The organism is Brevundimonas sp. FV1ye7S (assembly GCF_058680995.1).
On the sequence record NZ_CM178726.1, the window covers coordinates 2395292 to 2452962 of the forward strand.

A 57671-nucleotide genomic window follows, 5' to 3' on the forward strand; every position below is an offset into this window, starting at 1 on the left:
TCCCGTTCACCTCGATCAAGCCGTCCAGTTGAAACCGCTGCAGCCTCGGCCAGACCGCAGCGACTTCCGCAAGATCACGACCGCGCATGCGGGCGATCTCGGCCACGTCGACCGTGAAGTCGCACATCAGGCGTTCGATGATTTCGCCCACAAAGGCGTCACGCGGATTCAGGGCCACGCCGCGCGCGACCGGCAAGGTTCCGGCCGCGACGTCCGCGCGCCAATCCCGCTCCTGCGCATGGTTCTGGACAAAGCCCTGGGGGGTGCGGCTGATCGAAGAGGCGCCCAGGCCGATGAGCACCGGGGCCTCGTCGGTCGTATAGCCCTGGAAATTGCGATGCAGTCGACCGGCGCGGACGGCGGCGGCCATGGAATCATGCGGCAGGGCGAAATGGTCGAGACCGATGGCTTGCCAACCCTTGTGCACCAGATACCGCGCCGCCGCCTGACTCTGGGTGAAGCGCTCCTCGGGTCCGGGCAGATCGGCTTCCTTGATCAGTTTCTGGTGCGGTTTCATCCACGGCACATGGGCGTAGCCGAACAGGGCGATCCGTTCGGGCCGCAAGACAGCGATCTGCGCCACGGTCGTGACGACATGCTCGGCCCCCTGAAGCGGCAGGCCGTACATCAGATCCAGATTCAGCGACGTGACCCCCTGGCCGCGCAGCGCCTCGGCCGCCCATCGGATGGTCTCGAAGGATTCCGGCCGGTTCACCGCCGCCTGCACCTTGGGCGACAGGTCCTGAACCCCCAGGCTGGCGCGGCTCAGACCGATGCGGCCGGCCGCCTCGACCCATGCCTGGGTCAGGACTTCGGGATCCAGTTCAGCGGCGATCTCGAAACAGTCGCCCAGGTCGAACCGGGCGGCCAGACCGGCGAACAGCCGCTCCAGCTCATCGGGGGGCAGCATGTTGGGCGTGCCGCCGCCCAGGTGGATCGAACCGACCCGCACAGGGCGGCCGATCCGTTCGAGCACGAGATCGGCTTCCTTCAGCAGCAGGTCCACATAGCTGGTCATGACCCCGACGCGGTTCATCGCCCGGGTGTTGCAGCCGCAGTACCAGCACAGCCGCTTGCAGAAGGGGATGTGCAGATACAGAGACGCCGCACGATCAAGGGGCGCGGCGCCGAGCCACGCCCCCCAATCGGCGGCCCCGACGGCGGGCGTGAACTGCGCCGCCGTCGGATAGGAGGTGTAGCGCGGCGCGTGGGCGTCGTAGCGGGCGATAAGCTCGCGCGTCGTCAGCGCGCCGGTGGGGCTAGAGAGGGACATCGACCTCTTTCGACGCATCGACCGACAGGCCCTCGTCGCCCTCGTCGAACAGGTGGAACTCGTGCCACAGGCCGTTCAGCACGCCGAAGCCAACCGCCAGTCCGACACCCAGGATCCAGGAAAAATACCACATGGCTTGATGCTCCTTGAGCTCAGTAGAGGTCGGGGTTGGTCTTGAGGGCGGCGGTCGAGGTGCGGCCCCACAGGACGGAATAGACCCAGGTCGTGTAGATCAGGATCAGCGGCAGGAAGATCGCCGTGCAGATCAGCATGATGAACAGGGTCAGGTGGCTGGACGAGGCGTTCCAGACGGTCAGGCTGGACTGGGGATCGACCGAGCTGGGCAGGATGAAGGGGAACATCGACAGGCCGACGGTGGAGATGATGCCCACGGTCGACAGCGAGGAACCGCCGAAGGCCAGGGGGGCCGACCGAAGCCACATGCCCGCCAGACCGACCACCGCGCCGACAAAACCCAGAGTCGGGGCGATCATCATCCACGGATAGCGGCTGTAGTTGTCCAGCCAGGCGCCCGGCGCGGCTTCGACCGTCGTGCGCAGCGGGTTGGAGAAGCCCTGCATGTCAACGGCGCCGGTGATCCGGAAGCCCACGCCGCCGTAGGCCATATAGAGGCCGCCGGCCGCGAACAGGACCAGAGCCAGGACGCCGGCGACGGTGCCGATCAGGCGCGTCCGGTCCAGCACGGGGCCTTTTTCAGCCTTGATCGACAGCCAGGCCGCGCCGTGCAGCAGCAGCATGGCCACCGACAACAGGCCGGCGATCAGGCTGAAGGGGGTGAACAGGCCCAGCAGGTTGCCCTCGTAGAAGGAGCGCAGGTCGCTATCCAGGCGGAAGGGCGCGCCCAGCAGGACGTTGCCGACCGCGACGCCGAACACCAGGGCCGGAACGAAGCTGCCGGTGAACAGCGCCCAGTCCCAGAAGGACCGCCACTTGGGCGACGGACGCTTGGAGCGATACTTGAACGACACGGGCCGCAGGATCAGGGCCGACAAGACCAGGAACATGGCCAGGTAGAAGCCGGAGAAGCTGACGGCGTAGACGAAGGGCCAGGCGGCGAAGATGGCGCCGCCGCCCAGGATGAACCACACCTGGTTGCCCTCCCAGGTCGCGCCGACGGTGTTGATCACCATACGGCGCTCTTCATCCGTCTTGGCGACGAAGGGCAGGAGCGAGCCGACGCCCAGGTCGAAACCGTCGGTCAGGGCGAAGCCGATCAGCAGTACGCCGAGCAGCCCCCACCAGATCAGACGTAGGGTGGCGAAGTCGAGGGGAAGATCCATGGTCGGATGTCCTAAAATCTCTCTGGGTCAGGCCACGGCGGGCGCGGCGGGGCGCTGGCTGGGCGATTGGGCCGGGGCTTCAGGCGTAGGTTCGCCGAACAGTTCCTGCTCGTGGAACGGCCCCTTCTTGATGGCGTAGAGGAGCAACCGGACCTCGACCACAGCCAGAGCACCGTACAGGGCGGTGAAGCCGATGATGGTCGCCCACAGTTGGGGCACGCTCAGGGACGAGGCGCCGAGGAAGGTCGGCAGCACGCCTTCGACCGCCCAGGGCTGACGTCCGAACTCGGCCAGGATCCAGCCGAACTCGATGGCCACCCACGGCAGCGGCAGGCACAGGACGGCCAGACGCAGGAACCAGCGGGTCTGATGCTTGCGCACGGTGCAGAGGTAGAAGGCCGTGGCGAAGAACAGGATCATGAACATGCCGATGCCGGCCATGATGCGGAAGCTCCAGAACAGGGCCGGCACGTTCGGCACCGTTTCCCACGCCGTCTTCTGGATCAGCTCAGGCGAGGCCATGCGCGGATCGGCGACGTGACGCTTCAGCAGCAAACCATAGCCCAGGTCGCGACGATGGGTTTCGAACACGCCGCGAGCGACGGGATCGGCCGGATCGGCCTTGACCTTCTCCAGGGCGTCATAGGCTATGACGCCGGATTCGATACGGTCCTCGGCGGTGGCGACCAGTTCGAAGATGCCTTCGACCGGCTTGTCGATGGTGCGGGTCGCGATCAGACCCATGACCCACGGCACATGGACGCCGTAGTGGGTTTCGCGATCCTTCATGCTGGGAATGCCGATCAGGGTCAGACCGGCCGGCGCAGGCTCGGTGTGCCACATGGCCTCGAGCGCAGCGAGCTTCATCTTCTGGTTATCGGTCAGGTTATAGCCCGACTGGTCGCCCAGGACGACGACGGACAGCGAAGCCGCCAGGCCGAAGGCCGAGGCCACGGTCATCGAGCGCTTGGCGAAGCCGACGTGCTTGCCGCGCAGCAGGTAGAAGGCCGAGACGCCCAGAACGAAGACCGAGGCGCAGACATAGCCGGCGCTGACGGTGTGGACGAACTTGGCCTGGGCCACCGGGTTGAAGACCACGGCCATGAAGTCCGTGACTTCCATTCGCATGGAGTCCGGATTGAAGGCCGAGCCCACCGGGTTCTGCATCCAGCCGTTGGCGACCAGGATCCACACAGCCGACAGGTTGGTGCCGAGCGCCACCATGAAGGTGACGAACAGGTGCGCCGACGGCTTCAGCTTTTCCCAGCCGAAGAACATCAGCCCGACGAATGTGGCTTCAAGGAAGAAGGCCATCAGCCCTTCGATGGCCAACGGGGCCCCGAAGATGTCGCCGACATAGTGGCTGTAATAGCTCCAGTTCATGCCGAACTGGAACTCCATGGTGATGCCGGTCGCGACGCCCAGCACGAAGTTGATGCCGAACAGCACGCCCCAGAAGCGGGTGATCGTGCGCCAGATCGGCCGGCGGGTCATGACATAGATCGACTCCATGATGACCAGCATGAAGGACAGCCCCAGGGTCAGGGGCACGAAGAGGAAGTGATAAAGGGCTGTCAGCGCGAACTGCAGCCTGGATAGGTCGACGACCGCGAGGTCGATCATGGCTCAAGGCTCCTTGTAGCCGGCCCCGACGACCGACGTTTCATACGCCCTTAAACGAAGGCGGGGCGGTCGCCTTGATTTCGATCAAAGCCCTCTGTAGCCCCAGGTCGTAGTGGACTGATCGTCCTTGGACATTTCGCCCAACGACGGTTTGTCCAATGGCTTTTGAGGCCGCCCCACGGCTGGAGTCCGCAAATGACATCGGCGCCGATCACAGCCTCCTCCCCTGCGGCCTGGCTGAAACAGACGGCGGCGCCCTGGCGTCGGCTGACGATCCTGGCGGGCCTTCTGGCCGTCGCTGACGTGGCGCCGGCCGTGGGTTTCGCGGGCGGCCTGGCCATGACGGTCGCGACCTTCGGATCCTCGCCCTTGGCCGCCCTGCCCTGGCTGCTGCTGGCCGTGTTCAGTCTGATGGCGCGAGGCCTGATCGGCCAGGCGGCGGTGGTGGTCGGCGCGCGCCTGGGCCGGTCGATCAAGACAGACGTGCGCGACCGGCTGCTGGCCGACCTGTTCGGACGCGGCGGCCGCGCCGACGACCGGCTGACCGCCGTGGTCGAGGGCGTCGGCGCGCTGGACGGCTATGTGTCGCGGTTCACGCCTCTGAAGATGGCGGCGGGTCTTTCGCCCCTGCTGATCATCGCCGTGGCCGCCGTCGCCAGCCCGTTTTCGGCCGGCATATTTCTGTTCACCCTGCTGCCCTTCATCTTCGGCATGATCCTGGCCGGCACGGCTGCGGCGGGTGAAAGCCGCCGCCAGTTCCAGGCGCTGGAGCGTTTGTCGGGCCTGTTCGTCGATCGGGTGCGCGCCCTGCCCGCGATCCTGGCCTTCGACGCCCGCGCCCGCACCACCGCCGACATCGCCCGCGCCTCCGACGAGTTGGAACGCCGCACCAACCGCGTGATGCGGATCGCCTTCCTGTCGTCCGGCGTGCTGGAGTTCTTCTCGGCCCTGGCCGTGGCCCTGATCGCCGTCTACTGCGGTTTCAACCTACTGAAGCTTCTGCCCTTCCCTGCGCCTGAAACGCTGGACCTGCCGCGCGCCTTCTTCGTTCTGGCCCTGGCGCCCGAAGTCTATCAGCCGCTGCGCCGACTGGCCGCCGCCTATCACGACCGCCAGGCCGCCGAATCCGCCGTGCCCGCCCTGGTCACGCCGGAAAGCCCCACGCGGGATCGCCACATCCTGCCCGAGGAGACGCCGGCGATTCGCTTCACCAAGGTCGCCATCGCCTATGGCGAGGCCGCGCCGGTGATCGCCGATTTCGACCTGGAGGTCCGTCCCGGTCAGATCGTGGCCCTGGTGGGCGCCAGCGGCTCCGGCAAGTCCAGCCTGCTGCATCTGTTCCTGGGTCTGTCGCCCCTGACGGCCGGCGAGGTCGAGGTCGGTGGGGCGCGCCTGAGCGAGGCGGGCGATTTCGCCGGCCAGATCGCCTGGGCCAGCCAGAACCCCATCGTCGTGCCCGGCAGTCTCGGTGACAATATCCGCCTGGCCGACCCGTCCGCCTGTCCCGGCCGTATCCTGGTGGCCGCCGGCGAGGCCGGCCTGTTCGGCGATCTGGACCGGCCCATCGACGAACGCGGCGGCGGCCTGTCTGGCGGCGAACGTCGGCGGCTGGGCCTGGCCCGCGCCATTCTGAAACGCGCCCCCATCCTGTTGCTGGACGAGCCGACGGCCAATCTGGACCCCGCCTCCGAAGAGGCCATGCTGGACCTGATTCGTCAGGCGACGCGCGGCCGCACGACCCTGATCGCCACCCATTCCGCCGCTGTCGCGGCGATGGCCGACCGCGTGGTGCGCCTGTGACCATGACTGTGAACACGACCTCGCCCTCGCGAATCGGCGAACTGATCGCGGCCCAGCGGCGCGCCCAGCGCGGCCGCCTGCGCATCGCCGCAGCCGGCGGCGCGTTCGTCGCGGTGGCCGCCACCTGCCTGCTAGGTCTTTCGGGCTGGTTCATCACGGGCGCCGCCATCGCCGGCGTCGCCGGATCGGCGGCGGTCCAGGCTTTCAACTATATGATGCCCAGCGCGACCATTCGCCTGTTGGCCATATTGCGCACCGGCGCCCGCTATATCGAACGGGTCGCCGGTCACGAGGCTGCGTTGAAAGCCCTGGCGCGGCTGCGCCCGCAACTGTTCGACGCCCTCGCCTCCGCCCCGCCCGCCCAGGCCCTGGCCTTGTCGTCCGGCGAGGCCTCGGCCCGACTGGTGCAGGACGTGGATGCGGTACAGACCCTGTTCGTGCGTCTGTCAGCGCCCTGGGCCTTGGGTGCGGGCGCCGTTTCGGCCGCCCTGCTGGCCGGCATGGCCAGCCCCATGGCGGGCCTGATGCTGCTGCTCGCCATGGCACTGAGCGCTGCGGGTTCGGTGCTGATCGCCCGTCGCCTGGCCGCCCCGGCCGGACGAGAGGTTCAGATCGCCACGGGCGTTCTGAAGGATCGGCTGACCGCCCTGGAAGCCGTTTCTCCGGAGCTGAAGGCCTATGGCCTGGACCGCTGGGCGGCCGGCGAGGCGGCCCAGGCCGCCGCCGGTCTCGACCGTAGCCAGATCGTCCTCAGCCAGGCCGGCGGCTGGATGGCCGCCTGGCAGGCGACCGTCACAGGCCTGGCCGTCGCCGCAGTCGTGCCCGCCACCCTGGGCGCCGCCCTGCCGATGACGGCCCTCGCCGCCCTGGCCGCCGTCATGGGGATTGAGGCCGCCGCCGGACTGGTCGGCGCCCTGCAACAGAACGGCGCCGCCGTCGAAGCCGCCCGGCGGCTGGACGCCCTGGCCTCGGCCCCGTCGCTTGCGTCTTCGCCCGCCCCCTCGGAGGCGAGCCTGGTCCTGTCGGCGGACGGCGTTCAAATGGCCCCGCCGATGCGCCTGGGCCTGATCGGCCCGTCCGGGTCGGGCAAGACCACGCTGGCTGAACGACTGGTCGGCCTGCGCGACGCCCTGGCGGACGAGGCGCGCTTGGGCGGATTGGACATCGCCGGCGTCGCCCCCGACGACCGCCGCCCCCTGTTCGCCTACGCCGCCCAGGACATCCGCCTGATCGACGGCACGATCCGCGACAATCTGCTGCTGGCCGGCCCCGCCGAAGACGGCGCGCTGTGGCGCGCGCTGGAGGATGCGGCCCTGGCCGAACGGGTCCGCTCCGATCCGGCCGGCCTGGACGCCCGCGTCGGCCCCAATGGCGAGAGACTGTCTGGCGGCGAGCGGCGACGGCTGGGCCTGGCTCGCGCCTATCTTCGGTCCGCGCCCTGGCTGGTGCTGGACGAACCGACCGAAGGCTTGGACCCGACGACCGAGGCCCAGGTGCTGACCGCGCTCGACCGGCGTCTGAAACACTCGGGCCAGGGCCTGATCGTCGTCAGCCACCGCCCCGCCCCGACACAGTTGTGCGACCGGGTCATCCGGGTGGAGGGGATCGCCGAAGACGGAAAGGTCCGCCTGACCGTCACGCGTCAGTTGGCGCCGGTCTAGACGGTTCTATCGCTCGACGAGGAAACGCGTTTCAGACTTCGCCTTCGGCGATGTCGCGAAGGCGGTCGGGCTGTTCGATCCGCAGTTCGTTCAGCGACAACAGGCGGATCACGCCGGTCGTCTTCAGCTTGGTCAGAACCCGGCTGACGGTCTCGATGGTCAAGCCCAGATAGTCGGCGATTTCAGACCGGGTCATCGGCAGTCGGACCTGATCCTCGGTCGACGGCCGCAGGGGATCGCGCGTCGGCAGGTCCAGCAGGAAGGAGGCGATCCGTTCCTGGGCCGTCTTGCGGCCCAGCAACAGCATCTGATTCTGCGCCGCTGCCAGTTCGTGGGTCGCCCGATCCAGCAGGGCCTCTTCCAGCAAGGGTCGCTCGCGGATCAGGGCGCGATAGTCGGTCTTGCGGAACCGGCACAGGGTGGCGTCCTCGATGGCCTCGCCGGAAAAGGCGTAGTCTTGGCCCGTGGCCAGACCGACGAAGTCGCCGGCGAACAGGAAGCCCGTGATCTGGCGCCGCCCATCCGGCAGCAGCTTGTAGATCCGCACTGAACCCGAGGTGATGTTGAACAGATGGACCGCCGGATCGCCTTCGCGGATCAGGGCCTCGCCCGCCTTCAGCGTCACCCGTTCGGCGATGGCGTCGAGACTGGCCAGATCGGAGGAATCCAGGCTGCTGCACACGCTGAAGGCCCGCGCGCCACAAGCGGAACACACCGATTCCTGTCGGCGTTTGGCGCAGTCCGTGGGCAGGGATCGGAGTTCGAGCATGACGAGGGAGGTTAGACTTCGTCACCGACGCACGCAAACGGATTGATGGAGATCAAGGCGGCCATTTCGTCCATGGCCTATGGCGGCGAAAATGAGCGCCCTCCAGTATCGCCGCCTGAACAGCGACGAAGCCGACCAAGCCTATGTGTTGGCCCACATGGGGAACCCCAGTCTGACTCTGGAATCCTGGCGCGCTGTCGTGGATTCGGCTCCGGCCGTCGGCGGGGTCATCGCGGCCGTGGCGAATGATTGCGTCCGGGCCATACTGGCCTATTCCATCTCGACGACGTCCTCGGGCGAGCGGCAGTTCATGGTCGACACCCTGGTCGCCTTCGATCTGTTGCGACCGGAAAAGCTGATCGAACCGCTCGTCGCCGCCGCCTGCGATCTGGCGCGCAAGGGGTGCAGCTCCATCGGCCTTTCCAGCCGAATCGACGCGCCGGGCTATGACGCCGTCATGCGCCAGATCTCCGACGCCGCCGTGCTTCACCGCGTCATCTGATCCCGTCCTGCGCATCCTGGCCGTAGCGTCGCGCCAGGACCGCACAGGCGAACAGCTGGATCTGGTGAAACAGCATCAGGGGAATGACGATCAGGCTGACGCTCTGCCCCGCAAACAGGATGGCGGCCATGGGCAGACCGCTGGCCATGCTCTTCTTCGAGCCGCAGAAGACGATGGCGATCTCGTCCTCGCGCGAAAAGCCCAGCCGGCGGCTGACCAGGGTCGTAACCGCCAGAGCGACCGCCAGGATCATCACGTCCAGAACCACCACCAGCCCCAGGTCCAGATGAGACAGGCGGGTCCAGACCCCGGACACCACCCCGGCGCTGAAGGCGACATAGACGACCAGCAGAATTGAACCCCGATCCACCACCGAGGTCAGACGGCCGTGCCGCGTCAGCCAACCGCCGATCAGGGGCCGCGCGGCCTGCCCGACGACAAAGGGCGCCAGGATCTGCAGGGCGATGCCTTCGATGGACGACAGCGACACGCCCGCGCCGCCCACGGGCAGGAGCAGCATCACCAACAGGGGCGTGATGACCACTCCGGCCAGATTGGACACCGAGGCGGCGCACAAGGCGGCCGGCACATTGCCCCGCGCGATGGCGGTGAAGGCGATGGAGGATTGGACCGTCGACGGCAGCAGGCACAGATAGAAGAGGCCGATCCTCAGATCCTGAGCCAACCACGGCCCCGTCGCCCAGAACACGGCCAGGCCCATCAGCGGGAACAGCAGGAAGGTGGAGGACAGCACCATCCCCTGCAACCGCCAATGCGACAGGCCCGCCCAGACGGCGCCGGGCGACAGGCGCGCGCCATAGAGGAAGAACAACAGGCCGATGGCCGCCGTCGCCGCCCCTTCGGCGACGTTCGCGCCCGCGCCGCGAGCCGGAGCCAGGGCGGCCAGAACCACCGTGCCGATCAGCATCAGCAGGTAAGGGTCGATCCATCGGCGCAACGCGTTCATGGCCCGGTCCTAGGCCGCGCCTCAGGCGAACGGCAAGCCCCGCATCAGATCGTCATCGGAGGCGAACCGATTCTGATCGTTCAGCTCGCACGCTCGGATCGGGCGACAAAATAGGGCAACAGCCCCGCCACCACCCGCCGACTGGCGTCATCGTCCTGGTCGAGCATGTTCCTGAGCGGAGTTCCGATCAGGGCCTCGCCGAACGCGCTCAGCGCGATGAAGAGGACCGCCGAAGACAATCGGTCCCGGCTGGCGTCGGACGGGTCGCCCAGTTTCTCCTGAATGACGTGGACCAGCCCGTTGACGGCGTCCCGAACGGGTTCGAGATGAGAGAGATGGCCCTTCAGCACGATCCAGGCCGCCAACTTGCCCGCCCCGCCTTCGGCGAAGGCGTCGAATACGGCAGTGACCAATTCCAACGGCGCCCCTTCATCGGTACGCAGGCGGGCGATCGCCGCCTCGAGGTCGCGAGACAGATCCGCCACCATCGAACCCATCAAGGCCGACTGGAGCCCCTCGGCCGACCCGAAGTGATGGATCAGATTGGCGTGGGTCATTCCGAGGTCATCGGCGACGGCCTTCAGGGTGACGGAGTCCGGCCCTCCGGACAGCAGTCGCGCACGGGCGCAGACCAGGGCCTCCAGACGGGCTTCATCAGGGGTGCGACGACGACGACGAACGCGCTCTATTGACATCAGTGTTAGTTACATCCATGTAGATAGCAACTGGTTAAGCTCAGTCCTGGGAGAGAGCAAGTGACAGCCGAACTAATGGTCGCGGACGCCAAATTCGATCCGCAAACCCGCACGCCCAGCCGGCTGCGTCCCCGACGCGTCGAGCCGCTCCGGGCGCTTCGCGCCTTGCGCCGTCTCATCGCCGACAAGGAAGACACGACTCAGGTGTTCGAGATCATGAACGCTCTGGCCGGGCGTTCCGTCCGCCGGGGCTATGAGAAGATGCTCGAACAGCCTGAAGGCGCTCGGCAGGCCTATATGATGGTGGAATTGGCGGACCGCCTGCATGATCGGGCGTGGCTGGAGTCGCTCCCGCCGGGCACGGTCGGCCGCGCCTATCTGGACTTCATCGACGAGCGGAACCTCTCGGCCTACGGTCTGGCCGGGGAAAGCCGCAAGGTCGCGGACTCCGAGATCGAAGCGGCTCACCCCTACGCCTGGTATGCGCGCCGACTGCGCGACGTGCACGATCTTTGGCACGTTCTCACCGGCTATCGCACCGACGCGCTCGGAGAAGCCTGTGTGGTCGCCTTCTCTCTCCCGCAGACGCGAAGCGCGGGCTTTGGGCTGATCGCGGCCGGGGTTGCGATCGAAGCCGCCCGGGCCCGCACGGGCCACCCGTGTGCGCGCGCCGTTCTTCAGGCCTGGCTTCGGGGCCGCCGGGCGGCCTGGCTGCCGGCGCTGGACTACGAGGCGCTGATGTCGGTGCCGCTGGAGCAGGCCCGCGCCCGTCTCGGCCTGTCCGGTCCGACCCTCTACGACCGGATTCCGGTCGAACTTCGCAACAGCCTCCTGGTCGCGGCTTGATGGCGCCCCTTTCAGCCGTCCTGATCGCCGGACTTCTGTGCACGGCGGTGGCGGGGCCGGCTGCGGCGGCGGACAGTCGGCTTTTGGGACGATGGCGCACCGCCGCCCAGGGGGGCGTGGTCGAGATCCACGCCTGCGGCTCGGCCCTGTGCGGTCGGCTGGTCGATGCCGCGCCGCTCCGGCGCAATCCGGACCAAAGGGATGTTCGCAATCACGATCCCGCGCTGCGCGACCGTCCGCTGCGCGGGCTGAGGGTTTTGGAGGGATTTCGGGGCGGCCCGACGACCTGGACCGGCGGACCGCTTTACGACCCGGACAGCGGGCGGCGCGCCGCCAGCGGGCGTCTGGTCCTCATCGATCCCGATCACCTTGCGGTGCGAGGCTGCATCGCTCCCCTGCTCTGCCGAACCCAGACCTGGGTGCGGCTGCCCTAGGGCCGCCGGTCAGGCCATGGCACGACCGGCGGCGCGACCCGTAAAGAGGCATCCGCCCAGGAAGGTGCCTTCCAGGGCGTTGTACCCATGGGCGCCGCCGCCCCCGAACCCCGCGGCTTCGCCGGCCGCGTACAAGCCTTCGAGCACTGTTCCGTCAGGCTTGAGAACGCGACTGTCCAGATCGGTCTGAATCCCGCCCAGGCTTTTGCGCGTCAGGACATGCAGCTTGACGGCGATCAACGGACCGGACCGGGGATCGAGAAGGCGATGCGGTTTTGCGACCCGGGCGAGACGATCGCCCAGGTATCGGCGGGCGTTGTGAACGCCCTGGACCTGGAGGTCCTTGGCGTAGGGGTTGTCGATCTGCGCGTCCCGGGCCGCGATCACCCGCCGAACCCCCTCGACGTCCAGCAAGGGCGTCGGGGTCAGAGCATTCATCCCGGCGACGAGGTCGCCGAGTGCGTCGGCGACCACGAAGTCGGCGCCGTGCGCCTTGAACGCCTCCACCTCCGGCGACGCGCCCTTGCCCAATCGGGTTCTGAGCACTCTCAGCCAGTCTCCAGAGGTGATGTCGCCATTCTGCTCCGATCCGGAAAGCGCGAACTCCTTTTCGACGATCGCCTGGGTCAGAACAAACCAGGAGTGATCGTGCGCCGCCAGGTCGGGCGTGGTGCGCAGGTGGCGAAGGGTCGAAAGCGTATCGTAGCCTGGCAGGGCCGGGAACGGCAGGCGGCGCCCAAGGGCGTCGAGCCAGAGGGACGACGGGCCGGGCAGGATGCGGATGCCGTGCCCCGGCCAGATCGGGTCCCAATTCCGCAGACCCTCGACATAGTGCCACATCCGGTCACGGTTCACGACGCGGGCCCCGGCCGCCTCGGCGATGTCCAGCCCCCGTCCATCGACATAGGCCGGCACGCCCCTGACCATCTCGCGGGGAGGACTTCCCAGGCGCGCGGGCCACAGACGCCGCACCTTGTCATGATCCCCGCCGATCCCGCCCGTCGCGATCAGCACCGACGGAGCCCGCAGGGTGAAGGACCCCACCGCATCCCGATTGGAGGCCCGGCCGCGCCCGGCTGCGTCCGGCGCCAGTCGAACGCCTGACACCCCTGTGACCCGCCCCGCTTCAACGATCAGGTCGTCGACGCGACAGCGCGGGTGATACGCCAGCCTGCCGCGTGTCTCGGCATCGCGCACGCGGGCCGCGAACGGGCCGCTCACGCCGGTCCCGGTGCCCCATGCGACATGGAACCGGGGGACCGAGTTGCCGTGACCGTCGGCGCGACCGTCCCCCCGCTCGGCCCAGCCGACCATAGGCGTCAGTCGTATCCCGTGACGCCGTAACCAGGCGCGTTTCTCGCCGGCCGCGAATTCGACATAGGCCTTTCCCCACCGCACCGCCCACTCATCCTCGGCAAGCGGGCCATCCAGCCGATCCCAGGCCGCGCTGCCCCGCCAGTCCGACCAGGCGAGATCAAAGCCGTCGCGGACGCCCAGGCGACGCTGCTCGGGGCTGTCGACCAGGAACAGGCCGCCGAATGACCAGTGGGCCTGCCCGCCCAGGTTTGCGGCGTTCTCTTGATCCACCAGCGCCACTCTGCGGCCGGCCTGAACCAGCTCGTTGGCGGCGACCAGGCCCGCCAGTCCGGCGCCGACGATCACGGCATCACAGTCCATCCTGTTTCCCCTTTTTCGCGACGCGCGCGGGCGAAGATCGACATCCGAACTCCCCCGTTCCGGATGACCGTCAACCAACACTGCTGTCAATATGTATTGACATGGCGGTGAGTAGTGCGAAGTTGCCGACAACCGCCGGTGGCCCCGCCCCGTCGAGCGGAAACATCAGGCGGGAGGAAACGCACATCACGCGCCGCCGACAGACCGGCGCGCTTCGGGAGGATTTCATGGCTTCAGCGGTCAGCATTCGCGCGCGCCTCGCGCTCTCGGTATCGGCGACAGCCTTCCTGATGACCGGCGCGCCCGCGCTGGCGCAGACAACCCCACCTCAGCCGGATTCTGCTCCCGTCGTCGTGGACGACATCATCGTCACCGCCCAGAAACGCGAACAGTCCGTGCAGGACGTGCCTATCGCCGTCACCGCCCTGTCGGCCGAGGCCCTGCAGTCGCGTCAGATCGATGGGGGTTCGGAACTGCTGCGCGCCGTGCCGAACGTCACCTTCTCCAAGTCCAACTTCAGCATGTACAACTTCTCGATCCGCGGGATCGGGACCAAGGCCGTTTCGGCCTCCAGCGATCCGGCCGTGGCCGTCAGCTTCAACAACACGCCCCTTATCCGCAACCGCCTGTTCGAGCAGGAGTATCTGGACGTCGCCCGAGTCGAGGTGCTGCGCGGGCCGCAGGGCACCCTGTACGGCCGCAACGCCACCGGCGGCGTCGTCAACATGTTCCCCGAACTGCCCAAGTTCCGGTCCGAAGGCTTCGCGGCCGGGGAACTGGGCAACTATGACAGCCGGCGCGGCCAGGCCATGCTCAATGTCCCCTTCGGCGACACATTCGCCGTGCGCGGCGCCTTCGGCTTCACCCAGCGGGACGGCTTCGACTACAACAGCTTCAACGACACCCATGTGAACGACCGCGACCTGTTCACCACGCGTCTGTCCGCCCGGTGGGAGCCGACGGCGCGGTTCCGCGCCAATGCGATCTGGGAGCATTTCGAGGAAGACGACAATCGCTCGCGCACCGGCAAACAGCTGTGCACCACCGATCCGGGTCCGACCCAGGTCGGATCGACGCCTATCCCCGTCTCTTATAATCAGGACCAGTTGAGCCAGGGATGCCTGCCCGGCTCTCTGTATTCCGACGCGGCCTATGGCGTACCCAACGGCGGTTCCTTCGGACCGATCCGGCTGCTGTCCGGCTTCTTCAATCTGGGCGGCTTCGACGCGAATGGCGCCAACGTCTATCCGATCCCTCAGGGCTTCGACCCCTATGAGGGCGTCGTGCAGTCGCGAGACCTTCGTGAGATCGCCACCAACTACGATCCCGTCTTCCGGGCCGAGAACGACGTCGTCCAGGTCAATCTGGAATTCGACCTGACCGACACCCTGACCCTGTTCTCACAGACCGCCTACGCCAAGGACGACTATTATGCGTCGCAGGACTATGCGCGTTACGTCTCCAATCCCGCCTTCTCGGACAGCAGCCAGGTGTTCGACTTTTTCGGCGACCTGATTCCCTCGCCGGCCGCGCCCGGCGGCGTCTACACCGACCCGCAGCTGGGGCCGTCAAGCCGGATCCTGTCGGCCGACATCAGCCAGTCGGACAATCGCCAATGGTATCAGGAGTTCCGCCTTCAGTCCGACATGGAGGGTGATTTCAACTTCAGCCTCGGCGCCAACTATTTGGATTTCAAGTCCCAAGACGATTACTACGTTTTCAACAACACCTTCTCTTATATCGCCGAGTATTTCTACAACTTCGAGCTGGGGCCGGACGGCAGTTCGCAAACCGTCCCCTGCGATGATGATCGCGTGTTTGAATGCGTCTATGTCGATCCCAATCCGCTGAGCGAGATCAACGGCGAAGGTCACAACTATTTCCGCAGCAAGAACGTCGTCCACACACGGTCTTGGGCGGTGTTCGGCGAGGGCTATTGGGATCTGACGCCGGAACTGCGGCTGACGACCGGCCTGCGTTACACCGAGGACCGCAAGGACACGACGCCCTATCCCAGCCAGCTGCTGCTGGGCGCGCCGCTTGGCGGCGGGTCTGGTCCGGGGTCGGGCGGATTCGTGCGTCAGGGCTACTACGCCCTGCCGGATATTGAACAGAAGTGGGAGGCGGTCACCGGCCGGATCGTGCTGGATTGGACGCCCGATCTGTCCTTCACCAACGACACCCTGATCTACGCCTCGTTGTCCCGCGGCTACAAAGGGGGCGGCACCAACCCGCCTCGCCTGGAGCTGGACCCCAAGGTCGTCCAATATCAGCCCTTGGCCAGCACCTTCGAGCCCGAATACGTCAACGCCTTCGAAATCGGCGCCAAGAACACGCTGATGGACGGGGCGCTGCGGCTGAACGCGACCGGTTTCTACTATGATTACAAGGACTATCAGGTTTCCCAGATCGTCGATCGCATCTCATTGAATGAGAATTTCGACGCCGAAATCTGGGGTCTGGAGTTGGAGGCGGTCTACAGACCGACGCCCAGTTTCCAGATTGACGGCAATCTCGGCTATCTGAAGTCCCGCATCGCCGACGGCGAGCGGTCCATCAACGTCATGGACCGCACCCAGGGCGACCCCGACTGGATCACCATCCGTCCCTGGATCCAGGTGCCGTCGAACTGCATCGCTCCTCGCGCCTTCGCCGAAACCATCCTCAACAGTCCGTTCGGACCCGAGGCGGCCAATCTGGCGCTGAGCGCCCTGTGCGCCGGCTCGTCGCGGTTCGGCACCTTCAACCCCAACTTCGAGTCCAGCCTTCCCTTCTGGGCCTTCTACGGCTTCACCTATGATCCGCTGACCGAGGCGCCGAACGGCGGGCGGGGTTTCGAGGCCGACCTGAGCGGCAACGAACTGCCCAACTCGCCCAACTGGACCGCCAACATTGGGGCCCAGTACAGCTGGTTCCTGGGCGATTGGGACCTGACCCTGCGTGGCGACTACTATCGCCAGGGCGAGAGCTTCTTCCGCGTCTACAACACCGAATACGACCGGCTGGAGGGCTGGGACAATCTGAACCTGTCGGTGTCCCTGACCAACGAGGCGCGGGGCCTGAAGCTTCAGGCCTATGTCAAGAACGTCTTCGACGATGCGCCCATCGTCGACGCCTTCACCAACTCGGACGACACCGGCCTGACGACCAATGTCTTCACCCTGGACCCGCGGCTGTTCGCCGTGCGGCTGACCAAGTCGTTCTGAGATCGCCGACAGGCCGGTCGACGACCGGCCGCCTTGCAAGGCCGTCCCCGGCGTCGAGAGACGCCGAGCGGACGGCCTTTTGTTTTTTTATGCTATTGAAAACTATACGTATTTTCCCTTGACTCCAGGTTGCTTACGGCGCTGTAAGTAGGTCGCCCCTAGCGGGTGAACACACGCTCAACGGGTCCATCCAAGGACCCACTCAAAGGGAGGACTATCATGATCAAGACGCTTTCCATCGCCGCCGCGGCGCTCGCTTCCGTCGCTCTGGCTTCCCCCAGCTTCGCCCAATCCTTCTCGCCCAGTTCCGGCAGCGTATCGGGATCGGGATCGGTGATCCTATCGCAATCGATCACCGTCACCTGTAACGTCTCCATCACCGCCAGCCCGCTGAGCGCGACCAGCGCGCCCATTCCGACGCGCAGCATCTCGCCCGGCAGCATCGGCTGCTTGGCGGTCGCACCGACGGGCGCCTGGAGCGCGGCTGTGGTGCCGGGATCGACCACCTCGATCTCCCTGACCATCGGCGCCAACACCGTGGCCAATGATCCCTGCTACGGCACCGTCGTCGTCGCCTGGAACAATGCGACCAGCACGGCCACCTTCAACAACAACGTGCTGCCTCCCGTGAACGCCGGCGGCCGGAACTGCACGATCCGCAGCGGCTCGATCCGCATTCCCGGCCTGCAGATTCTCTAAGGCCGGCGTTCCCCTGGATCCCAAACCTGAAAAACCTCGCCGGGCGTCTCTGACGCCCGGCCTTTTTCGCTTCCCTCCGCGGCGAGGCGAATTGGATCGTCATGCCGTGATCAAGGCCGCGTATTTCATGGGCCTTGCGATCCAGGACGGGGGTTGATCGTCCATGCTGGCCCTTCTGGCTCTCATCGCCGTCCAGGAGGCGCCGCCCGCTCCGCCTTCGCCCGCCCAGCTGGAAGAGGTCGAAGTGGTCGGACGGCGCGGTGCGGCCAGAGTCGCGCCAGAGCAGGAGCTTGGGCCCGAAGAAATCGACAACCTCGGCGCCTATGACATAGGCGAGGTGATCGCTCGCCTCAGCGAACGTCTGGGCTTCCAGCAACCGCCCGTTGTGATCGTGAACGGCCGCCCGGTCGTGGACGCCCGAAACTTCACGGGCTTCCCGCCCGACGCCCTGGTCCGCGTCGAAGCCCTGCCGCCGCAGGCGGGCGCCCTCTACGGCGGCGATCCTGGGCGGCGGGTCGTCAACATCGTTCTAGAGCCCGAGTTCAGAAGCCGTGACGCTCTGGCGAAGGCGTCCCGGCCGACAGCCGGCGGAACGACGACCCTCTCGCTCGACGCACGCCAATCAGAAATCCAGGGATCCTCGACCTTCCAGATGGGCCTTCAGGGCGCGAGGACCACGCCGCTCTGGGCGGACGAGCGGCCAGGCTATGGTCGAGACCATCCGGGCGGCGGCGGAAACACGCTCCGCCCGCAGGCGCAGACGGGCTCGGTGAATCTATCGGCGACCGGAACCCTGTCAGACTGGTCGACCTCGTTCAGCGCAAGTCTGCAGACCCGGCAGGACCGCTTCGTCTCAAGTTCGGTCGCAGCTGCGGACAGGGCGGAGACCCGACAGGAAACAGACGCCCTGACCATGGCCGGGGGCCTGGCGGGGCGCGCCCTGGGATGGTCGGTGAGATGGGGGCTCGATGGTCTGGTCTCGGAAGGCCGGCAAAGGGGCGCGACGGATGTGACGGCCCGCACGGTGTCGGCCGTCGCGAAGCTCTCGGCCGACCGGACCCTGATCGACCTGCCGGCGGGGCCCGCCCAGATGACGGTCGATACGCAGTATCTTCGCTCCAGATCCGACATCAGGGCCGCCGGCGTAACCGCAACCCCCTCGTCCCGCGCGCTCGAGCTCCGATCCGGCCTGACGCTGCCGGTCACATCTTCGCAGTCAGACGGGGACGGACCCCGGCGGTTGCTCGGCGATCTGGCGCTCAATCTGGGCGGCCGCCTGAGACTGCTCGACGAGGCCGACGCCCAGGGGACGGGGCTGAACGCCGGCGTCGCCTGGTCGCCGTCCGGGAGGGTCCGTCTGGGGGCGCAATTCGCTCAGGCGACCGATGCGCCCACCCGTGAACAGCGGTTCGACCCGATCCGCTATGGGCCGCCGCGCACCTTCTATGACTTCCGCCGCGGCGAAGCCGTCGAGATCCAGCCGATTCTCGGCGGTGCCCCGGATCTTCAGGCCCAGGAGACGCAGACCCTGTCCCTCTCGGGATCGACGGGCCCCTTCGGCGCGTGGGGTCTTCAGGCCAGTGTCGATCTTCAGAACACGCGGGCGACGAATGCGATCGGAGCCCTTCCCGCCCTGACGCCGGCGACCGAGACGGCCTTTCCGGACCGTATCCTGCGCGACGCCTCAGGCCGCCTGACGGGCATCGACCAGCGGCCGATCAATCTCAAGGCGATCTCGTCCCAAACCCTCTCGTCGGGCCTGACCGCCAATATTCCGCTCGGGAGCGGGGCGCCGGAGGCGTCCAGGCGGGGCTCCGTCCAGGTCGCCTTCAACCACACCTGGCGGCTGGAGGATCGCATCACGATAAACGAAGCCCTGCCCCGCCTTGATCAACTCGCCGGAGACGGCGGCGGCCTGTCGCGTCATCAGTTGGCGTTGCGGCTCGACGGACGATACGCGCGTTGGGGTTTGAACCTTGCGGCGACCTGGCGAAGCGGCGCGCGCCTTCGTCGCGATCTGGGGCAGGACGGCCCTGACGATCTGCTTCTGTCGCCCCTCACCCTGATCGGCTTCACCCTCAGCACCGTCCTGTCGTCGCCCAGGAGCGAGGCCTCGGACACGGGGCCGCGCCGTCGCACCCAGGGCTTGCGGCTTGAACTGGGGGTGGAAAACCTCTTCGACGCGCGGCCGACCGCGACCCTGGGAGATGGCCGCCCGGCGCCGGCCTATGGTCGCGACGATCAGGACCCCCTGGGCCGCGTCATTCGCCTCAGCCTCAGCCGACGCTTCTGAGCCTCGAGCCCAGCCCCGCCGAGGCGGCCCGGCCCCTAGCCTTGCGTCGACTTGCGCGACGCAAGGCTTTCGTAGACGGCGTCGCGCAGAGACTTGAGGCGGATGTTGAGGTCGCTGAGTTCGGGCATGGTCTGGCCTGAGGCGTCCAGCAGGGCTTCGCCCAGACACCCCGCGCGTTCACGCAGGGCTTGGCCCTCGCTGGTCAGGGTGATCACCACCTGGCGCTCGTTCGCGGGGTTGCGCGCCCGCCGGACAAGGCCGGCGACCTCCAGCCGTTTCAGCAAGGGCGTCATGGTGCTGGGCTCCAGCGCCAATTCGTCGGCGATATCGCCGACCGTCCGGCCGTCCTCCCGCCACAGGACGTTCATCACGAGATACTGCGGATAGGTGACGCCCAGATCGTCCAACAGGGGCTTGTACGCCCGCTGGATGGCCATGCCGGTCGAATACACGGTGAAGCAAAGCTGGTCCTCCATCGGGACCGGACCTTTGGATTTGGACATTCCGACCTACTCGCTCCTGCACAGGACGAGAGTTATATCGCGATAATTATTCTCTTAACAAGACCGATGGCCTGCCTCGCCAGGCCCGTCTCATCGTGAGCCAGTCGCGAGACTGGATGCGGCGCGCTTCGAAGTGGACGCGCGAAAGGGGCAGCCGGCGGGAATAATTGGCCCTCTTGAGACGTCTAACGTCAGAGCCGCCCGCCCGAGCCAAGGCCGACCATGCCGAACACCTTACTTGTGCATATCCGCAGCGGCCCTCGCAGTCCTGCGACGGGTGGTGGACCAGCCGCCGCTCTTGGCCAGCTTGGCGTTCATTCCGACCATTACGGAGGGCTGACGCCATGCCCGGCGCCCCGCCTCAGACCGGGAGGCGACAGAAAGTTATATATCGCGATAAATATTGGCTTGACATAATTCCGGCGCTTCATGCATCTTCTTTTAGCGCGATAACTGTTATCGCGATTTCTCCTTCACTCTCACGTCCGCCACCACCGTCCCAACCCAGTTCCAAAGGAAACGACCATGATCAAGTTCCGCAACATCCTCCTCGCCGCCGTCGGCGCCGCCAGCATCGGCGGAGCCGCTCAGGCCCAGTCCGTCCAGACGATTCCGGCGGCTCAGACCGTCCGCAACGTCGTTCTCGTCCACGGCGCCTTCGCCGACGGCTCGGGCTGGAGGGCCGTCTATGACGACCTGACCGCTCGCGGCTACCGGGTGACCATCGTCCAGAACCCCCTCACCTCCCTGGCCGACGACGTGGCCGCCACGCGGCGCGCCCTCGCCCGCCAGGACGGCGGAACCATCCTTGTCGGCCACTCGTGGGGCGGCGTGGTGATCACCGAGGCCGGCGTCGACGAAAAGGTGAAGGGCCTGGTCTATGTCTCCGCCCTGACCGCCGATGTCGGCGAGACGGCCGGCGACCAGTACGAGGGCTTCGGCATCCCCTCGACCTTCGTGATCGAGGAACAGGCCGACGGATTCGGCTTCATCAGCGCCGAACGCTTCCAGGAGGGGTTCGCCGCCGACGTCGGCGACGCGGACGCCGCCTTCATGCGCGACTCTCAAGTGCCCATCGCCATGTCGGCCTTCGCCACGCCGGTCACCCAGGCCGCCTGGAGGACGCGCCCGAGCTGGTTCATCGTCGCCACCGAGGACGCCGCCATCGCACCGGCCATGCTGCGTCAGCAAGCCGAGAAGATCGGCGCCGTCAAGGTCGAGATTCGCGCCAGCCACGTCCCGATGATCTCACAACCGCACGCCGTCGCCGACGTGATCGATCAGGCCGCCCGCAGCGCCGGCGACCGGCCGAACTGACGCCTGCAAACCGACCGAAACCTTCGCCTCAAACCACCCTCTCAAAGGACATAGCCATGACTTACCTGACCCTCTCCGACGACACCCGCCTGTTCTACAAGGACTGGGGCCCCAAGGACGCTCAACCCATCGTCTTCCACCACGGCTGGCCGCTCAGCGCCGACGACTGGGACAACCAGATGCTGTTCTTCCTGGACAAGGGATTTCGCGTCATCGCCCATGATCGCCGCGGCCACGGTCGATCGGACCAGACCGATACGGGGAACGACATGGACACCTACGCCGCGGACGTCGCGGAACTGGCCGAGGCGCTCGACCTGAAGAACGCCATCCATATCGGTCACTCCACCGGCGGGGGCGAGGTCATCCGCTACGTCGCCCGCAGCCGGCCCGGCCGCGTCGCCAAGGCCGTGCTGATCGGCGCCGTGCCGCCGATCATGCTGGCTACGGCGGCCTATCCCGGCGGCCTGCCGATGGCGGTGTTCGACGGGTTCCGCGACGCGTTCAAGCAGAACCGCGCACAGTTCTTCCTCGATGTGCCGTCAGGGCCCTTCTACGGCTTCAACCGCGAAGGGGCGGCGGTGAGCGAAGGCTTGATCCGCAACTGGTGGCGCCAGGGCATGGCCGGCGGCGCAAAGGCTCAATACGATTGCATCACCGCCTTCTCCGAAACCGACTTCACCGAGGACCTGAAAGCGGTCTCTCTGCCGGTGCTCCTGCTGCACGGCGAGGATGATCAGGTCGTCCCGATCGACGCGTCCGCGCACCAGGCTGTCAAGCTGCTGTCGAACGGAACGCTGAAGACCTATCCCGGCCTGTCCCACGGGCTGTTCGCCACCCATCCGGACGTCGTCAACGCCGACCTGCTGGCGTTCATTCAAGGATAGGCAGGGTCTAGCGGCCGAATGCAGGGAACCGGGCCTCTCTGCATTCGGCCGTCGCCCTTCGCGTGAAAGCAGCTGGCCGAGGCGTCGGGCCAAAACCGCGACAATTCGGCCGTTCATTTGAGCAATATGATGGTCTGGGCGGCTCGGCGCCCAGACCATCTGGTTTCGCCCTCAGGCGGCTGGGGCGACAGGCTGAGGGACGACGGTCGTGCGCCATGCACGCTCCGGCGCAAGGTACTGACGCGCGAGTTCCTGAACACGGGCTGGGGTCACCGACTCCAGGTCCGGAATGGTGTTAAGCGTTTCCTCCACAGCCCCTGGTTTGACGCCCACGTCCGCCAGCTGGCCAGCCCACCAGAAGTTGGTGTTCATGCCGCGCCGTGTCGCTTCGATCATGGGCGCGCGCGCGCGGGTCAGTTCATCCTCGGTAATCGGATTTTCGATCAGATCGATCGCGATTGCGTCAACGGCGGCGAAGAAGGCTGGCAGGTTCCGTGGCGTTGTAGCGGCCTGAACAGCAAGGTAGCCGTAATCCGGATAGACGTCCGAGAAAGTCGACGACACGCCAGGCGAATAGGCTAGGGCCTGCCGTTCCCGTATTTCGGCCAGCGCTCGCAGTTTGACGACCTCAGCCAGCACGGCCACCTGCCGCGCCTCAGTGCGATCGCCGATGACATCGATCGTCGGCCAGGCCACCACGCCTAACGCCTGTTCCGAGGTCCCATCATGATGGAGCACGATGGGCGTTGCGGTGGGAGCGGGAAAGCGACGTTGCGCAGCGCCGGGAGCGGGCGGGGGCGCGGGCTGACGGGCCGGCAGGGCCCCGAAGGTTTTCGCCGTCGCCGCAACGGCCTGATCGACGGTCACATCGCCCACCACGGTCAGACGCAGCGGTCCTTCGGACAGCAGTCGCCTGAGATCATCCCTGAGCGGCTCAATGCTCCACTGGCTGACCAGTTCAGGCGGCGGCGGCGCCTTGCGGCGGTCTCCGCCCGCCAGCAGGGGCGCTGCATCCATGCCGAAGACGCCTCCCGGGGTGGCCCGGGTCATCGCAATCGCCGCCGGATAGTTGGCCTTCATCTGGTTGAACGGCTGGCTGCGGAACGCCGGATCGGTGAGCAAGGCAGTCAGAAGCTGCATCTCGAGCTCGAGATCTTGGGGTCGCGTACCGCCGGAGAAAATGAACCGATCTTCGGCCGTGCTCAAACCACCGCCGACCACGCGGCCGGTTAGCGCATAGCTCATCTCGTCCGCCGTCATCCGGCCCAAGCCGCCCGATCTCAGGGTCCCGATCGCGGACTGTCGCGGATCGTCCTCCGATGGCGAAAAGGCGAGCTCGCCCCGGCCTGTCGACACCAGGACCTGGATTTCCTCGTCCTTGAAGTTCGTCTGCTTAACCGTGAGTTCGACGCCGTTGTTGAACGTAACAATTGTGGCGCCCAGTTCTGGCGCCTCGCGGCTGGCGACAACCTCACCAGCCGGACCGAAGTCCGTATAGGGCCACTCCATGCGAGTTGTGGGTTTAGGCGGCGCAACGGCCACCTGAGAGGAGGCGTTGAGAACGGATGCAATACGCGACTCTCCCCCTTCTACTGGATCAGGGGAGGTCATCATTGTCAGCGGGCCGTCGCCGTCGAACGCCTTGCGGACAGCCTCGTTGACCGCCGCGGGCGTCAGCCCCTGCACCGAGGCGTTGAAAAGGTCCAGATCGGTGCGAGGCGAGGTGAAGACACGCTGGCCGTTGACCGAGCCGAGCAGCCCTCCAGCGAGTGCGGAGGTTTGGCGCGTCGCTGCGGACGCAACGCGATTTTCCAACGTGGTGCGCCAGTTGTCGATCTCACGTTGAAGCTCCGCTTCGGAGACGCCGAACTCGATCAGCCGGCGGCGTTCCTGGTCGAGGGTCTGCAGCGCCCGCTCCCACTGCCCGGGAAGGTAGGTTGCGGAAACTGTGGAGAGGCGGATGCTCTCAACCAGATCGTCAGCCGAGACTGCGCCAGTCAGGAGCGGCGCGTCGTCCATGCGCGACAACTCGCCGATCCGACGATTGAAGACGGCGAAACCCAGGGCGCGAACTACGCCCTCACGCCTCTCGGCGATCGAATCCAGATCCTTGTCTGGCGCGCTCGACCACGACATGCTGATGGTGTGCGACAGGCCCGGTGCGACGATGAGTTTGGTCGCAGGCGTCCGGGGCGAAACGACGCCAAGGTCCGGCTCCGGACCCGGCTCCCCTTTGGCGGTCCAGTCCCCAAACCCGGCGACGATCTTGCGCTCCATGGCGTCGACGTCGAAGTCGCCCACCGCAATCATGGTGGCGCGTTCAGGGCGGTAGTAGGCTTGGTAGAACTCGACGAAGCGATCGCGGGGCGCGGTGCGTATGACCTCCATGTCTCCGATCGGGAAGCGCTCGACCAGCTTCAGACCCGGGGCCAAGAAGGCCAGTTGCTCATGGCTGGCGCGGGACTGCGGCGTGTTGCGCAGCCGTTCCTCGCCCTCGATCACGCCACGTTCGGCGTCGATGTCCTCAGGGTCCATCAGCGCGCGCGAAACCTGCTCGCGCAGAATGTGCAGGGCCGTGTCGATCGTCTCGTCATTCGAGCGCGGCAGTTCGAGGACGTAGGCGGTTTGGTCGAAGCCGGTGAAGGCGTTGGTGTCGGCGCCGAAGGCCAGGCCCAAGCGCTCGAGGATTGCGAGGAGCTCATTTTCTGGGACATTGGTGGTCCCGTTGAAGGCCATATGCTCCATAAAGTGCGCCAAGCCGCGCTGATTGTCGTTCTCCATTAGCGAACCCGCGTCGATGTAGAGACGCAAGGCCGCCTGTCCGGGAGGTGTTGCGTTGTGCATCACCGCATAGCGCATGCCGTTGGGCATCAGGCCGAACCGAACCGCTGGGTCTGCCGGAACATCGCTGGCGGCGTGAGCCCACGGATCCGACGCCGGGGGCGTCTGAGCGGCGGCCGGGAAGACGGCGCTGAGTGTCAGCGCCGAGGCGGCGGCGAGCAGGATTTGTCGACTCTTGAAACGCATTCTGTTGATCTCTCCCTGAGCGTGGATCGCTCGACTGCTTACGGGCGCGCCATCCTGAATGGACGCGCTCCGAAGCCCCCGGGAGACGACGTTTCTGGAAAGACGAAGAGCTGCGCAACTTACTCAAAAATAATGTTTTAGAGCACAAGGAAGTCTCACAGCCGCTCGTCTTTATGCTGAATACAAGATGAGATTTCGTCGGGGGCGGCGGCATGCGCGATGACTCAAGACAGCGGCTCGTCGCCTGGGTGGCGTCCCAGGTCATGCCACATGAACCGATGGTTCGCAGTTGGCTGCGGCAGCGACTTCAGTCGCCAGACGACATCGACGACTTGATCCAGGAGGCCTACGCAAAACTCGCCGCAATGTCGTCCCTCGAGCAGATCAAGCGTCCCGACGCCTTCTTCTTTCAGGTGGTGCGTAATCTTCTCGTGGACCAGATTCGGCGCAGTCGGGTGGTCCGTATAGAAGCGGCGGCGGAGCTCGACGTCCCGTCCTTCTATGCAGATGAGCCGACACCGGAACGGATCGCCGGCGCTCGGCGTGAACTGGCCCGCGTTGGAGAACTGATCGACGCCCTGCCGGACCGATGCCGCCGTGTGTTTATCCTGCTCAAGATCGAGGGCCTGTCCCAAAAGGAGGTAGCTTCGCGACTCGGCGTCAGCGAGAGCGTGGTGGAGAACCAGGGGGTCAAGGGCCTCCAGAAAATACTCAAGGCGATGAGAGAGGAAACCGGCGATAACGACTATCGCCTCAAGGTGCGACATGAACGTTCGACAAAGCGCCAGTGAAATAGAGGCGGACGCGGCTCGCTGGGTCATGCGTCTAGACCGCGACGGCCGAGAGGCGGTCCGAGCGGACCTTGAGGCTTGGCTAGAAGGCGATATCCGACGCGCGGGCGCCCTGCTGCAGGCGGAAGCAGCCTGGACGCGGCTCGACCGGGCTGCTGGAACGGTCAGCCGGGAGTCCCGCAAAGCCCGACGCGGGGCATGGCGTATGCCGTCGCGTCGCATTCTACTTGGGGGTTTCGCGGCGGCCGCGGCCACCATCATCGCCGGTGTCGCTATAATCCCGCAGCAGCCGCGGAGCTATGCGACGACCTTGGGCGAAATCCGTCGGCTTCCGCTTGCGGACGGATCGACCGCTTCCATCAACAGCTCCAGCCGTATGAACGTCGACTTCAAGACGGACCTTCGACGTGTCGCGCTCGAGCGGGGCGAAGCCTGGTTCCAGGTCGCGCGTGATCCATCGCGGCCTTTCCGGGTCGAGATTGGCCGGGTTCGCGTACAGGCCGTAGGCACAGCGTTTTCGGTGCGCCGGCTCCACGACGGCGTCGAGGTACGGGTTACAGAGGGTGTGGTGAAGGTTTGGGTCGAAGGCACAGCGGGCCGGACCGTCGAACTGGCTGCGGGAACGACCTCTTTCGTGGGCGAGGGCCGCGACAGCGCTTCTCCCCCCGTGGTGGCCCCCACGGAGATTGATCGCGATTTGGCATGGCGTTCAGGGCAGATCGATCTTGCCGGCGAGACGCTTCAGGAAGCGGTCGCCGAATTCAACCGCTACAACGCCCGAGCGCTGGTCATCGGCGACGAGGCTTTGGCCTCCGAACGGCTCTACGGCGTCTTTCGCCTCGACGATCCCGAAGGCTTTGCCCGGAGCGTCGCCGTTAGTCTCGAGGCTACCGCGACATCGGACGCGGCGGAAATTCGGCTCAGTCGTCCGCAGACAAACCGTTAGCCGTATCGGCGGCGCTATCCGCGCCGCCGACGATGTCGCCTAGAACCGCTTTGTGAGCGCAATATTGAAGTGTCTCAGACGCGGGTCGCCATACCGACTGTAGAAAGAGCCGGTTGTGATATCCACCGGCGGCTGGGTGTTCAGCACATTGGTAACGCCACCGCGCAAATCGGTGTCCTCGCGAACGGCCCACGTGGCGAAGACGTCATGGTAAATCTGGCTGGGTATGCGGGCGCTGCCTTGAAGCGGCTGTACGCTGTGATCCTGACGCAGGTAATAGTCGTTCGAAAAGCGCGATCTCCACCCCACAGACCAGGTGTCGTCCTTGACGAACGCCACTGTGGAGTTGCCTTTCCAGGTGGTGCCGCCGGAACCGCCGAAGCCCGCCGCGAATGCGCCCGTGGCGACGCCCGCCCAGTCCAAGGCCGGAGTGTTCTCTGACCGCTTGATCGACAGTTCGGCCAGGTATGTCGCGTCCGCCTTCAAATCCAGGCGCCCCCCGAAGAGATCGCGACTGTATTCAAGAGCGAAATCCCAGGCCTCAACCCTGACGCCTGCGAGATTGGCGATCGACATGTCGGCGGCGATGATGGGGCCGACGGCGAAGCCGTCGCTCGCTGGCGCGCGGATAAAACGTTCCGGGTGCTCTCGCAGAAAGTCCTCAAACAGCCTTTGCCCGTCGGTGTCTCCAACCTGTGGCGCCAGAAGGGCGCCCGGACTGAAATAGTTGTCCTGCTTTTCTGTCCTGGTCCAGTCAACCGACACACGGACCCCCTCGATCCAGCGCGGCGTAGCGATTATCCCTACAGAGAAGGTCTCTGAACGCTCCGGTAACACATCGGGATTGCCGCCAAGGAAATTGCCCGGTCCCTGAAGGATGTTGAAGCCCGGAAGCAGCGGGGTGCCAATCGGTTCACCCCCCCGTTCGGGATCCGTGACCCTGACAATCTGGACTGGCGTCGCCTGCCGGATCAGCTGATGCAGAAAAGGCGGCAGATAGCCGGTGCCGTAGCTTCCGCGGAAGGCCAAATCCCTGAAGGGCGCCCACTTGGCGCTGTAGGTTGGATCTGTGCGGGAGGACGTGGAGGTGGCATAGTCCGGCGACGCGCCGTTTGCGGGGCAGGGTGTCGACAGCTCCGCCTCAGTCAGTGGACGGGGCACGCTGAGGCAGTTGATGCCTACTAGTCCTCCCCTCCCCTCGATCTCGTCGTACCGCGCCGAGGCGCCGAAGCCGAGTTCATAAACGAGGGGGATATTGTTCTCCGAGCCAATCAGGGGCGCCCAAAACTCGGCATAGGCGCTGTTGGTGTCTTGCCAGCGCTCGGGCGTAAAAAGAACGATAGAGGATTCGGCAGTGCTCTGGGCCGTCCTGGAGTCTCCGTTCCACAACTCCGTTCTCTCGATCAGGGTGCTGAGAGTCGGATAGCCGCCGGGCAGCTTGATGGGCAACGGTCCAGCGAACCTTAAGCTAACAATCTGGGTGGTCGCCTCCGCCGGGCTTCGCATGGAGCCAAAATCGAGGAAGGCATAGTCGATCGGATCAGCGTTGATATCCCGAATTACATCGATGTCGCCGCTACGCAGCGCGGTCAATGTAGCAACGTCGATTCCGGGCGCTGCAAGATTGTCAGTGAAACGGTTCCAGTTGTAGGTGTAGTCGAGGTTCGCCTGCCATTTGAACGGCAGCTGGATAATGGCGCCCGCGAGGAACCGGCGTGTCTCGCTCAAAGACTCGCCTTCGGCGTCCGCGCCGATATGGGGCACCGCGACCTGAATAGCTTGCTGAAAGGGGTTGTTCGGGGCGTTAGCTGCAAGGGCGATCGTCGATGGCGCCCTGAGAACACTGCTAGTCGTTCGCGCTTCACTGGCTTGAACCTCGCCGTACAGACGCAGCCAGGAGGTAAGCTCGTGTCGCACGGCGAACGAGCCGCTGAAGCTCTCTTCACCCGATGTGAGCGTCACTCCCTCGCCAAGCGAGTTTCGCGCGGGATCGAGGTTATACTGTCCAGCGTTTGCGACCAGGGCGGCGATTCCATCCACACCGACGCCGCGGAAACCATAGGGTGCAAACGTGTGGTTCGCGCCCAGCGAACCGCCGCCAAAGGCAGGATCGAGGGTCAGATTGGCTCCGTTCTGGCTGCGGATGTTGGGTGTCGCGCCGAGGATCAAATTCTGGTCGAAGTACGGGCTGCCGGCAGCCCGTATGTGCTCATAGCCCTCGGACAGGAAACTCCTGTCTCCCATACGCAACGGGCTGGCGTCCCGATAACTGGCTGACACCGAGAGGTTTGTCTTCCCGCCGGCGAGATTCAACCCGCCGGAAAGATCAAACCGATAGTCGGGGGCGTCTCCGTCCCATACGTCCGCGTAGACTGTCGTCGTCTCCAGACCGCGGTAATCGCGTTTCATAATGATGTTTATGACGCCGCCGGTGGCTCCGCCGCCGTAAACAGAAGAAGCTGACGAAGGCAGAACCTCAATTCGCTCGATCTGGGCCATGGGTATGCCGACGATGGTCGGCTGCTCCAGAAAGCCGGCCCCCGTGTTGACGCTGGCCAGACGACGGCCGTCCTGGAGAATTAGCGTCTCATTTGTGCCGAGCCCCCTGAGGCGGAGCTGGCTGCGGCCACGGGTGGAGTCAGATGCTTGATCGCTCGAAACGGGCGAAACGCTGGCCGCGAGATTGTCGCGGAAGAACTGTTCCAGGCTTACCGCGCCCGACCGGCGCAAATCTTCCTGAGTGAAGATCTGATAAGGCTGGGCGTCATCCTCGGTATGGCGCACGCTAGTGTTCAGAGACCATCCAGCACCGCCCTGCACAAGAACCTCGGGGAGCACCGTGACCTGATTCCCCGCTTCTTCCGGAAAGGGCACCACCACATAGGCCCCCTCCGAGGGATGTGCGACGGTCAGTCCGGTGCCCTGGAGAAGAGCGGCCAAGCCTGACCGCACCGTATACTGACCGACTACCGGATTGGTTCGACGTCCCTCGGCGTGGCCGGCCGAGATGAGGATTTGCACGTCGGCTTGGCGAGCGAAAGCAGCGACCCCGCTGCTGGCAGGCTGGGCTGGAACGTTGAAGGTCCGGGTCTGGGCCCAGGCGGCGCTCGCCGACAAGACCGCGATAGAAGCGACAGACGTGAACAAGGCGCTGCGCGCGCATGGGCCGAAGGCGTTCATATGGCATCCCCCAAGAATAAAGGGCCCCTCAGCCCCTTTGAACTAGACGGGCGGGGATCGACATTCCTTTACCTCGTTCGAAAATTTGTCAGAGCGCGGTCAGTTCGCCTTCTCCCTGGGGCGCGCGTGGGCTTGCATATTCACCAGGCACCCGCCAGCAGAACGGTATGGGGCTTCTACCCCCCGCTGAGCTTTTACGTGGCTTCGACGGTGGATTTTCGAGGCGTCGGACTTCGGCCAGCAAAAAGCCGCTGAGCGTAGTGCTCAGCGGCTGTTTTGTTTGGGTGCGGGAGTAGGATTTGAACCTACGACCTTCAGGTTATGAGCCTGACGAGCTACCGGGCTGCTCCATCCCGCGGCAAGCGGTAGTCGTGAAGGAAGAACGGTTCGAGAAGCCTGGGCTGAAGTAGCGCGAAGCGCGATAGTCCAAGTATTTAGCAATCACTCTGTCCGCCCGGTAGACCCGGCGGCGACCTACTCTCCCGCGCCTTGAGACGAAGTACCATTGGCTCTGGAGGGCTTAACGACCGAGTTCGGAATGGGATCGGGTGGGGAACCTCCGACATAGCCACCGGGTCAACGGGGCGGACAGAGAGATTGCGAAGAAGACATTGTCGTGACGATCATCGGGTCAAGGATGATCATCGAATGAGTTTTGCTGAGAAACGATCAAACCGATCGGATTATTAGTACCAGTAAGCTTCATGGGTCGCCCCACTTCCACACCTGGCCTATCAACGTGGTAGTCTTCCACGATCCTCAGCGAAGCCTTGTTTTGAGGTTAGTTTCCCGCTTAGATGCTTTCAGCGGTTATCTATTCCATACTTAGCTACCCTGCTGCACAGCTGGCGCCATGACAGGTACACCAGAGGTATGTCCATCCCGGTCCTCTCGTACTAGGGACAGATCCTCTCAAGCTTCGAACACCCACGGCAGATAGGGACCAAACTGTCTCACGACGTTCTGAACCCAGCTCACGTACCACTTTAAATGGCGAACAGCCATACCCTTGGGACCTGCTCCAGCCCCAGGATGTGATGAGCCGACATCGAGGTGCCAAACTTTGCCGTCGATATGGACTCTTGGGCAAAATCAGCCTGTTATCCCTAGAGTACCTTTTATCCGTTGAGCGATGGCCCTTCCACTCGGGACCACCGGATCACTATGGCCGACTTTCGTCTCTGCTCGACTTGTCAGTCTCGCAGTCAGGCGAGCTTATGCCATTGCACTCGACGAGCGATTTCCGACCGCTCTGAGCTCACCATCGCGCGCCTCCGTTACACTTTAGGAGGCGACCGCCCCAGTCAAACTACCCACCACGCCATGTCCCGGGACCGGATAACGGCCCTCGGTTAGACGTCAACGACAGTAAGGGTGGTATTTCAAGGACGACTCCACCAGAGCTGGCGCCCCGGTTTCATAGTCTCCCACCTATCCTACACATACGGTCGCTAACGCCAAGGCGAAGCTATAGTAAAGGTTCATAGGGTCTTTCCGTCTGACCGCGGGAACCCCGCATCTTCACGGGGAATTCAATTTCACTGAGCCTATGCTGGAGACAGTGGGGAAGTCGTTACGCCATTCGTGCAGGTCGGAACTTACCCGACAAGGAATTTCGCTACCTTAGGACCGTTATAGTTACGGCCGCCGTTTACCTGGGCTTCAGTTCGTCGCTTTCACAACTCCCTTTAACCTTCAGGCACCGGGCAGGCGTCAGACCCTATACGTCGCATTGCTGCTTCGCAGAGCCCTGTGTTTTTGCTAAACAGTCGCTACCCCCTGGCTTGTGCCACTCAGTCCTGGTTGCCCAGGGTGAGTCACGCTTATTCCGAAGTTACGCGTGCAATTTGCCGAGTTCCTTCAGCATAGTTCTCTCAAACGCCTTGGTATGCTCTACCTGACCACCTGTGTCGGTTTCGGGTACGGTCTCTGCTGGAGTTATTTCCTGGGACAACGCCCCCGCACACACAATCCAATAAGTGGGTACGAGTTAAGCCATCCGTCACTTCCAGCTGGTGCAGGAATATTTACCTGCTTCCCATCGACTACGCTTTTCAGCCTCGCCTTAGGGGCCGACTAACCCTGCGCAGATTAGCTTTACGCAGGAACCCTTGGTCTTTCGGCGAGAGTGTCTCTCACACTCTTATCGTTACTCATGTCAGCATTCTCACTTCCGATACCTCCAGCCAGGCTCACGCCTGACCTTCACCGGCCTACGGAACGCTCCGCTACCGCTTGCAGTAAACTGCAAACCCATATCTTCGGCGCACGGCTTGAGCCCCGTTACATTTTCCGCGCAGGATCGCTTGATCAGTGAGCTGTTACGCTTTCTTTAAAGGATGGCTGCTTCTAAGCCAACCTCCTGATTGTCAAAGCAATCCCACATCGTTTCCCACTTAGCCGTGACTTGGGGGCCTTAGATGATGGTTAGGGTTGTTTCCCTTTTCACGACGGACGTTAGCACCCGCCGTGTGTCTGCCCGATAGTTCTCTTGGGTATTCGGAGTTTGGTTAGTATTGGTACCGCTCGCGCAGCCCGCAACCATCCAGTGCTCTACCCCCCAAGGAATTCGTCGGACGCTCTACCTAAATAGATTTCGCGGAGAACCAGCTATGTCCAGGTTTGATTGGCCTTTCACCCCTATCCACAAGTCATCCCAGAATTTTTCAACATTCACGGGTTCGGTCCTCCAGTTGGTGTTACCCAACCTTCAACCTGCTCATGGATAGATCACCTGGTTTCGGGTCGTCATACGTCGAACTTAGCGCCCTATTCAGACTCGCTTTCGCTGCGCCTACACCTAACGGCTTAAGCTTGCTCGACACATGAAGTCGCTGACCCATTATACAAAAGGTACGCCGTCACCCCGCTTGGGGGCTCCGACTGCTTGTAGGCTTCCGATTTCAGGATCTGTTTCACTCCCCTTGTCGGGGTGCTTTTCACCTTTCCCTCACGGTACTTGTTCACTATCGGTCGTAGAGGAGTACTTAGGCTTGGAGGGTGGTCCCCCCATGTTCAGACAGGATTTCACGTGTCCCGCCCTACTCGAGTCTCTTGCTGTTTGATGACTACGGGGCTTTCACCCACTATGGCCGACCTTTCCAGATCGTTCGTCTTTATTTCACAAGAGCACTGGCCTGGTCCCGGTTCGCTCGCCACTACTACGGGAGTCTCGGTTGATGTCCTTTCCTCCGGGTACTGAGATGTTTCAGTTCCCCGGGTTCGCTTAATGAAGCCTATGTATTCAGCTCATTATACCTTTCAACAATCCGCCAATCGCCGCTCCGGCCGAAACCGAAGCAGAGTTGGAAGACTGTAAAGGTGGGTTTCCCCATTCGGAAATAACCGGATCAAAGGGTGCTAGCGCCTCCCCGGTTCTTATCGCAGCTTGCCACGTCCTTCATCGCCTCTCTACGCCAAGGCATCCGTCAGAAGCCCTTCAACGTTTGATCGTTTCTCAGCAAAACTCATGCTCGGTTTATTCCGCCCGACTGGAAAGTCGCCGGGGGACCGAGCCTGATTTTTGTCAGACAATGTCTTCTTCTCGAACAAGACCTACAAGCTCAGGGGAGCCGGTCACGTTCTTCCTTTACGATTTCAATGCACGCCGGCCTTACGGCCAACGGCAAACTTGAATGCGATCACAAGATCCTGGTGGAGCCAGACGGAGTCGAACCGACGACATCCTGCTTGCAAAGCAGGCGCTCTACCAACTGAGCTATGGCCCCATTCCAACAGGAATGGTGCAAAGCCCAGGAGAGCTGTCATACGATACTGCCTGTGGGCTGGAGGCCAACCCCAGCAACCAGCATCAGCTGGTAGGCCCGGGCAGACTCGAACTGCCGACCTTACGCTTATCAGGCGTACGCTCTAACCACCTGAGCTACGGGCCTATGGCAGCGACAGCCAGGTCAAGAGACCCAGGCTCGCGATCGCGTCACCAATACATCAACCCGTATGGTCGATGCGTCGATGACGAAAGTGGAAAGAGAAACGGAGACGGCGGCATTCCGCATAGTGCTCGGCGCTGTGAAGCGCTCCGCTAAATCGGAGCCTCAATAGACAGCCTCGTGAGAGACGGCCTGGAGAAGCATCCTTAGAAAGGAGGTGATCCAGCCGCAGGTTCCCCTACGGCTACCTTGTTACGACTTCACCCCAGTCGCTGACCCTACCGTGGTCGCCTGCCCCCTTGCGGTCAGCGCAGCGCCTTCGGGTAGAACCAACTCCCATGGTGTGACGGGCGGTGTGTACAAGGCCCGGGAACGTATTCACCGCGGCATGCTGATCCGCGATTACTAGCGATTCCAACTTCATGCCCTCGAGTTGCAGAGGACAATCCGAACTGAGACGACTTTTAAGGATTAACCCTCTGTAGTCGCCATTGTAGCACGTGTGTAGCCCACCCTGTAAGGGCCATGAGGACTTGACGTCATCCCCACCTTCCTCCGGCTTAGCACCGGCAGTCCCATTAGAGTTCCCAACTAAATGATGGCAACTAATGGCGAGGGTTGCGCTCGTTGCGGGACTTAACCCAACATCTCACGACACGAGCTGACGACAGCCATGCAGCACCTGTGTCCTAGTCCCCGAAGGGAAAGCCAGATCTCTCTGGCGGTCCAGGCATGTCAAAAGGTGGTAAGGTTCTGCGCGTTGCTTCGAATTAAACCACATGCTCCACCGCTTGTGCGGGCCCCCGTCAATTCCTTTGAGTTTTAATCTTGCGACCGTACTCCCCAGGCGGATTGCTTAATGCGTTAGCTGCGTCACCGAAATGCATGCATCCCGACAACTAGCAATCATCGTTTACGGCGTGGACTACCAGGGTATCTAATCCTGTTTGCTCCCCACGCTTTCGAGCCTCAGCGTCAGTAATGAGCCAGTATGTCGCCTTCGCCACTGGTGTTCTTCCGAATATCTACGAATTTCACCTCTACACTCGGAGTTCCACATACCTCTCTCACACTCAAGACACCCAGTATCAAAGGCAATTCCGAGGTTGAGCCCCGGGATTTCACCCCTGACTTAAATGTCCGCCTACGCTCCCTTTACGCCCAGTAATTCCGAGCAACGCTAGCCCCCTTCGTATTACCGCGGCTGCTGGCACGAAGTTAGCCGGGGCTTCTTCTGTAGGTACCGTCATTATCGTCCCTACTGAAAGAATTTTACAATCCTAAGACCTTCATCATTCACGCGGCATGGCTGCGTCAGGCTTTCGCCCATTGCGCAAGATTCCCCACTGCTGCCTCCCGTAGGAGTTTGGGCCGTGTCTCAGTCCCAATGTGGCTGATCATCCTCTCAGACCAGCTACTGATCGTCGCCTTGGTGAGCCTTTACCTCACCAACTAGCTAATCAGACGCGGGCCGCTCTAAAGGCGATAAATCTTTCCCCCGAAGGGCACATTCGGTATTAGCACAAGTTTCCCTGAGTTATTCCGAACCTAAAGGCACGTTCCCACGTGTTACTCACCCGTCCGCCACTAACTCCGAAGAGTTCGTTCGACTTGCATGTGTTAGGCCTGCCGCCAGCGTTCGCTCTGAGCCAGGATCAAACTCTCAGGTTGAGTTGACTTCTGACCTAAGCTTGAAGACCACCGAAGTGATCTTGGCATTAGTTCTACGTATTTTATTGACGAGTTCCCACGTCATCGATCCGAAGACCGACGCATGGTATCTTTTCAAAAAGACCGCAGATAGTCAGTGTCGTATAATGACCGTAAGGTCATCGCTAGAACACCGCCGCCTGCGTTTCTCTTTCCATATCAACAATGTCAAAGACCTAGAACCGCCTCGGCGGCCCGACTTGTTTAGCGCCGTGTCGTCGGCGGAGGCGGCGATTTAGAGAACCGCGAACCTCGTGTCAATCGCTCTTTTCAGAGATTTTGCAGACCCAAGACCGAAGCCTCAAAACCACAAAAACCACCGGAGGAAAACGCAGAGGCTTTCCTCTTAACCGTTCGGCGATTCGATTGGAGCGCGGAACCTATTGAAACCAACCCAGGAAAGCAAGAAGTTTCTCAACTCTTTCTTCCCCTCAAAACCCCCGAAACCAAAGCTCCGAAGCCCTCAGGGCCGGCCCGTTTCCGAGCGAGGCGGTCCTATACGGGCCGCTCTTTTCCGCCGCAACCGGATTCTGACCAAACCATGAAAATTCTCGCGGAGTCGGACTCTTCGAACCCGTGCCAGCGCTCGCTTCAGCCCGTCGCTATATAGGTTCTGAGGCTTTCGGCCTCGCGGGCGTGATCGGCGATCTGACATTTGACGACGTCGCCGATGGAGATGACGCCGACCAGCCGGCCCTCGCTCAGAACCGGCAGATGGCGAATCCGCCGGTCGGTCATCCGCCCCATCACGGCGGACAGGGTCTCTCCCGGTTCGGCGAAGATCACCCGGGCGGACATGTAGTCGGAGACGGGACGGCCCAGGGCGTTGGGTCCATCGACCGCCAGGGCCTTCACCACATCCCTTTCGGAAAAGACGCCGGCGACGGATTCGCCGTCGCGGACGACCAGGGCGCCGACGCGTTTGCGCTCCAGCTCTCCGCATGCCTGCGCCACCGTCAGGTCGGAGGCGATGGAGAAGACGGCGTTTCCCTTGGTCTTGAGGATCTCGGCGACGAACATCGCGGCTCCTTCTCTATGGTTAGGAGACGACCGCCGGGCCGGGATGGCGACAGGGCCGCTCGATAACCATGATCGCGCAGCCGCGCCCCGGAATCAAACGTCCGATTCGGGGCGGGCCGACGTCCCCATGGGTAAAGGCCCCTTGCCGAAGGCGCGGCCCAAGGGACCGATGACCAGCAATCCGGCGATGAAGCCGAAGGCGTGGGCCTCCCAGGCGATGCGGGCGCCGTCCGCTCCCGGAGCATAGCCGATCAGCCCGGTGACGGCGTTGACCGCCATCCAGGCGATGGACGCCCCGATCACGCGCCGGTCGAACAGGCTCAGCACCCTGCCCCGTCCACCCATCAGGCGGGTCGCTGCTCCAATCAGGCCGAACACGGCCCCCGACGCCCCCACCATGGCCTCGGTCGAGCCCCAGTGGACCAGGCCGTAGCCCAGGGCCGCAACCACGCCGCACCCGATATAGAAGAGCAGGAAGACGGTCGGCCCGATCCGGTCGCCGAACAGCCGGGCCACCGGCGCGCCGAAGGCCAGGGCGCCGATCGCATTCATTAGGGCGTGGGTCCAACTGCCGTGCAGCAGCATGGCGGTGAACAAGCCGCCCCACCGCCCGTTCTGCAGATCGATGGGTGCGAAGGCCATGGCTGCGCCCATGTCCGGCAACTGGCGCTGGAAGAAGAACAGCACGGGCATCGACAGGGCGGTCAGCACCACCGCGACCGGGGCGTTGAACAGTCTTTCGGACTTTGGCCCTTCTGAATTCGGGGGCGCTGCGAATCGGCCATCGGGGTCGGACATGCCTCACCAATGCGCAACGATTTCTGCGATCTCAAGCGCTTCTTAATAACCTTAACGCAGTTTGGGATGCGGATCGTGGTTTCGGTCCGTCGTCCGTTTGCGCGCCAGGAGTATTATCCATGCCGGTCAAGAGGCTGATCGCCCCCCTGCCGACCGTGCTTGCGACCCTGTTCGTCGCCGCCGCCCTGTCGCTCGCCCCGCCTATCGCCATGGCCCAGACGACGGGTTCCGGCGGCGCCGCCCGCTTCCAGCAGGGCTATGGCTCCGCGCGCAACCTGACCAACACCGCCGCCACCGGTTCGACTCGCGACGCCAACGGCAATCGCCTGATCGTCAACGGCCTCATCCAGTCCGGCGCCTCTTCCTATTCCAGCCAGTCCGGCGGCGTGGCCTCGGCCTATGCCGGGGCGGGCTCGTCTTCCGGCAGCGGCACGGCCATCGGCGGCTCCACCGCCATCGGCAATCAGTTGAACGTCGTGGTCCAGGGCAGCCACAACACCGTCATCGTCAATTCGAAACAGACCAACAACGGCGACATCAACGCCGGCACGGCCCTGAACGGAAACATCACCCTGCCATGAGCCGCCCTCCTCTCCTTCGCAGCGGCGCCGTCGTGACGGCTGCGGCCCTGCTGCTCGCCGGCTGCGTCAGCCCGGTGGCCGGGCCGTCGGGTCAATATGCGACGCCGATCGGCAATGCGCCGGTCACGGCCAATCCCACCCCCTATTCGGCGGCGCTCTATTGCCTGGCCGACTACGCCCGCCGCTACAACCTGCCCTCGCCGCGCATGGCCGTGGGCCGGATCAGCGACTACACCGGCACGGTCTCGTCGGACGGCGGACGCCAGATCACCGGCGGCGCCTCGCTGATGGCGAACTCGGCCCTGGCCAAGGCCGGCGCCCGGATCGTCGAACGCTACGACACCTCGGTGTCCGAGCTGGAGCTGCGCTACGCCAACAACAAGCTGATCGGCGACAACACCCCCGGCGCCCAGGGACCGGAAGACACCCAGTACCGCCGCATCCTGGCCGGCCAGGTGCCCGGTTCGGACTTCTACATCGTCGGCGGCGTCACCGAGGTGAACTACAACATCCGTTCGGGCGGCTTCGACGCCGCTGGAGGCCAGGTGGACAGCGACCGTCCCGGCTCGGGCATCGCCACCTACCGCACCTATGTGATGAACATCGCCATGGACCTGCGGCTGGTTCAGACCACCACCCTCGAGGTCGTGGACGTCGTCTCGTACCAGAAGCAGATCATCGGCCGCGAGATCTCGGCCGGGGTGTTCGACTTCCTGAACGGCAATGTCTTCGACATCTCGGCCGGGTCCGGCGGGATGGAGCCGACCCAGCTGGCCGTGCGCGCCCTGGTCGAACGGGCCACGGTCGAGTTCATGGCCAATCTCTATGGGGCGCCCGGCCCCGAAATCTGCCTCAACGCCGCCAACGACCCGCTTGGCGATTCCGCCGTCGGGCCGACCGGCGGCTATTATCCGGCCTACCCCACCACGGAGACGAACAATGGCCAGACCCGCGCCGATCCGTCTCGCTGGCATGATCGCCGCGACGGCGACGTTCGCCCTAGCCGCTACTGAGGCGACGGCGCAGGAGACGCCGCTCTGCGATCCGCAGACCGGCTCGACCTGCTCCAGCACCCAGACCCAGTCCAGCGACGTGACCGGGACGGTGAACCTGAACGTCACGGTCGATCAGCTCGAGGTGACCAATTCGGCCACAGGCAATTCGCTCGCGGGCGGGATCGAGGATTCGTCCGGTTCGCTGGCGTCGCGCCAGACCATGACCGGCGCGACACGCGCTGACACGACCCTCGTCCTGAACGGCGAATCGGAAGGCGTGATCGGATCGACGACCCTGGCGCGCGGCGATTATCTGGGCGTCTCCACCGACGGCGCGACCTTCGCCCTTGATGCGGCCCAGGTCGCGAGCGGCGACACCGTCACCGCCCGCACCGTCGTCCAGTCGCCGACCGGCCATATGCTGGCCGGCGGTTCCGTCGGCACGGCGGCCGTCGCCAACAGCGTCGCCCTGGGCGGTCCGTCCTCCTCCATCACCGGCGCAGTCGATCAGTCGGCCCAGACCACCGTCCTGGCCGAGACGGTCGCCGACGTGCAGTACATCCCCGCCCCCGCCGACTTCTCGTCCCAGGCCGTGGCCAACGCCGTCCAGACCTCGACCACCGGCGCCTCTCACCAGGATCTGACGGTGCGCCAGACCAACGCCGCCTCGACGATTGAGGCGCGCACCGACGTCTATGTCGACAACGCCTGGAACCTGGCCGCCCGCGCCAAGGCCGGCGCCAACCAGACCGTCCTGTCCAACGCCGGCGGCTCCCTGGTCGCCGCGACCGACCAGACCAACCAGGGCCGGGTCCGCGCCGTCTCCCGGGCCCGGACCAATCTGCAGGGCCAGACCACCGTCTCGGCCCGCGCCGTCGCCAATGAAGTGATCGCCGGCAACACCGACATCTATCTGGCGCTGGACAACACCCAGCTGAACACCGGCGGGGTCGAGGCGACGGCGACCTATACGGGCGTCAGCGGCTATGACGCCTATGTCGGCGCCGAGGCCGTCGGCAACAGCGTCACCGGTTCCGCCTGTTCCCAGTGCGGCGGCGAGGTCAACATCACCAACAACCAGACCAACAACGCCGCCGTCACCGCCACGACGAACGCCACCATCGGCTCCGGCCGCGCCGCCGTGGTCGGAACCACCGCCGTCGGCAACAGCGCCACCTTCTATGTGAGCCGGCCGGGCGGGTGAGGACTAGACTCAATCCACGGCAAAAAATGGAGTCTATTTTCGTCTAGTCTTCGCGGGGACGCGGGGGCTGGGCGGAAAGGACCTTGTCGTAAAAACAGGGTGACAAAGCGCCAAAGCGCCATTTCCCGAGAGGGCGACGGGAGGGGGATTTGGTTTTCAAAGACCGTGCGGGAGAAGTATCGCACGGTTTCGGGGCGTGGTGGGTAGAGGGGCGGATTCGGGCGTCGGGGCGTTGAAAAGGCCGGGGATTTGCGCGGGAATTAGGATAGAAGGCGGGGCCCAAGTGGCGCCTGACAGCCGACTTTCGTTGAGCGCGTGACCGGTTGGCGGTAAGCAGCGGCATGCCTGCTCCGGTTGCCCCGCTTGAACTCGGACGAGACGGCGCTGAGCTAGCGCCAAAGGCGCTCGACAGCTCCACACTCGCTGCTTTGGAACAGGTGCTCGCCGGCCAGCCGCGAGACGTCGCCGGCGTCAGGCTATTCGACGTTGAGGGGCTGCTGGGCTTCCTCGCCACCAACGGTCCGATCGGATCCATTGCTGCACGAAATCTGGGTGAGATGGCGCGGCCGGTGCGGGCGATCCTGTTCGACAAGACAGCGTCCGCGAATTGGTCATTGGCTTGGCACCAAGACCGCGTGATTGCAGTGCGTGACCGAAAGGAAGTCGAAGGCTTCGGGCCTTGGACACGCAAGCATGGCGCCCTGCACGTCGCGCCTCCATTTGAGCTGCTAGCTAGCATGCTCACGCTGCGCGCCCATCTCGATCCTGTACCTCAGCCCAACGCTCCGTTGCTCGTCGCGCCGGGCTCGCACCGCTTTGGTAGAATCCCCGAGTCTGATGTTCCAGAGGTGGTGAGCAGGTGCGGCGTCGCTATGTGTCTGGCTGAAGCGGGCGACGTCTGGACCTACGCCACGCCAATCCTGCACGCGTCAGATAGGGCGTCTGCGGCGACGCATCGCCGAGTTCTACAGGTGGACTATGCCGTCGGCGAACTTCCCGGCGGACTGCAGTGGCTTGGCGTCTGAAACGCGCCAGGAGCGATCATGCGGACCATGCCGGAAAGACGACATTCTGACCGTGTGGCTGAGCCATATTCTGAATAGCAGCCCAACCTCGCCTAGATTGCGACCGCTCACGAATCTCGACAACGCTTCCCGCAAGGGAGAGACGAATGTCTGAAGACCATCTGAAGGGCGAAGTATCGGTGTCGGCGGAACTGACACCGACGGGCGTGAAGGCTGGCGCTAAAAGCCGGTTCATTTCGGCGATCGATCTGCTTTTCGGAAATGCCGTCGATCTGCTCAACCCGAAGCTCGAAGGGATTAACCTGCGTGAACGGGCAAGGAGCGCCCAGGATGTGAAGCTGATCGAGGCACTGGGTGAAAGGAGGGTTCAGATGCTTGATCAAGACCCATCCTATGCAGAGCAAGTCCTTGAGCAGCAGCTCAGAACATCGGGCCGGCGGCTGGAAAACAAGGCTGAGACGGTGCGGCTCGCTATCGAGGACCTGCGCGCGACGCCGCCGACCGAAGAGCAGAACGAGACCGGTCCTGAAGCGCTCGATCCGGACTTCCTCAACCGGTTCGAACGGTATGCTGAGGATGCAACGACCGAGCAGCTGCGCGAGCGGTGGGGGCGTGTTCTAGCTGCGGAAATTAGAACGCCTGGTACCTTTTCTGCAAAGGTGATGCGGATCGTCGATGAAATGGACTCCGTCACGGCGCGTATGTTTGAGCAACTCTGCCTAAATCGCTGGCACAACGCTATAATCGCGTGTCTAGCGGGGCAACTGCCGTTCATGGAGACCGCTCGCTTGGTCGGAGCGGGCTTGATTGTTGATCCAACACCGAACGGGCAGTTGATCCAGACCAAGACGTTGCTTGACACTCAAGGTGAGGAGTTAAACTTTTTCGGCCTGAAAAACCGCGGCATCGGCATAGCGGCGAAAGCCGTACTGTTCGGCGTTGCGGCGGTGGGGATCAGCCGTAGCTTGACCTTACATGATGGAAGGCCAGCGGTTCCAGTCTACGTTTTGACAGATGAGGGACATGCAATATCGTCAATCCTGCCATCGGACGAGGACGGCGTGTTCGACCGGTTCCTAGCTCGCGCTGTGGCCGATCACCCACAAATCGAAATACGTGAGTTCCAAGGCGAAGGTGGGACTATGCAACTTATCAACACCTGGAATCGTCAGGCAAATGACCGAAGCTGACATCGCTGTGCTGGAAGCCGAACTCCGTGAGGCCGAGGATGTCGAGGAAGCGCTTCGGGAGCTCTTCCTCGGGAATGGCTCTCAGAGAAACGCCGTCGAGCTTGGCGAGGCAAAGGTCGCCGTGAAGAATGCTCGCAACGCGCTTCGCCAAGCGCGTGACCTAGCCGCTCGTTCCGAATAGCCTCCACCCGAATCCAAGGAGGGACGGATGGCGAGCAACAATATAAGGCGGTGTATTGGTAGCCTCAACGGATCGCGGGCGGCCAAATGAACTACGACTTCGCAACAGCAATCGTCGCCATTAGCGCGGCTGTCTTGGTTGCCGTCCTCACTTTGGCCGGAGCCAAACAGAAAGATCGAGACCTCGCGGCGGCGCAAGCAACCGCGCAGGTCGAAGTATCGCAGGCGAAAGCCCGCGCCGATGAAGCCGTCTTAGAAACCGAGAAGCTGCGCAATAAGAACTTGGAACTGCAAGCACAGCTGGAAGAGCTTCGTCTCGCCACCGATAAACTTCGTGCGGATATGCGGTTTGATCCTCAAGAGGCCCTTCGCGCGTTCGACAACGCATTGAAGGGCGCTTAGGTAAGGCCTTCCAAATTTCGTATCAAAGCGGAGCGAGCCGAAGCCACCGCTTTAAGGTGGTCGATCGCACCAACCAAACCTAAAGCGATCACTTCACGACGAGTGCAATCAGACCAGCACTTTGACCAGCTTTGGGCAACTGCGCCCACATCGCTTTCACTGGCCTAAAATCAGTCGTTCGTAACCGCCGGGTTGAGTCACGGCTCCAACCCGCCGAGCGCACCACCTGCACGCCCGCTCCCGAGGAGAGGATTGGCCAGAGGCCAAACGTCGCCTTGCCCTCGCCCCCGCCCTCCCCTACTCCAGACATCGGCCGTTCCATCGGGGGTTGCGGCGTTTCGGAGTAAACTCATGCGTTCTGCGCGTCGCCTTCTGCTTGTCGCGGCCTCTGGCCTGGCGCTTTCGACGGGGGCCTTCGCCGTCCCCGTCCTGGCCTTCGCGCCCGCCGCCCAAACCCAGACCCAGGTCCCGCCCTCCGATCCCTGGGCCCAGGCGGCCAGTGATGTTCCGGCCGATCCGGCTGTGCGCTACGGCCTGATGCCCAACGGCATGCGCTACGCCCTGATGCACAACGCCACCCCGCCGGGTCAGGCCTCGTTCCGGCTGCGGATCGACGCCGGCTCGCTGATGGAGCGGGACGACCAGCAGGGGCTGGCGCACTTCATGGAGCACATGGCCTTCAACGGGACCAAGGACATCCCCGAGAACGAGATGCTGCGCATTCTCGAACGCCTCGGCCTGGCCTTCGGCGCCGACACCAACGCCTTCACCAGCTTCGAGCAGACGGCCTATATGCTGGAACTGCCCAACACCCAGGACGAGACGGTCGATACGTCCCTGCATGTGATGCGGGAAATGATGGGCGACGCCCTGATGGCGTCGGACGCCATCGACGCCGAGCGCGGCGTCATCGTCGGGGAGGAGCGGACCCGCAACTCGCCGCAGATGCGGGTGCTGAAGACCCAGCTGGCCCTGCTGGCGCCGGGCCAGCGCCTGTCGAAACGCCTGCCGATCGGCGACCTGGAGGTGATCCGCACCGCGCCGCGCGAACGGTTCGTCGACTTCTATGACGCCTATTACCGCCCCTCGCGCGCGACCTTCATCGCTGTCGGCGACTTCGACGTGGACGCGATGGAGGCCAAGATCCGCACGACCTTCGCGGACTGGACGCCCAAGGCCGCCGACGGGCCCGAACCCGACCTGGGAACCGTCGCCGCGCGCCAGCCGGAGACCAGCATCATCGTCGAGCCGGGCGTCCAGTCGTCGATCCAGATCAACTGGATCAAGGCGCCGGACCTTGACCCCGACAGCCTGGCCGAACGCACCGAGGCCGTTCGCCGCAGCCTGGGCCTGGCGGTGCTGAACCGCCGCCTGGGCGAGATGGCGCGGGCCGACAATTCGCCCTTCCTGGGCGCCGGCGGCGGTTATCAGTCGCTGTTCGACAGCCTGGACGCCGGTATCCTGTCGGTCGCCTTCACGCCGGGCGAATGGAAACGCGCGCTGGAGACCACCGAGCAGGAGGCCCGCCGTCTAACCCAGTACGGCGTCACCGCCCCCGAGCTGCAGCGCGAGATCACCGAATACCGCACCAGCCTGCAGAATGCGGTGGCCACGGAGGCGACCCGCTCCACCCCCGCCCTGGCCGGCGCCCTGCTGAACGCCGTCAATGGCGACACGGTCTTCACCTCGCCCCAGGAAAGCCTGGACCAGTTCGAGAAGATCGTCGCCGATCTGACGCCGGAACAGGTCAACGCCGCCGTGCGTCCGGTGTTCGAAGGCCAGGGGCCTCTGGTCCTGTTCACCAGCCCGGTCCCGGTCGAGGGCGGCGAGGCGGCCGTCACCGCCGCGCTGGAGGCCTCGCGTCAGGTTCCCGTCGCCGCGCCCGGCGATCAGTCGGCGCTGGAATGGCCCTACACGAACTTCGGCGCGCCGGCCGTTCCCGCCGCGCGCACCGAGGTGGCCGATCTGGGCGCCACCCTGGTCCGCTTCCCCAACGGGACCCTGCTGAACATCAAGAAGACCGACTTCCGCGATGACCAGATCCTGATCCGCGCCAATACGGGCATCGGCGGCATGGGTCTTCCCGCCGACCGCTTCTCGCCCCTGTTCGCCGCCAACACCGTGCTGAACGCCGGCGGCCTGGGCAAGCTGACGGTGGATGAGGCCGACCGCGTCCTGGCCGGCCATGTCGTCAACACCAGCGTCAGCCAGGGTACGGACAGCTACAGCTTCGGCGGCTCCACCCGCCCGGAGGACCTGCAACTGGAACTTCAGGTTCTGGCCGCCTTCCTGACGGATCCGGGTCTGCGCGCTGCGCCGCTGCAACGCGCCAAATCCTCCTATCCGCAGGCGCTGGAACAACAGGCCGCCACGCCCGGCGGCGCCTTCGGTCTGAAGGCCGGGGAACTGCTGGCCGGAGGCGACAAGCGCGCGGCCGCCCCGACCAACGAACAGTTCCAGTCGGTCGAGATCGAACCCCTGCGCGAACAGATCAAGGCGGCCCTCGCCTCCGGCCCGATCGAGATCACGGTCGTCGGCGATGTGGACGTGGACGCGGTCATCGCCGCCGTGGGTTCGACCTTCGGCGCCCTGCCCGCGCGCGGTCCCGCCCCGACCCCGCCGCCCGGATCGGCCGAACGTCGCTTCCCCGCCCCGACCGCGACCCCGATCCGTCTGACCCACACGGGCCAGGCTGAACAGGCTCTGGGCTTCGTCGCCTGGCCCACCACCGACCAGATCGAAGACCGCACCACGGCCCGGCGACTGGCGATCCTGTCGGCCGTGCTGCAACTGCGCCTGAACGAGGAGATCCGCGAGAAACAGGGCATCGCCTATTCGCCCAGCGCCAGCGCCACCAGCTCCGACGCCTTCCCCGGCTACGGCTATATCGCCGTCGGCGCCGAAACGCCCCCCGAGTCCCTGACGAAACTGTTCGACGCCGTGGACGTGATCGCCGCCGACCTGCGCGACAATCCGATCAGCGAGGATGAGCTGAACCGCGCCCGCCGTCCGGCGGTGGAGCGGCTGCGGCGCAGCATGGCCGACAACGGCTACTGGCTGACCCAGTTGTCCGAAGCCCAGTCCGACCCGGCCTCGCTGGACCAGACCCGCAACAATATCGCGGTGCTGGAGGCCGTCACCGCCGCCGACCTGCAAAGCCTGGCCCGGCAGTATCTGAAGCCCGACGCCGCCTGGCGCGCCGAGGTCGTCTCGGACAAGCTGGCCCAATAAGAAAAACGGCCCCGGTTCGCAGGAACCGGGGCCGAGCCTTTTGGGGGCCAGTCTTCAGGATCGTCGACGGAGAGCCGACGGTCTTGTCTTGCGCCACACGGCCTGAGCCGCGCCTGAACGGGTCGCGTCAGGTCCGGTTCAGAACACCCGGCCGCCGACGCCGCCGTCCAGGGTGATGGCCCCGGTGATGACGGTCGCGCTCTGGACCTGTTCCTCGCGGTATTCGGTGTATTCTTCCTCGCGGTACATGGTCAGGATCTTCACCCCGGCCCCGTAGCGACGCAGCAGCGAGCGTTCGTTGCAGTCCCGCTCGGGCTTTTCGGGGCGGCATTCCAGCTTGCCTTCGCCGCCGAACCACAGGGCCTCGTGCTTCCTGCAGGTCAGGGTCGTGCCGTGGTCGAATTTGATGTCGCCCTCATAGTCGGCGATCGTCGCCTGGAGCCAGGTGCCGGCCAGGCAACGATAGATCTCGCCGTCATAGCCGTCGGCGATCTCGCGATCCGGCTTCACCTGAGAGGCGGGGTGCGGCACCTGGCGGTCGTCGATGCAGACCGCCTGGATCACCACCCGCTTCATCGACCGACGCCAGGCGGTGAAGGGCGTCCGCACCGTCTGGGCCAGGCCTTCGACGGCCAGGCCCTGGATGGTCGTCGGATAGGGCTGGTCCACGGTCACATAGGCCGCGCCGCCGCCCCCGCCGTAACCGCCGGAGAAGCCGCCGGCCCGCGCATTCACAAAGGCCCGCGACCCGGCGTTCGCATTGGCGCTGGCCCCCGCATTGACGTTGACGTTCACATTGACGTTGGTGTTCGAGTTCCAGCCGCCGTTCCCGCCCCCGCACGATCCACCCCCGCAGGAAGGCGGCGGAGGCGGCGGCTCGCAGCACGGCGGCGGCGGAGGTTCGCACGCCGGCTGGCCACAGCTCTGGGCCGTCGCCGCGCCCGCGACGCCCAACATGGCCCCGCCGGCCGCCAGACCCAGCATCCAATTCCTGATCCGCTGCCGCATCGGCGGGACTCCCGAACGAATTCTCACGTCGCCTGGACAGACTTCCGGACGATCCAACCTTAACCAAGACGACAAAAGCCTTTCGTTTCCGTTGAGATGGGAAAGTCTTCGGGGATGGCGCAATGCCGCATCCGTCTGCTAGACCGCCCGCATCATGACCGTCCGCGTCTCCATTCGCCTGATTTCGATTAGCCGCCCGGCGTAGCGCTTCCGGGCCCTGTGGCCCCGTGCACGCCGGGAAGACCGCCCTCTGTTCGGGCGAACGAAGCCGCCCTCGAGCAGCGCGAAGCGCGACAGGGCGAACGAAGACAGCGACATCACTTTCACGACGCCGAGACGACCCATGGCTGACGCCACAGACACCACCGACACCCCCTCCGGCCGCGACTATCGCGACACCGTCTTCCTGCCCGAGACGCCTTTCCCCATGCGCGGCGGCCTGCCGCAGAAGGAACCGGTGATCCTGGAGCAGTGGGGCGACCTTTACGGGACCCTGCGCGCCGAACGCCAGGCGCAGAAGGCCCCGCTCTATGTGCTGCACGACGGCCCGCCCTACGCCAACGGCGACATCCACATCGGCCATGCGCTGAACAAGACGCTGAAGGATTTCGTGGTCCGCAGCCGGTTCCTGCTGGGCTATGACGTCGATTACGTCCCCGGCTGGGACTGCCACGGCCTGCCGATCGAGTGGAAGATCGAGGAACAGTTCCGCGCCAAGGGCCGCCGCAAGGACGAGGTGTCCAAGGACGAGTTCCGCGCCGCCTGCCGCGAATACGCCGGCAAATACATCGACCTGCAACGCGACCAGTTCAAACGCCTGGGCATCACCGGCGACTTCGCCAACCGCTACGCCACCATGGACTTCACGTCCGAGGCGGCCATCATCGCCGAGTTCCACAAGTTCAAGAACTCGGGCCAACTGTATCGCGGCTCCAAGCCCGTCATGTGGTCGCCGGTCGAGCGCACCGCCCTGGCCGACGCCGAGATCGAGTACCACGACCATGTGTCGCCCACGATCTGGGTCAAGTTCCCGGTCACGGGCGTGTCCGACGACCACCCAGACGACCTGCTGGCCTTCCGCACCAGCACCCCGTCCATCGTCATCTGGACCACCACCCCCTGGACCATCCCGGCCAACCGCGCCATCAGCTACGGCCCCGAGATCGCCTATGGCCTGTATGAGGTCACGGCCATGGAAGAGGGTCTGGAGTTCGCGCCCTGGGCCAAGCCGGGCGACCGTCTGATCGTCGCCGACAAGCTGGCCGAGGACGTGTTCAAGGCCGCCAAGATCGCCGCCTGGACCCGCGTCTACGACATCAATCCGTCGGGTCTGGAATGCGCCCACCCCCTGGCCGCGCTGGACAGCGGCTATGGCTTCTCGGTGCCGCTGCTGGCCGGCGACCATGTCACCGACGACGCCGGCACGGGCTTCGTCCACACCGCGCCGGGCCACGGCGCCGACGACTTCGAGGTGTGGAAGGCCCATGGTCATCATGAGGTGCCGGACACGGTCGATCCGGACGGCGCCTACTACCCCGGCGTCCCCCTGTTCGCCGGGCTGAAGGTGCTGGAGACCGAGGGCAAGAAGACCGGCAAGTTCGGTCCCGCCAACGGCGCGGTGATGGACAAGCTGATCGAGGCCGGCAATCTGCTGGCGCGCGGCCGACTGGAACACTCGTACCCGCACTCCTGGCGGTCCAAGGCCCCGATCATCTTCAGGAACACGCCGCAGTGGTTCATCCGCATGGATCAGCCCCTGAAGTCGGGCGACACCCTGCGCGAAACGGCCCTGACCGCCATCGACGACACCGAATTCCACCCCGCCGCCGGCCGCAACCGCATCCGCTCGATGGTCGAGGGCCGTCCCGACTGGCTGGTCAGCCGCCAGCGCGCCTGGGGCACGCCCCTGGCCATGTTCATCGACAAACAGACCGGCCAGCCCCTGCATGATCCCGAGGTCGACGCCCGGATCGTCAAGGCCGTGGCCGAACACGGCGCCGACATCTGGTTCACCGCGCCCGACAGCGACTTCCTGGGCGCCCACGACCCGGCCCGGTATGAAAAGGTCGAGGACATCCTGGACGTCTGGTTCGACTCCGGCTCGACCCACGCCTTCACCCTGGACCCGCGCCTGCCCGAGCACGGCTATACGGGCGACCGCCCGGCGCACTGGCCCGCCGACCTGTATCTGGAAGGTTCGGACCAGCACCGCGGCTGGTTCCAGTCGTCTCTGCTGGAAGGTTGCGGCACCCGTGGCCGCGCCCCGTTCAAGGCGGTCCTGACCCACGGCTTCACCCTCGACGAGAAGGGCGAGAAACAGTCCAAGTCCAAGGGCAATACGACCGATCCGCTGACGGTCATCAAGGAAAGCGGCGCCGACATCCTGCGTCTGTGGGTGTCGCTGGTCGACTATTCGGAAGACCAGCGGATCGGCAAACAGATCCTGCAAACCACGGTCGACGCCTATCGCAAGCTGAGGAACACGGTCCGCTATCTGCTGGGCGCCCTGGCCGACTTCGACGAAGCCGAGCGGCTGACCGACTACGACCAGTTCCCGCCGCTGGAGAAGTTCATCCTGCACCGGCTGTGGGAGTTGGACGCCCATGTGCGCCAGGCCTATGCCGAATACCGCTTCCAGGACGTCGTCCGCCCGGTGCTGGAGTTCTGCTCCAACGACCTGTCGGCCCTGTATTTCGACATCCGCAAGGACAGCCTCTACTGCGACCGCCCCGACAGCCTGCGCCGTCGCGCCGCCCGCACGGTGATGGACGCGGTCTTCATGCGCCTGACCGCCTGGCTGTCGCCGCTGACGCCCTTCACGATGGAAGAGGCCTGGACGACGCGCTTCCCGGATGCGGGGACGAACTGTGCGCGGGTGATTCCGGAGACGCCTGCGGAATGGAACAACCCGACCGAGGCCGAGCGGTGGGCCGCAATCAACACCGTCCTCGAAGTGGTCAATGAATCGCTGGAAGCCGCCCGTCGTGAGAAGCTGATCGGCGGGGCGCTGGACGCCTGGCCGACCGTCACGGCCCCTGCGGGAACCTTCGCCCCCTTCGACGGTCTGGACGCCGCCGAGATCTTCCGCACCTCGGGCGCCGAACTGGTCGAAGGCGACGCGCTCGCCGTGGCCGTGGCCCTGGCCGACTACCCCAAATGCGCCCGCTCGTGGCGCCGCGTCCCCGACGTCGGCTCCGACCCCGCCTACCCCGACCTGTCGGCCCGCGACGCCGATGCGGTCCGATACTGGGACCAGACGCGGAGCTGACGCTCAGACCCTCCCCCGCTTGCGGGGGAGGTGGGCCGGCGTCCGCGCAGCGGACCAGGCTCGGAGGGGGAAGTGTCGCCTAAAGAAGAATTCCCCCATCGTCAGGCGTGTCGCTGCGCGCCACGGCCTGACACTTCCCCCGCAAGCGGGGGAAGGCCTTGGGACGAGGCGTCGCCGAATTGCACTCTTTTGCCCATTGCACCGGTTTCCCCCTGCGCCGTTCAATTTCAGCGCGGCCATTTCAGACTATTCAGACTATTCAGACCCTGTTTTTCGCGTCTGAATCGGACCCGCCTTGACCCCAGCCTCGGACATCGTCGCCAAAACCCCCGCCTGGGTCTGCGCGCCCGGCGTGCTGAAGGTCCCCTTCCTCGAGGTCTTCCTGGCGGATTACGCCCTGCACCGCCTGCCGGGTGATCAGGTTCAGGCCGTGCTGGGCTGGGGGATGAAGCCGACGGCCGCGACGGGGCGACGCTGGGCCGCAGCCAACGACCGCCCCTATGTGGCGCTGGAGGACGGTTTCCTGCGCTCCGTCGGCATCGGCGAGGCGGGGGCGGCCAGTCTCAGCCTGATCGTCGATGACCTGGGCGTCTATTATGACGCCACCCGGCCCAGCCGGCTCGAACACCTGATCCAGACCGCCGACGCCTGGTGCGACGCCACAACGGCCGCCCGCGCCCGCGCCCTGATCGACCGGATCGTCGCCTCGGGCGTGTCCAAGACCAATATGGGCGGGCCGCTGGACCCCGGCCTGCTGCGGCCCGGCCGCCGCGTCCTGATCGTGGACCAGACCTTCGGCGACGCCTCCATCGGTTACGGCTTGGCGACCCAGGACAGTTTCGACGCCATGGTGGCCGCCGCCCGGCGCGACGAACCCGACGCCCAACTGATCGTCAAACGCCACCCGGCGGTCGCGGCGGGCAGGAAGCGCGGCTGCGTTACGGACCTGTCCGGCGTCACCCTGGTGGACGCCGACGTGCGGCCCGCCGACCTGCTGGCGGCGGTGGAAGCCGTCTATTGCGTCACCTCGGCCCTGGGGTTCGAGGCCCTGTTGCGCGGCCTGCCGGTGCGCTGTTTCGGGGCGCCCTTCTATTCCGGCTGGGGCCTGACCACCGACGCCGTGGCCACCGGCCGACGCGGCGTCGCCCGCACGGTGGAGCAGGTCGCCGCCGCCGCCCTGATCGCCTACAGCCGCTATGTCGATCCCGTCACCGGCGAGCGGTGCGAGGCCGAACAGGCGCTGGAGCGGTTGATCGCCCTGCGCGACCGCGCCGACCGTCTGGCGGGGCCCTGGTCCGCCGTCGGCTTCGCCCCGGCCAAACGCCCCCCGGTGCGCCGCCTGCTGAACTCGCCCAAGGCGCGGATGCGATACTTCATGTCGCCGTCGCGCGCCGCCGCCCACGCCGCCGCGACCCAGGGTCGGCTGATCTGGTGGGCGGGCAAGGAGAGCGAGGCCGTGCGCCGGGCCGCCGCCGACTTTAGCGGCCCGACGGTCCGCATGGAGGACGGCTTCATCCGTTCGCGCGGCCTGGGGTCGGACTTCGTCGGCGCCCTGTCGGTCGCCCTGGATGACCAGGGCGTCTATTACGACCCGTCGCGCCCGTCGCGGCTGGAGACCCTGATCGAGACGACGGAGGCTACGCCCGCCCAGCTGGCCCGCGCCGCTGAGCTTCGGACCCGCATCGTCGAGGCGGGCCTGTCGAAATACAATCTGAAGGGCCAGGCTCCGGCCGACTGGCCGCCCGACCGCGACATCCTGCTGGTCGTCGGCCAGGTCGAGAACGACAAGTCGATCCTGCTGGGCTGCGAACCCGATCTGGCCACCAACTCCGCCCTGGTCGAGGCGGCGCGGGCCGATCATCCCGACGCCTTCCTGGTCTATCGCAACCATCCCGACGTTTTGGCCGGCAACCGGCCGGGTCGGCTGGAGGCCTCGGCCCTGGCCTCGGTGGACGCCAGCGCGGACGGGCTGGACATCATCGACTGCCTGAACGCCTGCCGTCGGGTGGCGACCCTGACCTCCCTGACCGGGTTCGAGGCCTTGATGCGAGGCAAGGCGGTGTCGGTCTATGGCCGGCCCTTCTATGCGGGATGGGGCCTGACCGACGACCGGCTGGCCTTCGAACGCCGCAGCCGCCGGGCGACGGTCGATCATCTGATCCTGGCCGCCCTGATCCACTATCCCCTCTATGTCACCCCGACGGGCTGGCCCTGCGAGGCCGAGGATCTGGTCCAGGCCCTGATCGCCGCCCGCGACCAGCCGCCGCCCAGGGCGCCGCGCGGCCAGGTCCAGCGCTGGGCCGCCGGGATCATCGCTTCTCTCGACCGCAGGCCGCCGCCGTCCTATTGAAGGCGTTCGTAAAGGAAACTGTCTACCCGTGACCCACGCCGTTATCGCCGCCACCGGCCTCTTCACCCCCGAACAATCGGTCTCCAACGCCGAACTGGTCGACAGCTACAACGCCTGGGCTGACGGCTGGAACGCCCGTCACGCCGCCCAGATCGAAGCCGGCGAGTTGGAGGCCAAGGCGCACTCCTCGCCCGAGTTCATCGAGAAGGCGTCGGGGATCAAACAGCGGTTCGTGCTGGACAAGGCCGGGGTGATCGACCCCGAGCGCATGGCCCCCAGCCTGCCGGAACGCAGCAATGACGAGCTGTCGATCCTAGCCGAGATGGCGGTCAAGGCCGCGCGTCAGGCCATCGAGGCCTGGGGCAAGCCGGTCAGCGAGATCGGCGCCGTCCTGTGCGCCGCGTCCAACATGCAGCGCCCCTATCCGGCCATGGCCATCGAGGTGCAGCAGGCCCTGGGGATCGAGGGCTTCGCCTTCGACATGAATGTGGCCTGTTCCTCGGCCACCTTCGGCGTCAAGACGGCGGCGGACTTCATCGCCGGCGGTTCGGTCAAGGCCGTGCTGATGGTCAATCCCGAGGTCTGTTCGGCCCACCTGAACTTCACCGACCGCGACAGCCATTTCATCTTCGGCGATGTGGCCACGGCCGTGATCGTGGAATCGGCCGAGACGGCCGGTCCGGGCGGCTGGGATGTGCTGGGCACGCGTCTGAAGACGGTCTTCTCGAACAATATCCGCAACAACTTCGGCTTCCTGAACCGCAACGCCCGCGACACCGACCATCTGGATTCGCCCGTCGCCGACGACAGCGTGCAGAACGACAAGCTGTTCATCCAGCAGGGCCGCAAGGTCTTCCGCGACGTGGTGCCGATGGTGTCGGACATGATCATCGACCACGCCGGCGAACTGGGCCTTGATCCGCACGAATTGAAGCGGTTGTGGCTGCACCAGGCCAACATCAACATGAACACCATGATCGGCAAGAAGGTGCTGGGCCGCGAGCCCTCGTCGGAAGAGAACGTCATCATCCTGGACGACTACGCCAACACCTCCTCGGCCGGCTCGATCATCGCCTTCCACCTGCACAACGACGGCTTCGCCCCCGGCGAGACCGGCCTGATCTGCAGCTTCGGCGCCGGCTATTCGGCGGGGACGGTGTTCGTGCGCAAGCGCGCCTGACGATCAGGGCCGGGGCAGGAACAGGACGACGTCCAGACTCCACCGCCCCGGCCCACTGGCGATCAGCCCGAACAGAATGACCATCAGCAGGGTCTCGGGCAGGTCGAAATAGCTCGACAGGCGATAGCCAAGGCTGGCGCCCTCCACCGACTTGGCGGCGACCGTCGCCAGCGCAACCATGCAGATCACGATCAGCACCAGGGCCGACAGGCTGGTGAACAGGCCCAGGATCAGCAGGCCTCCGAAGACGAACTCGCACACCGACACGAACCGGGCGGTCTGACGTGGCGCGACGACGCCCGCCTCCACCATCGTCTGCTGCATCTTCTCCGCCTGGGAGGGGGCGAACAGCTTGTAGAAGCCCGACAGGAAGAACATTCCCCCGACCACGATCCGCGCGACCAGCAGCGCAACATCCATCAGCGCAGGCGCGCCAAGGCCCAGGCCGCGATACAGATCGATCATAGGACAAAGGCTCCGCAGGCAGGGTTCATCAATGCCTCGGCGCGCGGTCGGTTGCCGACGCGAGCCCCGCCGACAGAAGCCGGATAAATGGACCCGACGGGAGAGAACCAAAAAGTTTGACCGCCGTTACGTCAGGTTAATCCTGATCTGAGAAGATAATTGCTCAGGCTACGCTTGAATCCTGTACTGGATTTTGCGAGGCCTTTGATTGTCGAGAACAGGGGAGTTCCCAGATGGCTCAGACGACACCGAAGACGGTGCTGGAAAGCCTGGCTCAGGATATCGCCGCCGTGCTCAAGAGCATGGGCGGTTCGGCCCATCAGAATCTGGTCGTGGACTGCGTCGCGGCCCTGAAACGTCAGCGCGGCGAGGCGGTCAACACGCCGGACCTGCGTCAGAAGATCATCGAGACCTTCGAACAGTATCGCGACTGGTTCGTGCGTCCGTTCGGCGAAGGCTCGCAGCGCTGGGCCCTCGCCGGCGACTTCGCCTAAACCACACAGCAGAAGGCGCGCCCCTTGCGGAGCGCGCCTTTGTTCTTTCGCCTGATCGTGTCGATCAGAAGCGGCGGATGTAGCTGACCGAATAGGCGTCGGCTTCGCCCGCGTCGTCGCGGTAGTCGCGACGGGTCCAGTCGGCCCGCACGCCGTTCACGCCATCCAGATAGTAGTTGGCGCCGGCGCCATAGTTCCAGCTGTCGCCGCCCACGTCGGTGTTGGCGCCCGGGAACTCCTGCTTCAGCTCGGTGTGGCCGTAGCCGCCGCGCGCGAACAGCTCCAGCTTGTCGGAAACCGGGTATTTGCCGACCACATAGCCGGCGGCGTCCCACTCGTGCTTGATCGAGCCGTCGACGCCCGCGACGGTGAAGTCGTCGTCCTTGACGCCGACCGAGGCTTCGGTCTCGACCGCCAGGTAACGGTTCAGGTTTACGCCCAGACGACCGGTGACGGCGCCCGTGGTTGCATTGTCGCCTTCAAGATGAGTGTAACCCAGCGATCCGTAACCACGCGGTTCGGGATTGGTTTGAGCAAAGGCCGGAGCGGCGATTGCGGAAACGGCGACAGCGGCGAGAAGAATGTTACGCATTGTTTCTTATTAACTCCTAGATGTGATGACCGGTTGGATCATCAGCCCCATCCAGCGAATGCTTAAATAGGTGACGCCTTCGTCTGTTCCATAGGCTGTCGTCACATGACGCCGTCTGTGCGCGGCGAGACACACACTGCGTTCCGCCAAGTACGACAGAAATGCGACGCACAACAAAAAAGGGCGGCGCCCTGCGGCGCCGCCCCTGATTTCATTTCACTCCGTCATCCTCGGGCTTGACCCGAGGATCGAGCGTTGGACAGCTGTGCGTCAACGGCATCTCACCAGCGGCGGATCATCCGATCCTCGGGTCGAGCCCGAGGATGACGGTGCGGGCCTAGCGGTCTTTTTCACGTTCCACGTTCAGCGCCGCCTGGGCCGCCGCCAAGCGGGCGATGGGCACGCGGTAGGGCGAGCAGGAGACGTAGTCCAGGCCGGCCTTCTCGCAGAAGGCGATCGACGACGGATCGCCGCCGTGTTCGCCGCAGATGCCCAGCTTGACGTCGGGCCGCACCGCGCGACCGCGCTCGGCCGCGATCTCGATCAGGCCGCCGACGCCGTCCTGGTCCAGACGCACGAACGGGTCGGTCTCGAAGATGCCCTTGTCCAGGTAGGCCTGCAGGAACCGCCCCGAATCGTCGCGGCTGATGCCGAAGGTCGTCTGGGTCAGGTCATTGGTGCCGAAGCTGAAGAACTGGGCGTATTCGGCCAGGTCCCCGGCGCGGATGGCGGCGCGGGGCAGTTCGATCATGGTGCCGACCAGATATTCGACACTGTCGCCGGCGTCGGCGAACACAGCCTTGGCCGTGCGGTCGGTCAGTTCGCGCAGGTACTTCATCTCCAGGCCGAGGGCGACCAGCGGGTGCATGATCTCCGGGATCGGCGCCTGGCCCGAGGTCTTCTTCACCTCCAGCGCGGCCTCCAGCACGGCCCGGACCTGCATCTCGTAGATCTCGGGATAGGCCACGCCCAGGCGGCAGCCGCGGTGGCCCAGCATGGGGTTGGTCTCGTGCAGCTCCTTGGCCCGGCGCTTCAGCTTCTCGGCGTCGATGCCCGACGAGGCGGCCAGGGCGTCGATGTCCTCGTCCGTATGCGGGATGAACTCGTGCAGCGGCGGGTCCAGCAGGCGCACCGTCACCGGCAGGCCGGTCATGATCTCGAACAGTTCGACGAAGTCCGACTTCTGGAACGGCGCGATCTTGGCCAGGGCCGTGCGGCGCCCGGCTTCGTCGTCGGCCAGGATCATCTCGCGCACGGCGGCGATCCGGGTGTCGTCGAAGAACATGTGCTCGGTCCGGCACAGGCCGATGCCCTCGGCGCCGAAGCCGCGCGCGGTCTTGGCGTCCAGCGGCGTTTCCGCGTTGGCGCGCACCTTCAGACGGCGCACCTTGTCGGCCCAGGCCATCAGGGTCTGGAAGTCGCCGGTCAGTTCCGGCTCGATCATGGCCACGGCGCCGTCCAGCACCTCGCCCTTCGACCCGTCGATGGTGATGACCTCGCCGGCCTTGAAGGTGCGGCCGCGCGCGGTGAAGACGCCCTTGGCCTCGTCGATATGGATCTCACCGGCGCCCGAGACGCAGGCCCGGCCCATGCCGCGCGCCACCACGGCGGCGTGGCTGGTCATGCCGCCGCGCGCCGTGACGATGCCGCGGGCGGCGTGCATGCCGTGGATGTCCTCGGGGCTCGTCTCC

Annotated in this window: 41 protein-coding genes, 3 tRNA genes and 3 rRNA genes (2 of these 47 running past the window's edge); 24 read left to right on the plus strand and 23 right to left on the minus strand. The window is 64.9% G+C overall.

The window, feature by feature from the left end:
- The 4 genes in view from hemN to ACW18C_RS11800 are tightly spaced (at most 27 nt apart) and all read right to left on the minus strand, a layout consistent with a single transcriptional unit that may run on beyond the window.
- Nucleotides 1-1273 carry the 5' portion of an oxygen-independent coproporphyrinogen III oxidase gene (hemN, locus tag ACW18C_RS11785; RefSeq protein WP_492071039.1) on the minus strand. Its footprint begins 107 nt before the window's first position, so 1273 of the gene's 1380 nt are visible here — the first part of the coding sequence; it begins with the start codon at nucleotides 1271-1273; its stop codon lies off the left edge, out of view.
- On the minus strand, nucleotides 1260-1406 hold the full coding sequence (cydX, locus tag ACW18C_RS11790; RefSeq protein WP_008259678.1) for a cytochrome bd-I oxidase subunit CydX: 147 nt from the start codon (nucleotides 1404-1406) through the stop codon (nucleotides 1260-1262). Before cydX ends, hemN begins: the two co-directional genes overlap by 14 nt.
- Before the next feature lie 19 nt (nucleotides 1407-1425).
- Nucleotides 1426-2574 (minus strand): cytochrome d ubiquinol oxidase subunit II, encoded by a 1149-nt coding sequence (gene cydB, locus ACW18C_RS11795; protein ID WP_492071040.1) that lies wholly within the window; start codon nucleotides 2572-2574, stop codon nucleotides 1426-1428.
- Between the two features lie 27 nt (nucleotides 2575-2601).
- Nucleotides 2602-4194 carry a cytochrome ubiquinol oxidase subunit I gene (locus ACW18C_RS11800; protein ID WP_035308384.1) on the minus strand — a complete coding sequence of 531 codons (1593 nt, stop codon included), beginning with the start codon at nucleotides 4192-4194 and terminating at the stop codon, nucleotides 2602-2604.
- Nucleotides 4195-4392: 198 nt separating this feature from the next.
- Here ACW18C_RS11800 and cydD point away from each other — a divergent pair, with 198 nt between their 5' ends.
- Together cydD and ACW18C_RS11810 are read left to right on the plus strand one after the other, a co-directional pair.
- Complete coding sequence (gene cydD / locus ACW18C_RS11805) at nucleotides 4393-5997, plus strand: thiol reductant ABC exporter subunit CydD (RefSeq protein ID WP_492071042.1); 1605 nt, start codon at nucleotides 4393-4395, stop codon at nucleotides 5995-5997.
- A gap of 2 nt (nucleotides 5998-5999) precedes the next feature.
- Complete coding sequence (locus tag ACW18C_RS11810; protein ID WP_492074014.1) at nucleotides 6000-7658, plus strand: amino acid ABC transporter ATP-binding/permease protein; 1659 nt, start codon at nucleotides 6000-6002, stop codon at nucleotides 7656-7658.
- A gap of 31 nt (nucleotides 7659-7689) precedes the next feature.
- On the opposite strand, the gene ACW18C_RS11815 is transcribed toward ACW18C_RS11810, so the two are convergent.
- Nucleotides 7690-8340 (minus strand): helix-turn-helix domain-containing protein, encoded by a 651-nt coding sequence (locus tag ACW18C_RS11815; RefSeq protein ID WP_292148168.1) that lies wholly within the window; start codon nucleotides 8338-8340, stop codon nucleotides 7690-7692.
- Nucleotides 8341-8518: 178 nt separating this feature from the next.
- Here ACW18C_RS11815 and ACW18C_RS11820 point away from each other — a divergent pair, with 178 nt between their 5' ends.
- On the plus strand, nucleotides 8519-8929 hold the full coding sequence (locus ACW18C_RS11820) for a hypothetical protein (protein ID WP_155988139.1): 411 nt from the start codon (nucleotides 8519-8521) through the stop codon (nucleotides 8927-8929).
- Here ACW18C_RS11820 and ACW18C_RS11825 read toward each other — a convergent pair.
- Together ACW18C_RS11825 and ACW18C_RS11830 are read right to left on the minus strand one after the other, a co-directional pair.
- On the minus strand, nucleotides 8922-9896 hold the full coding sequence (locus tag ACW18C_RS11825) for a bile acid:sodium symporter family protein (RefSeq protein WP_492071043.1): 975 nt from the start codon (nucleotides 9894-9896) through the stop codon (nucleotides 8922-8924). The two genes, ACW18C_RS11820 and ACW18C_RS11825, sit on opposite strands and share 8 nt — an antisense overlap.
- 80 nt (nucleotides 9897-9976) lie before the next feature.
- On the minus strand, nucleotides 9977-10591 hold the full coding sequence (locus ACW18C_RS11830; protein WP_492071045.1) for a TetR/AcrR family transcriptional regulator: 615 nt from the start codon (nucleotides 10589-10591) through the stop codon (nucleotides 9977-9979).
- Between the two features lie 60 nt (nucleotides 10592-10651).
- Between ACW18C_RS11830 and ACW18C_RS11835 the strand changes: the two genes are divergently transcribed.
- Nucleotides 10652-11437 (plus strand): Coq4 family protein, encoded by a 786-nt coding sequence (locus ACW18C_RS11835; protein WP_231492528.1) that lies wholly within the window; start codon nucleotides 10652-10654, stop codon nucleotides 11435-11437.
- A complete protein-coding gene (locus ACW18C_RS11840; protein ID WP_008261622.1) occupies nucleotides 11437-11871 on the plus strand; it encodes a DUF2147 domain-containing protein in 435 nt (144 codons plus the stop codon). Before ACW18C_RS11835 ends, ACW18C_RS11840 begins: the two co-directional genes overlap by 1 nt.
- A gap of 9 nt (nucleotides 11872-11880) precedes the next feature.
- Here the strand turns inward: ACW18C_RS11840 and ACW18C_RS11845 are convergent, their stop codons facing one another.
- Complete coding sequence (locus tag ACW18C_RS11845; protein ID WP_492071047.1) at nucleotides 11881-13548, minus strand: FAD-binding dehydrogenase; 1668 nt, start codon at nucleotides 13546-13548, stop codon at nucleotides 11881-11883.
- Nucleotides 13549-13775: 227 nt separating this feature from the next.
- Between ACW18C_RS11845 and ACW18C_RS11850 the strand changes: the two genes are divergently transcribed.
- The 3 genes from ACW18C_RS11850 (at nucleotide 13776) to ACW18C_RS11860 (ending at nucleotide 19746) form a co-directional block, all read left to right on the plus strand.
- Entirely contained in the window at nucleotides 13776-16754 is a 2979-nt protein-coding gene (locus ACW18C_RS11850; RefSeq protein ID WP_492071049.1) for a TonB-dependent receptor, read from the plus strand.
- Nucleotides 16755-16973: 219 nt separating this feature from the next.
- Nucleotides 16974-17453, plus strand: a complete 480-nt coding sequence (locus ACW18C_RS11855; RefSeq protein WP_492071050.1) for a PraA/PraB family alkane oxidation protein activator — start codon at nucleotides 16974-16976, stop codon at nucleotides 17451-17453.
- A gap of 163 nt (nucleotides 17454-17616) precedes the next feature.
- Complete coding sequence (locus tag ACW18C_RS11860; protein ID WP_492071052.1) at nucleotides 17617-19746, plus strand: TonB-dependent receptor; 2130 nt, start codon at nucleotides 17617-17619, stop codon at nucleotides 19744-19746.
- Between the two features lie 35 nt (nucleotides 19747-19781).
- On the opposite strand, the gene ACW18C_RS11865 is transcribed toward ACW18C_RS11860, so the two are convergent.
- Nucleotides 19782-20249, minus strand: a complete 468-nt coding sequence (locus tag ACW18C_RS11865) for a MarR family winged helix-turn-helix transcriptional regulator (protein WP_035309100.1) — start codon at nucleotides 20247-20249, stop codon at nucleotides 19782-19784.
- Nucleotides 20250-20774: 525 nt separating this feature from the next.
- Here ACW18C_RS11865 and ACW18C_RS11870 point away from each other — a divergent pair.
- Both ACW18C_RS11870 and ACW18C_RS11875 read left to right on the plus strand, forming a co-directional pair.
- Complete coding sequence (locus ACW18C_RS11870; protein ID WP_492071054.1) at nucleotides 20775-21566, plus strand: alpha/beta fold hydrolase; 792 nt, start codon at nucleotides 20775-20777, stop codon at nucleotides 21564-21566.
- A gap of 56 nt (nucleotides 21567-21622) precedes the next feature.
- Nucleotides 21623-22453 carry an alpha/beta fold hydrolase gene (locus ACW18C_RS11875; RefSeq protein WP_492071055.1) on the plus strand — a complete coding sequence of 277 codons (831 nt, stop codon included), beginning with the start codon at nucleotides 21623-21625 and terminating at the stop codon, nucleotides 22451-22453.
- 171 nt (nucleotides 22454-22624) lie between these two features.
- On the opposite strand, the gene ACW18C_RS11880 is transcribed toward ACW18C_RS11875, so the two are convergent.
- Nucleotides 22625-25480 (minus strand): M16 family metallopeptidase, encoded by a 2856-nt coding sequence (locus ACW18C_RS11880; RefSeq protein ID WP_492071057.1) that lies wholly within the window; start codon nucleotides 25478-25480, stop codon nucleotides 22625-22627.
- Nucleotides 25481-25692: 212 nt separating this feature from the next.
- Between ACW18C_RS11880 and ACW18C_RS11885 the strand changes: the two genes are divergently transcribed.
- Together ACW18C_RS11885 and ACW18C_RS11890 are read left to right on the plus strand one after the other, a co-directional pair.
- Nucleotides 25693-26271 carry an RNA polymerase sigma factor gene (locus ACW18C_RS11885; RefSeq protein ID WP_492071058.1) on the plus strand — a complete coding sequence of 193 codons (579 nt, stop codon included), beginning with the start codon at nucleotides 25693-25695 and terminating at the stop codon, nucleotides 26269-26271.
- Entirely contained in the window at nucleotides 26246-27217 is a 972-nt protein-coding gene (locus tag ACW18C_RS11890) for a FecR family protein (protein ID WP_492071059.1), read from the plus strand. Before ACW18C_RS11885 ends, ACW18C_RS11890 begins: the two co-directional genes overlap by 26 nt.
- Nucleotides 27218-27256: 39 nt before the next feature.
- On the opposite strand, the gene ACW18C_RS11895 is transcribed toward ACW18C_RS11890, so the two are convergent.
- The 9 genes from ACW18C_RS11895 to ACW18C_RS11935 all read right to left on the minus strand — a co-directional run bounded on the left by ACW18C_RS11895 (nucleotide 27257) and on the right by ACW18C_RS11935 (nucleotide 37815).
- Complete coding sequence (locus ACW18C_RS11895) at nucleotides 27257-30397, minus strand: TonB-dependent receptor domain-containing protein (protein WP_492071060.1); 3141 nt, start codon at nucleotides 30395-30397, stop codon at nucleotides 27257-27259.
- 281 nt (nucleotides 30398-30678) lie between these two features.
- Nucleotides 30679-30755, minus strand: a tRNA-Met gene (locus tag ACW18C_RS11900).
- Between the two features lie 103 nt (nucleotides 30756-30858).
- Nucleotides 30859-30973, minus strand: a 5S ribosomal RNA gene (gene rrf / locus ACW18C_RS11905).
- 89 nt (nucleotides 30974-31062) lie between these two features.
- Nucleotides 31063-33849, minus strand: a 23S ribosomal RNA gene (locus tag ACW18C_RS11910).
- Between the two features lie 200 nt (nucleotides 33850-34049).
- Nucleotides 34050-34125: transfer RNA gene (locus tag ACW18C_RS11915), tRNA-Ala, on the minus strand.
- An 88-nt stretch (nucleotides 34126-34213) separates the two neighbouring features.
- A tRNA-Ile gene (locus ACW18C_RS11920) sits at nucleotides 34214-34290 on the minus strand.
- Between the two features lie 207 nt (nucleotides 34291-34497).
- Nucleotides 34498-35958: ribosomal RNA gene (locus ACW18C_RS11925) — 16S ribosomal RNA — on the minus strand.
- The 16S, 23S and 5S rRNA genes sit together here with 3 tRNA genes alongside, the layout of an rRNA operon.
- 630 nt (nucleotides 35959-36588) lie before the next feature.
- The gene (locus tag ACW18C_RS11930; RefSeq protein WP_008261184.1) at nucleotides 36589-37017 is read right to left on the minus strand and encodes a CBS domain-containing protein; all 429 of its coding nucleotides are present in this window, start codon (nucleotides 37015-37017) and stop codon (nucleotides 36589-36591) included.
- Between the two features lie 93 nt (nucleotides 37018-37110).
- Nucleotides 37111-37815 (minus strand): rhomboid family intramembrane serine protease, encoded by a 705-nt coding sequence (locus ACW18C_RS11935; RefSeq protein ID WP_492071062.1) that lies wholly within the window; start codon nucleotides 37813-37815, stop codon nucleotides 37111-37113.
- 119 nt (nucleotides 37816-37934) lie between these two features.
- On the opposite strand from ACW18C_RS11935, the gene hfaA reads away from it, so the two are divergent.
- The 8 genes from hfaA to ACW18C_RS11975 all read left to right on the plus strand — a co-directional run bounded on the left by hfaA (nucleotide 37935) and on the right by ACW18C_RS11975 (nucleotide 46623).
- The gene (gene hfaA, locus ACW18C_RS11940) at nucleotides 37935-38396 is read left to right on the plus strand and encodes a holdfast anchoring protein HfaA (RefSeq protein WP_492071063.1); all 462 of its coding nucleotides are present in this window, start codon (nucleotides 37935-37937) and stop codon (nucleotides 38394-38396) included.
- Nucleotides 38393-39409 (plus strand): holdfast anchoring protein HfaB, encoded by a 1017-nt coding sequence (gene hfaB, locus ACW18C_RS11945; protein WP_492071064.1) that lies wholly within the window; start codon nucleotides 38393-38395, stop codon nucleotides 39407-39409. Before hfaA ends, hfaB begins: the two co-directional genes overlap by 4 nt.
- Complete coding sequence (hfaD, locus tag ACW18C_RS11950) at nucleotides 39336-40595, plus strand: holdfast anchor protein HfaD (protein ID WP_492071066.1); 1260 nt, start codon at nucleotides 39336-39338, stop codon at nucleotides 40593-40595. Before hfaB ends, hfaD begins: the two co-directional genes overlap by 74 nt.
- A gap of 341 nt (nucleotides 40596-40936) precedes the next feature.
- Nucleotides 40937-41620 (plus strand): phytanoyl-CoA dioxygenase family protein, encoded by a 684-nt coding sequence (locus ACW18C_RS11955; protein ID WP_492071067.1) that lies wholly within the window; start codon nucleotides 40937-40939, stop codon nucleotides 41618-41620.
- 146 nt (nucleotides 41621-41766) lie between these two features.
- Nucleotides 41767-42810 carry a DUF2806 domain-containing protein gene (locus ACW18C_RS11960; protein ID WP_492071069.1) on the plus strand — a complete coding sequence of 348 codons (1044 nt, stop codon included), beginning with the start codon at nucleotides 41767-41769 and terminating at the stop codon, nucleotides 42808-42810.
- Nucleotides 42797-42991 carry a hypothetical protein gene (locus ACW18C_RS11965; RefSeq protein ID WP_492071070.1) on the plus strand — a complete coding sequence of 65 codons (195 nt, stop codon included), beginning with the start codon at nucleotides 42797-42799 and terminating at the stop codon, nucleotides 42989-42991. Before ACW18C_RS11960 ends, ACW18C_RS11965 begins: the two co-directional genes overlap by 14 nt.
- Nucleotides 42992-43077: 86 nt before the next feature.
- Complete coding sequence (locus ACW18C_RS11970; protein ID WP_492071072.1) at nucleotides 43078-43392, plus strand: hypothetical protein; 315 nt, start codon at nucleotides 43078-43080, stop codon at nucleotides 43390-43392.
- Between the two features lie 351 nt (nucleotides 43393-43743).
- Nucleotides 43744-46623 carry a M16 family metallopeptidase gene (locus ACW18C_RS11975; RefSeq protein WP_492071073.1) on the plus strand — a complete coding sequence of 960 codons (2880 nt, stop codon included), beginning with the start codon at nucleotides 43744-43746 and terminating at the stop codon, nucleotides 46621-46623.
- 138 nt (nucleotides 46624-46761) lie between these two features.
- Here the strand turns inward: ACW18C_RS11975 and ACW18C_RS11980 are convergent, their stop codons facing one another.
- Complete coding sequence (locus ACW18C_RS11980) at nucleotides 46762-47631, minus strand: hypothetical protein (protein WP_035305393.1); 870 nt, start codon at nucleotides 47629-47631, stop codon at nucleotides 46762-46764.
- A gap of 343 nt (nucleotides 47632-47974) precedes the next feature.
- Between ACW18C_RS11980 and ileS the strand changes: the two genes are divergently transcribed.
- The 3 genes from ileS (at nucleotide 47975) to ACW18C_RS11995 (ending at nucleotide 54429) form a co-directional block, all read left to right on the plus strand.
- Complete coding sequence (ileS, locus tag ACW18C_RS11985) at nucleotides 47975-50899, plus strand: isoleucine--tRNA ligase (RefSeq protein ID WP_492071075.1); 2925 nt, start codon at nucleotides 47975-47977, stop codon at nucleotides 50897-50899.
- Nucleotides 50900-51194: 295 nt separating this feature from the next.
- Nucleotides 51195-53249: a capsule polysaccharide biogenesis protein gene (locus tag ACW18C_RS11990; RefSeq protein ID WP_492071077.1), complete on the plus strand. Its 2055-nt coding sequence runs from the start codon at nucleotides 51195-51197 to the stop codon at nucleotides 53247-53249.
- 28 nt (nucleotides 53250-53277) lie between these two features.
- Complete coding sequence (locus ACW18C_RS11995) at nucleotides 53278-54429, plus strand: beta-ketoacyl-ACP synthase III (RefSeq protein WP_492071078.1); 1152 nt, start codon at nucleotides 53278-53280, stop codon at nucleotides 54427-54429.
- 3 nt (nucleotides 54430-54432) lie between these two features.
- Here ACW18C_RS11995 and ACW18C_RS12000 read toward each other — a convergent pair whose 3' ends face one another.
- A complete protein-coding gene (locus tag ACW18C_RS12000) occupies nucleotides 54433-54894 on the minus strand; it encodes a DoxX family protein (RefSeq protein WP_492071080.1) in 462 nt (153 codons plus the stop codon).
- A gap of 233 nt (nucleotides 54895-55127) precedes the next feature.
- Here ACW18C_RS12000 and ACW18C_RS12005 point away from each other — a divergent pair, with 233 nt between their 5' ends.
- Nucleotides 55128-55388, plus strand: coding sequence for a hypothetical protein (locus ACW18C_RS12005; RefSeq protein WP_008260179.1), 261 nt, complete (start codon nucleotides 55128-55130; stop codon nucleotides 55386-55388).
- Nucleotides 55389-55452: 64 nt separating this feature from the next.
- Here the strand turns inward: ACW18C_RS12005 and ACW18C_RS12010 are convergent, their stop codons facing one another.
- Together ACW18C_RS12010 and ppdK are read right to left on the minus strand one after the other, a co-directional pair.
- On the minus strand, nucleotides 55453-55980 hold the full coding sequence (locus ACW18C_RS12010; RefSeq protein WP_035305382.1) for a porin family protein: 528 nt from the start codon (nucleotides 55978-55980) through the stop codon (nucleotides 55453-55455).
- Nucleotides 55981-56317: 337 nt separating this feature from the next.
- On the minus strand, nucleotides 56318-57671 hold the 3' portion of the coding sequence (gene ppdK / locus ACW18C_RS12015) for a pyruvate, phosphate dikinase (protein ID WP_492071082.1). The gene runs 1325 nt beyond the window's last position; only the last 1354 of its 2679 coding nucleotides appear in the window; its start codon lies off the right edge, out of view — the gene reads right to left on this strand; its stop codon occupies nucleotides 56318-56320.

What these genes read in the sequence shown, in the direction of transcription:
- cydX (WP_008259678.1), bottom strand. Translation starts at nt 1,406, where the DNA reads ATGTGGTATTTTTCCTGGATCCTGGGTGTCGGACTGGCGGTTGGCTTC.
- cydB (WP_492071040.1), bottom strand. Translation starts at nt 2,574, where the DNA reads ATGGATCTTCCCCTCGACTTCGCCACCCTACGTCTGATCTGGTGGGGG.
- cydD (WP_492071042.1), top strand. Translation starts at nt 4,393, where the DNA reads ATGACATCGGCGCCGATCACAGCCTCCTCCCCTGCGGCCTGGCTGAAA.
- ACW18C_RS11810 (WP_492074014.1), top strand. Translation starts at nt 6,000, where the DNA reads ATGACTGTGAACACGACCTCGCCCTCGCGAATCGGCGAACTGATCGCG.
- ACW18C_RS11820 (WP_155988139.1), top strand. Translation starts at nt 8,519, where the DNA reads ATGAGCGCCCTCCAGTATCGCCGCCTGAACAGCGACGAAGCCGACCAA.
- ACW18C_RS11825 (WP_492071043.1), bottom strand. Translation starts at nt 9,896, where the DNA reads ATGAACGCGTTGCGCCGATGGATCGACCCTTACCTGCTGATGCTGATC.
- ACW18C_RS11830 (WP_492071045.1), bottom strand. Translation starts at nt 10,591, where the DNA reads ATGTCAATAGAGCGCGTTCGTCGTCGTCGTCGCACCCCTGATGAAGCC.
- ACW18C_RS11840 (WP_008261622.1), top strand. Translation starts at nt 11,437, where the DNA reads ATGGCGCCCCTTTCAGCCGTCCTGATCGCCGGACTTCTGTGCACGGCG.
- ACW18C_RS11845 (WP_492071047.1), bottom strand. Translation starts at nt 13,548, where the DNA reads ATGGACTGTGATGCCGTGATCGTCGGCGCCGGACTGGCGGGCCTGGTC.
- ACW18C_RS11850 (WP_492071049.1), top strand. Translation starts at nt 13,776, where the DNA reads ATGGCTTCAGCGGTCAGCATTCGCGCGCGCCTCGCGCTCTCGGTATCG.
- ACW18C_RS11855 (WP_492071050.1), top strand. Translation starts at nt 16,974, where the DNA reads ATGATCAAGACGCTTTCCATCGCCGCCGCGGCGCTCGCTTCCGTCGCT.
- ACW18C_RS11860 (WP_492071052.1), top strand. Translation starts at nt 17,617, where the DNA reads ATGCTGGCCCTTCTGGCTCTCATCGCCGTCCAGGAGGCGCCGCCCGCT.
- ACW18C_RS11865 (WP_035309100.1), bottom strand. Translation starts at nt 20,249, where the DNA reads ATGTCCAAATCCAAAGGTCCGGTCCCGATGGAGGACCAGCTTTGCTTC.
- ACW18C_RS11870 (WP_492071054.1), top strand. Translation starts at nt 20,775, where the DNA reads ATGATCAAGTTCCGCAACATCCTCCTCGCCGCCGTCGGCGCCGCCAGC.
- ACW18C_RS11875 (WP_492071055.1), top strand. Translation starts at nt 21,623, where the DNA reads ATGACTTACCTGACCCTCTCCGACGACACCCGCCTGTTCTACAAGGAC.
- ACW18C_RS11880 (WP_492071057.1), bottom strand. Translation starts at nt 25,480, where the DNA reads ATGCGTTTCAAGAGTCGACAAATCCTGCTCGCCGCCGCCTCGGCGCTG.
- ACW18C_RS11885 (WP_492071058.1), top strand. Translation starts at nt 25,693, where the DNA reads ATGCGCGATGACTCAAGACAGCGGCTCGTCGCCTGGGTGGCGTCCCAG.
- ACW18C_RS11890 (WP_492071059.1), top strand. Translation starts at nt 26,246, where the DNA reads ATGAACGTTCGACAAAGCGCCAGTGAAATAGAGGCGGACGCGGCTCGC.
- ACW18C_RS11895 (WP_492071060.1), bottom strand. Translation starts at nt 30,397, where the DNA reads ATGAACGCCTTCGGCCCATGCGCGCGCAGCGCCTTGTTCACGTCTGTC.
- ACW18C_RS11930 (WP_008261184.1), bottom strand. Translation starts at nt 37,017, where the DNA reads ATGTTCGTCGCCGAGATCCTCAAGACCAAGGGAAACGCCGTCTTCTCC.
- ACW18C_RS11935 (WP_492071062.1), bottom strand. Translation starts at nt 37,815, where the DNA reads ATGTCCGACCCCGATGGCCGATTCGCAGCGCCCCCGAATTCAGAAGGG.
- hfaA (WP_492071063.1), top strand. Translation starts at nt 37,935, where the DNA reads ATGCCGGTCAAGAGGCTGATCGCCCCCCTGCCGACCGTGCTTGCGACC.
- hfaB (WP_492071064.1), top strand. Translation starts at nt 38,393, where the DNA reads ATGAGCCGCCCTCCTCTCCTTCGCAGCGGCGCCGTCGTGACGGCTGCG.
- hfaD (WP_492071066.1), top strand. Translation starts at nt 39,336, where the DNA reads ATGGCCAGACCCGCGCCGATCCGTCTCGCTGGCATGATCGCCGCGACG.
- ACW18C_RS11955 (WP_492071067.1), top strand. Translation starts at nt 40,937, where the DNA reads ATGCCTGCTCCGGTTGCCCCGCTTGAACTCGGACGAGACGGCGCTGAG.
- ACW18C_RS11960 (WP_492071069.1), top strand. Translation starts at nt 41,767, where the DNA reads ATGTCTGAAGACCATCTGAAGGGCGAAGTATCGGTGTCGGCGGAACTG.
- ACW18C_RS11965 (WP_492071070.1), top strand. Translation starts at nt 42,797, where the DNA reads ATGACCGAAGCTGACATCGCTGTGCTGGAAGCCGAACTCCGTGAGGCC.
- ACW18C_RS11970 (WP_492071072.1), top strand. Translation starts at nt 43,078, where the DNA reads ATGAACTACGACTTCGCAACAGCAATCGTCGCCATTAGCGCGGCTGTC.
- ACW18C_RS11975 (WP_492071073.1), top strand. Translation starts at nt 43,744, where the DNA reads ATGCGTTCTGCGCGTCGCCTTCTGCTTGTCGCGGCCTCTGGCCTGGCG.
- ACW18C_RS11980 (WP_035305393.1), bottom strand. Translation starts at nt 47,631, where the DNA reads ATGCGGCAGCGGATCAGGAATTGGATGCTGGGTCTGGCGGCCGGCGGG.
- ileS (WP_492071075.1), top strand. Translation starts at nt 47,975, where the DNA reads ATGGCTGACGCCACAGACACCACCGACACCCCCTCCGGCCGCGACTAT.
- ACW18C_RS12000 (WP_492071080.1), bottom strand. Translation starts at nt 54,894, where the DNA reads ATGATCGATCTGTATCGCGGCCTGGGCCTTGGCGCGCCTGCGCTGATG.
- ACW18C_RS12005 (WP_008260179.1), top strand. Translation starts at nt 55,128, where the DNA reads ATGGCTCAGACGACACCGAAGACGGTGCTGGAAAGCCTGGCTCAGGAT.
- ACW18C_RS12010 (WP_035305382.1), bottom strand. Translation starts at nt 55,980, where the DNA reads ATGCGTAACATTCTTCTCGCCGCTGTCGCCGTTTCCGCAATCGCCGCT.